The organism is Variovorax sp. 10N412 (assembly GCF_056394985.1).
This window is the reverse complement of the sequence record NZ_JBFTIO010000008.1, coordinates 223,469-278,230: the sequence shown is the minus strand read 5'-3', so window position 1 is coordinate 278,230 and position 54,762 is coordinate 223,469. Positions and strand designations below refer to the sequence as shown.

Genomic DNA, 54,762 nt, shown 5'->3' with positions numbered 1-54,762 from the left:
CGGCGCGCGCGGCGTCGAGGGCGGTGCGGCTGGCTTCCTTGTCGGCCAGGCCGGTGGCTTCGCGCGTGCGGCGCACGGGCGCCCTGGCGGCCACCAGTTCCTGCGCGTAGGCCAGGCCCTCGGCGCGGGCGTCGGCGTCGGTGGCCAGGCGGTCGACGAGGCCGAGCGACAGCGCTTCCTTCGCGCCCGCATGGCGGCCGCTCAACATCAGTTCCAGTGCGGGCTTCACGCCGATCAGGCGCGGCGCGCGCTGCGTGCCGCCCGAGCCGGGCAACAGGCCCAGCGCCACTTCGGGCAGGCCCAGCTTGGCGGTGGGCGAAGCCAGGCGGTAGTGCGCAGACAGCGCCACTTCGAGCCCGCCGCCGAGCGCGGCGCCGTGGATGGCGGCGACCACCGGCTTGGTGCAGTTCTCGATCTTCAGGCAGGCCTCGGGCAGCGAGGGCGCTTGCGGCGGCTTGCCGAACTCGCGGATGTCCGCGCCGGCGATGAAGTTGCGGCCCGCGCCGACGATCAGCACCGCCCTCGCGGCGCCGTCGGCCTCGGCCGCGTCGATGGCGGCCACGAGGCCGCGGCGCACATCCACACCCAGGGCGTTGACGGGCGGGTTGTCGATGGTCACCACGAACACGTCGCCATGACGCTCGAAGGTGACGGGACCGGAAGACGTGGAGGGGCTGGGGGTGCTGGAAGCGGTGGTGGCCATGTGCGTGTCTCTTGCGTGGCGGGCCCTGTGCATGCGGATGCAAGGCGAGGGGCCCGGAGGCTCTGGGGGTGAACCCCGCATTCTTTGCCCGCAGCACTGCTTTGACAATTGCATAGACGGTTGACAGACTGTCAAAGAATTTTTGACAATGGGCCGCATGGACCTGCAATCGCTCACCCTTTTGGTGGAAATACTCGACGCGGGCAACCTGAGCGCGGCGGCCCGCCGGCTCAAGATGAGCCGCGCCAACGTCAGCTACCACCTGAACCAGCTGGAGCGCTCGGTGGGCGCGCAGCTGGTGCGCCGCACCACCCGGCGTGCCGAACCGACCGAAATCGGCCTGCGCCTGTACCAGCACGGCGTGGCCATTCAGGGCGAGCTGCTGGCCGCGCGCGAATCGGTCACCGAGCTGGGCCAGGGCCTGCAGGGCCGCGTGCGGTTGAGCGTGCCCAGCGGCTACGGCCAGCTGGTGATGGCCGACTGGCTCATCGACTTCAAGCGCCAGTACCCCGGCATCGTGCTGGACGTGGTGTTCGAAAACCGCATCGAAGACCTGCTGCGCGACGAGGTCGACATCGCCATCCGCGTGATTCCCGAGCCGCCGCAGAACCTGGTGGCGCGCGAGATGGGCCCGGTGCGCTACGTGGCCTGCGCGTCGAGCGACTATGCGGCCCGGCACCCGCTGCCGGTGCAGCTGGACGAACTGCAGGGCGCGCCGGTGGTCACGGCCGCGGTCATCGGCCGCCAGCTGCGCGTGTCGGCCTACCAAGGGGAGACGCGGCGCGAGGTGATCCTGGAGCCGACGCTCATCTCCGAGAACTTCCTGTTCCTGCGCCAGGCCATCCTCGCGGGCCTGGGCATCGGCCTGGTGCCCGACTACGTGGTGCAGGACGACGTGCGCCGCGGCGACGTGGTGACCACGCTGGACGACTGGCGCCTGAGCATCTTCGGCACGCAGATGTTCATGCTGTACATGCCCAACCGCCAGCACACGCGGGCGATACGGACCTTCATCGACTTCGTGCTGGAGCGGGTGCGCGGGCCGGGGGATGGGCCAGGGGATGGGCTGGGCGAGGTGCCTTAGCCGCTCGGCTACGTGCGCCGGTCGAGGCCGGTGCTCTCGTAGTACCGCGCCTTGTCCACGTACATCGCCCGGTCCGCGCGCTGCAGCGCGGCTTCCAGAGACTCGCCGGCATTGCAGGTCGCCAGCCCGATGGCCAGGCTCAGCGGATGGCCGCTCTGACCCGCGTGGAACTGGTTGTTCAGCTCCAGCAGCATGAGGATGCGCTCGCGCATCGCGTCGGCGCCGCGCTCGTCGGTCATCGGCAGCAGCACGGCGAACTCGTCGCCGCCCACGCGCGCAGGCCAGGCCGGCGGCGCGACGGCCTTGTCGAGCACCTCGCCCATGCGGCGCAGCATCGAGTCGCCGGCGGCGTGGCCTTCCTGGTCGTTGAGCTGCTTCAGGCCGTTGAGGTCGATGACGACGATCGACACCGGCCACGGGCCCTTGCGCGACAGCCGGTTGAGCTCCTCGGTGTAGTAGGTGCGGTTGCACAGCTGCGTGAGCACGTCGTGCTTGCCGAGGTACTCGAGGTAGGCCTCGGCCTTCTTGCGCGCGGTGATGTCCACCAGCGACACCAGCACCAGGTCCCAGCTGTCGAGCCGGTCGTCCTGCACGGCGAACTGCATGTGGATGTTGAGCGCCTCGCCCGACAGCGAGTAGTTGAGCACCTCGCGGTGCTGCACCGTCTTGCCGTTCCACAGGTCGTGCAACTGCTCCGCGAAAGACTCGCGCATCTCGTCGCGAAAGACGCGCGACAGGCTGCCCAGCAGCGCGGTCAGGTCGGGCGCGCCGAACATGCGCAGGGTTTCCTGGTTCACGTCGATCACGCGGATCTCCTGCATGCAGCGCGTGACGAACTCGGGGTGCACCTTGATGAAGGTGGCGAAGTCGGTGATGCCGCGCGCGCGGATGTTTTCCATCAGCGTGCGCACCGCGCTGAAGTCTTCCACCCACAGCGACACCGGCGAGCGGTCGAACAGGCTGCGCGCGTACCTGGCGCTTTCGTCGCGCAGGCGCTGCGCGGCCACGCGCTCGGTGATGTCGTCGAGCGAGACCAGCACGCGGTCCCAGGTGGCCTCGTGGCCGGGCAGCACGCGGGCGCGCACGCGCACGTCGAGCCGGCGGCCGTCCAGGGCGTAGTTGACGGTCTCGCTCTCGAAGGTGAGTTCGCCGCGCCACAGCCGGTCGAGCTCGTGCACCACGGTGGCCGACATGTCGCCGCGGAACACGCGGTCGAGCGCGCCGAGCAGGGTTTCCTGGCTGTCGGCCGCAAAGAGCTTCAGCGTGTGCTGGTTGACCCGCAGCACCTTCAGCAGCGCCATGCAGTCGCTCACGCGCAGGGGGTCTTCGGCCAGGTAGGCGACCAGGTCGGTCACGCCTTCGGTGCGCCAGCCGTCCAGCTTGCGCTTGAGGTCGCTGTAGTCCTCGACCCAGAGCGAGACGGGCGCCAGGTCGAACATGGCGTCGAGGTCGCCAACGGACGGTGGAGCGGTGGAGCCCGCGGAAACCGTTGAAGAGGCGGACGCGGCTGCTGGCATGACCATCGATGAAGCTTTCGGAAAAGCGGCAGCAGCCATGGCTGACCGGCGCCGGCGAACGGGAGCCTTAATTATTACCCGCGTGCATACCTTTGCACTTGACACGCGGCGCCCCGTTGACGCGCCCCCAGCGGGTCTTGCGCAACGACGGCAACGACCGCACCGGCGGCATCAGCGGCTGTACAGGCCCACCACGCTCTGCCCGCCCAGCGCATGGCCCTTGAGCGCGGCCACCAGCGCGTCGCGCGACAGGCCCGCCGGCAGCGCGCCCGGTGCGAGGTCGGAAGCGACCACGGTCATCACGTAGTGGTGCGGCCGGTCGCCCACCGGCGGGCACATGCCGCGGTACGCGGGCGCGCCGGCCACGTTCGGGCCCATGGTGAAGTTGAAGTTCGAGCCTGCCTGGCCTTCGCCGGCCTTGAGTTCGCCGCGCTCGGCCGCGATGTTGTAGGCCACCCAGTGCGACACGCCCAGGCCGGCCGCGCCGTCCGGGTCGAAGATCAGCACGGCGACAGATCGGGTCTTGGCCGGCAGGTTGCTCCATGCCACGGGCGGCGAGACGTTCTTGCCGCCGCACTCGCCGGCCCCGGCGTGGTCGGCCGGGATCACGCCGTTGTCGGCGAAGGCGCTGGAGCTGACGCGCATGCCCGTGAAGGCCTTGCCGCCGGCGCCGGTGCCGCCCGACATGCCGGTACAGCCGGCCATGAGGCCCGCGAGGGCGAGGGCCGCCACTGGCGAGGCGAGGGAGTGAAGCTTGTTGCGCATGGAATCTCCTGGAAAGGTTGTGTTCATCCGGCGTGGCCCAGCCACACGCTGCCGTCCGTCTTCTCGTGCACCGCCAGCGGCGTGAGCCGCGCGCCGCGGCAGGGGCCGCCGACGCACTTGCCGGTGTCGGGCTCGAAGATGGCGCCGTGGCGCGCGCACATCAGGAAGCGCCCCGAGCTTTCGAGCACCTGGCCCTCGAAGTCGAGCGGGCCGCCCGCATGCGGGCACTGGTTGAGGTAGGCGTACACCCCGCCGTGCCAGCGCACCGCGAAGGCGGGCACGCCGTTGTGCGCGGTGAACTTGCTTGCGAGGCCATCGTCGGGGAGGTTGGCGCAAATTGGGCCGGGGGCGGGTGCCGAGGCGCCGTCATCGGGCGTAGGGGCGGGCGCTGTGGGGTCGTCGGTCATCTGCCAGCGAGGGTAGCCAAGGTTCGGGGGCTGCGCAATGCGCGATGGCCGGCTTACAAATCGCAGCCAGATGACAGGATTTCCGCGGACGGCCGCGGTTTAAAACTGTATATTCATACAGTATCTGCTTCATCAAGGCCCCCGTGGACATCCAGCGCAAACTCGCCATCCTGGCCGACGCCGCCAAGTACGACGCCTCCTGCGCGTCGAGCGGCTCGCAGCCGCGCGACTCGCTGGGCGGGCGCGGCATCGGCTCCACCGAAGGCGCGGGCATCTGCCACAGCTATGCGCCCGACGGCCGCTGCATCTCGCTGCTGAAGGTGCTGCTGACCAACCACTGCCAGTACGACTGCCTCTATTGCGTCAACCGCGCGTCGAGCAACGTGCCGCGCGCGCGCTTTCGCGTCGACGAAGTGGTGCAGCTCACGCTGGACTTCTACCGCCGCAACTGCATCGAGGGCCTGTTCCTGTCCAGCGGCATCATCAAGTCGCCCGACCACACCATGGAGCAGGTGGTCGAGGTGGCGCGCGTGCTGCGCGAGGAGCACGACTTTCGCGGCTACATCCACCTGAAGACCATTCCCGATGCCAGCGACGAACTGCTGGCGCGCGCCGGCCGCTATGCCGACCGGCTCAGCATCAACGTCGAGATGCCCACCGCCGAAGGGCTGCAGGCCCTGGCGCCCGAGAAGAACGAAAGCGCCATTCGCCGCTCCATGGCACGGCTGCGCCTGCGCATCGACGACACGCGCGAGGAGGCGCGCCGCGTGGTGCCCATTCGCGCGCTGCCGGGCGCCGCGCCGACCGCCGCCAAGCCGCCGCCTTTTGCGCCCGCAGGCCAGAGCACGCAGATGATCGTGGGCGCCGACGCCACCGACGACCGGCGCATCCTCGCGTCCAGCGCCACGCTCTATGGCGCCTACAAGCTCAAGCGCGTGTACTACTCGGCCTTCAGCCCCATTCCCGACGCGGCCCGCGCGCTGCCGCTGGTGGCGCCGCCGCTCATGCGCGAGCACCGGCTCTACCAGGCCGACTGGCTCATGCGCTTCTACGGCTTCGAGCACCAGGAGATCGTGGCCGCGCCCGACGGATTGCTGCGGCTGGACGTCGACCCCAAGCTGGCCTGGGCGCTGGCGCATGCCGAGCGCTTTCCGGTCGACCTGAACCACGCGCCGCGCGAGATGCTGCTGCGCGTGCCCGGGCTGGGCGTGAAGGCGGTCGAGCGGCTGCTGCAGGCGCGGCGCGTGCGCCGGGTGCGCGCCGACGACCTGCGGCGCCTGCACGTGCCGGCGCGCAAGGTGCTGCCGTTCGTGGTGGCCGACGGCCACCGGCCGGCTGAGGGTGCCATGGCGGCGGCCGTGCCGGCGGCCCGGCCGGCACAAGCTGCTGCGCAGGCCTCGCTGTTCTGAGCAAGGGCTGAAGAAAGGCCGAGGACCAGGACCATGCGCATACGGCTCGAAGACCCGGTCGACCTGGATGCCTTCCGCCGCCATGCGCGGCGGTTGCTGGCCGGCGGCGTGCCGCCCGACCAGGTCGAATGGAGCGACGGTGCGATGAGCGAAGGCGCGGCCGAAGACCTGTTCGGCGGGGCTGGCGACGAAGGCGATGTGTTCGACCTGGCACCGTCGCCACCGGCCGCCAGTGCCGCGCGGCATGCGGTGCCCGCGTCCTTCGTCGCGCTGTGTGCCGACGTGATCCTGCACCGCGACCCGCAACGCCTGGCGCTGCTGTACCGGCTGCTCTGGCGCCTGACCCGCGAGCCGGCCCTGCGGCACGACCCGCTGGACGCCGACATGATGCAGGCGCAGCAGATGGCCAAGGCCGTGCACCGCGACATCCACAAGATGCGCGCCTTCGTGCGCTTCACCCGCGTGGCGGACGCCGACGTGGGCGAGCGCCACGTCGCGTGGTTCGAGCCCGACCACCGCATCGTGGCGGCCAACGCGCCGTTCTTCGCGCGCCGCTTCGCGCAGATGCGCTGGGCCATCCTCACGCCGGATCGCTGCGTCGAATGGAACGGCGAGGCCCTGTCTTTCCGCGACGGCGCCGACCGCCGCGAGAAGCCGCCGCCCGATGCCGGCGAGCAGCTCTGGCTGACCTACTACGCGCACATCTTCAACCCCGCGCGCCTGAAGGTCGCCATGATGCGGCGCGAGATGCCCCGCCGCTACTGGCACAACCTGCCCGAGGCCGCACTGATCCAGCCGTTGACGGACGCGGCCGCGACGCGCAGCCAGTCGATGATCGATGCGCCGCCCACGGTGGCCCGGCGCATCCGCGCGCCCGTGCCGCTGCACCTGCGGCCGGCCGACGGCGTGGCGCCGGCCAGCCTCGACGAGTTGCGTGCCGCCGCGCATGCGTGCCGCGACTGCCCCATCGGCGCACTGGCAACGCAGGCCGTGTGCGGCGAAGGCCCGCAAGGCGCGCGGCACATGCTCGTCGGCGAGCAGCCCGGCGACCAGGAGGACCTGGCAGGCCGCCCCTTCGTCGGCCCGGCCGGCCAGCTGCTCGACCGCGCGATGGCGCAGCTGGGCTGGGCGCGCGACAGCGTGTACCTGGCCAACGCCGTGAAGCACTTCAAGTACGAGCTGCGCGGCAAGCGCCGCATCCACAAGACCGCGGCGCAGCGCGAGGCGCTGGCCTGCGCGCACTGGCTCGACGGCGAGATCGCGCTGGTGCGACCGCAGGCGCTGGTGGCGTTGGGCGCCACGGCGGCGCGCTCGCTGCTCGGGCGGGCGGTGGCGGTGCAGGCCGAGCGCGGCGCCTGGCTGCATGAGCGCGCGGACGGGCGGCCCGTGTTCGTCACGCTGCACCCGTCGGCGCTGCTGCGGCTGCCCGACGGGGAGCGCGCCGAGGCCTTCGAGCGCTGGCTGGCCGACCTCGCGTTGGCGCGCGGCACGCTTTCTGCTGCAATCGCGGCATGAACGATGCCCTTTCCATCGGCGCCGCGCCGCTCGCCGCGCAGCCGCTGACCGCCCAAGCCTTCGCGCCGTACGGCACCGTCATCGCGGCGCCCGCCACCGACCCCGGCCGGCCGATCAACGGCGGCAACGCCACGCGTTTCGACCTGCTGGCCGACCTGCAGCTCGGCGCCGACGGCGGGCGCCCGATGCTCGCGCTGTTCCGCGCGCAGGCCCGGCGCTTTCCGCATGCCGTCACGGAAATGGAGCGCCATGCCCTCGGCAGCCAGAGCTTCGTGCCGCTGGGCGAGCGCCGCTTCGTCATCGTGGTGGCGCGCGCCGGCGATGCACCCGTGTCGGCGGGCGAGCTCGCTGCTTTCGTCACCAATGGGCGTCAGGGTGTGGTGCTCGCGCCCGGCACCTGGCATCACGCGCTGCTGGCGGTGGATGCGGGCGACTTCGTGGTGGTGGAGCGCGCGGGCGGCGAGGTCGACTGCGACATCTGCCACCTGGAAGTGCCGGCCGTCATCGAGGGATGACGCTGCCGCAAGTGAGGGTTCGGGGCGGCCCTAGCGGCCCCGGTTCGGTTCAGGCTTGCGTGGCCAGGCGCTCGGCCAAGGCGACCAGCGACCGGTCCGACCCCGCCGGCCCCAGCAGCGACAGGCCCAGCGGCGCGCCGTCGCGCGTCGCCAGCGGCATCGACAGCTGCGGAAAACCGGCCAGCCCCGCAATGCACAGCATCCGGATCGCGCGGTTGCGGTAATCCTCCAGGGAGGCCTCGCTGTCGCTGCGCAGCGGTGCGATGTCGGGCATGGTCGGCATCAGCAGCACGCCGTCGTCGCCGAGCAGCGCGGCCAGGTGGTCGCGGAACGCGGCGCGGAAGCTGCGGGCCGCGGCCACCTGCGCGTCGGTCACTTCGCGCGACCACGCGAAGCGTTCGGCCACGCCGGGGCCCAGCGGCGGCGCGTAGCGCTCGATCAGCGGGCCGTCGGTGAGCCAGGCCTCGCGCGACTGCAGGTAGCGAAAGTTCCAGAACATCGTGTCGAAGGAATCGAGCGCCACGGTGGTCCCTTGCGCGGGACCGAACAACGCCTGCGCGCGGTCGGCCGCGCCCTGCAGCGCGTCAGCGGCCGCGGGCACGGCCAGCGCCCACACGTCCTCGGGGCGCAGCAGGCGAACCCGCGCGGGAAGGCGGGCCGTGTCGGCGCCCAGCAGCACGTCGGCCACGCGCGCGAAGGTGCCGACGTCGCGCGTGAACCAGCCGCAGGTGTCGAAGCTGGGCGCCAGGTCGAGCGCGCCTTCCAGGCTCACGCGGCCGTGCGTGGGGCGCAGGCCGTACAGGCCGCAGTGGTTGGCCGGTGCGCGCACCGAGCCGCCGGTGTCGGTGCCCAGCGCGAAGTCGCACAGGCCCGACGACACGGCCGAGGCCGAGCCCGACGAGCTGCCGCCGGTGATGCGGTCCTTGGCGGCGCCGTTGATGGGTGCGCCGAAATGCGCGTTGTTGCCGTTCATCGAGAACGCGAGTTCGTCGGTCACGGTCTTGCCCGAGAAGCGCGCGCCGGCGTCGAGCAGCTTTTGCACGGTGGGCGCGGTCTGCGTCTTGATGCCCGACATCGCCAGCACGATGGGGTTGCCGCCGCCCGTGGGGTAGCCGGCCACGTCGAACAGGTCCTTCGCGGCAAAGCTCAGGTCGGCCAGCGGGCCGGTCGCGGCGCGCGGCACCGGCGCGTCGGGGTAGGGAACGAAGGCGTGGGCGGGGTCGTGCAGGGGCATGGCGATGAAGGGCGATGGAACGGTGGCTGAAAGGGCCTGGCGCAGCTCAGGCCATTCAGGCAACGAGCACCGGCGCGATGGCCGCCGCCGCGTCCGTGTGGATGCAGCGTGCACGGTGATTCTGCGCGAGCTCCACCACCGGCGGTTGCGCGGCGCGGCAGGCGTCGCTGGCGAGCGCGCAGCGCTCGGCGAATGCGCAGCCCGGCGGCAGCGCGGACAGGTCGGGCGGCGCGCCGCCGATGGTCTCCAGCCGCGTGCCGCGCGCCAGTGCGCCGTGCGCGCGGCTCTTGAGCAGCGCAATGGTGTACGGATGCCGCGGCGAGCGGATCAGCTCGCGCGCCGTGCCTTCCTCCACGATGCGCCCCGCATACATCACGGCGATGCGGTCGGCCACCTCGACGGCCGCGCCGATGTCGTGCGTGACGAAGATCACCGACAGCCCGAGGTCGCGCTGCAGCTCGCGCAGCAGCAGCAGGATCTGGATCTGCACGGTGGCGTCGAGCGCCGTGGTGGGCTCGTCGGCCAGCAGCAGCTGGGGCTTGCAGGCCAGCGCCAGCGCGATCATGGCGCGCTGGCGCATGCCGCCCGACATCTCGTGCGGGTAGGCCTGCAGCCGCCGCTCGGGGCTGGGAATGCGCACGCGTTCGAACAGGGCCAGCGCGCGTTGCTGCGCCTCGGCCGCGCTGACGGATTCATGGCGGCGGATCGACTCGACGATCTGCGCGCCCACCGAGTACACCGGGTCGAGCGCCAGCAGCGGCTCCTGGAAGATCATCGACGCGACCTTGCCGCGAAAGTCGGCCAGCTCGCGCTGCGACATCGCGAGCACGTCGCGCCCGGCCACCTGCACCGTGCCGCCCATGCGCGTGCGGCGCTCGGGGTGCAGGCGCAGCAGGGTGCGCATGGTCACGCTCTTGCCCGAGCCCGATTCGCCGATCAGCGCGACCACTTCTCCGCGCTGCACCTCGAGGCTCACGCCACTGACGGCATGCACGGGCTTGCGAGCGCCGCTGAAGGTGACGCTGAGCTCGCTCAGGCGCACCATCGGCCCTGTGCCGGCAGCGGCGTCGTTCGTTGCTGTTGCTGTTGCGCTCATGCGGCCTTCCTCTGGAGCGTGGGGGCCATCGGATGGCCGCTGCCCGCCTCGTGGATCAGGCAGCTCACCGCATGCTGCGCACCGGTGGCGATGCGCTCGGGCACCACGCGGCTGCACACCGGCGCGGCGAGCGCGCAGCGCGGATGAAAGCGGCAGCCCGAGGGCGGGTTGATGGGGTTCGGCGGATCGCCCGCGAGCGCCGCCTCTTCGGTGCGGTGGTCGGGGTCCATCGACGGCATGGAGGACAGCAGCGCGCGCGTGTAGGGGTGCGCGGGCGCCTCGTACAGCGCGTCGGACGGGCCGATCTCCGCCACCTGGCCCAGGTACATCACCATGACGCGGTCGCTCACGTAGCGCACCACGTTGAGGTCGTGGCTGATGAACACGTAGGTCAGGCCGAACTCGGCCTTCAGGTCGAGCAGCAGGTTGATGACCTGGGCCTCCACGGACTTGTCGAGCGCGGACACGGCTTCGTCGAGGATGACCATGCGCGGCTGCAGCGCCAGCGCGCGCGCGATGTTCACGCGCTGTCGCTGGCCGCCGGACAGTTCGTGCGGATAGCGTTCGGCAAAGCGCTGGGGCGCCAGGCCCACGCGCGCCAGCAGGTCGCGCGCCCGAGCCACCGATTCGCGCCGCGACACGCCGTGCACCTGCGGGCCGAAGGCGATGGAGTCTTCGATGGTGAGGCGCGGGTTGAGCGAGGCGTAGCTGTCCTGGAACACCATCTGCACCTGGCGGCGAAACTCCTTGAGCGGCAGGTCGCGGCTGCCGACCTCGCGCCCGTCGAAGACCACCTCGCCGCGTGTGGGCTCGATGAGCTGCATCAACAGGCGCGCGGTGGTCGACTTGCCGCAGCCCGATTCGCCGACCACGCCGAGCGTTTCGCCCTTGAGCACTTCGAAGTCCACGCCGTCCACGGCGCGCACCACGCCGCCGCCGCGTCCTAGCGGATCTTTCTTCAGCGGGAAGTGCTTGACCAGGCCCGTGACCGTGAGCAGCGGCTGGGCCGGGCCGCCGATGTCTTTCAGTGCATCCATGGCTTCAGCCCTTGTTGTCCATCGCCGAGCGCAGGCCATCGGACAGGATGTTGAAGGAGATCGAGGTGATGAAGATCATCGCCCCCGGCAGCGCCGCCACCCACGGCTGCACATAGATCGCGGTGCGCAGCGTGTTGAGCATCAGGCCCCATTCGGGTTCGGGCGGCTTCACGCCCAGGCCCAGGAACGACAGGCCCGAGGCCAGGATCATCGACACCGCGATCAGGCTCGTGGCGTACACGAAGATCGGGCCCAGCACATTGCCCAGCACATGCACCCGCACGATGGTGAAGGGGTTGGCGCCCGAGGCACGCGCGGCCTCCACGTAGTCGCGCGTGCGCACCTGCGTGGTCACGCTCTCGGCCACGCGCGCGATCTGCGGAATGAACACGATGGTCAGCGAGATCAGCGAATTGACCACCCCCGCGCCCAGCGTGCCCGACAGCGCAATCGCCAGCAGCACCGACGGGAAGGCGTAGAACACGTCGATGGTGCGCATGATGAGCGTGTTGACGATGCCGCCCGCATAGCCCGCGACGATGCCGATCACCGTGCCCAGCACGAAGGCGCACAGCACCGGCGTGATGCCGATGAACAGCGACAGCCGCGCGCCCACGATCAACCGCGAGAGCATGTCGCGGCCCAGCTCGTCGCTGCCCAGGGGCAGGCCCTCGGTGCCGATGGGTTTGAGGCGCTTGAGCATCGACGCCTGGTAGGGGTCGGACGGCGCGAGCCACGGGCCGAACAGCGCCAGCGCGACCAGCAGCAGCACCACGACGGCCGCGCCCACGGCCACCGGGTCGCGCCGCAGGCGCAGCCACACCGAGGCCCAGTAGCCGCGCGAGCGCTGCATCGGCAGCGGCTCGGGCGTGGAAGAGGAGGAAGTAGAAGAAGCGAGCACGGTGGACATGGGGTGTGTCTTTGGGGTGTCTTTGTCTTCTTCAGGCGCGCGCGATGCGCGGGTCGAGCAGGGTCTGCAGCACGTCGACCAGCAGGTTGAGCAGCACGAAGAACAGCGCCAGCACCAGGATCGTGCCCTGCAGCAGCGGCAGGTCGCGCTGGAAGATGGCCGAGTTCAGCAGGAAGCCGGTGCCAGGCCAGGAGAACACGGTCTCGATGAGGATGGAGCCGCCGAGCAGGTAGCCCAGCTGCAGGCCCATCACCGCCAGCGCCGTGGGCGCCGCGTTCTTCACCATGTGGCGGAACACGCCCACGTGCGTGAGCCCCTTGGCGCGCAGCCCGACGATGAACTCCTGGTCGAGGATGTCGGCCACCAGCGCACGCACCGTGCGCGCGATGATGCCCATGGGAATCACCGACATGGTGAGCGCCGGCAACACCAGGAACTGCAGGTGCTCCCAGTTCCAGGCCCACTCGCCCGAGCCGCCGGGCCCCGCGCCCGTGGCCGGCAGCCACATGAGCTGCGACGAGAACACGATGACCATCACCATGCCCAGCCAGTAGTGCGGCACGCTCACGCCCAGCACCGAGAACATCGAGGCCAGGCGGTCGACCCACGAACCGCGGAAGTAGCCCGCCACGAAGCCGAACAGGCAGCCCAGCACGAAGCCGATGAAGGTGGCCACCACCGCCAGCCGCAGCGTGTTGCCCACGGCGGTGAACACCTCGCCGGCCACCGCGCGGTTGCTGGCGATGGAGGTGCCCAGGTCGCCGTGCAGCGCGCGCCACAACCACATGGCGAACTGCTCGGGCAGCGAGCGGTTGAAGCCGTAGAGCTCGCGCAGCTGCGCCTGCAGCTCGGCCGAGGCGTCGGGCGGCAGGATCGACACCAGCGGGTCGCCCGGCGCGATGTGCACGAGCAGGAAGCACACGAGGGCCACGCCGATCATGATCGGCACGGCGTAGAGCACGCGGCGCAGGAGGTAGGCGAACATCGTCTGGAATGGCTGGCGGGTGGGCTGGCTGGACGAGGCGCTCAGTCCATCGTCATGGTCGCGATGTCGATGAACCAGCTCTTGGGCTGCACCACGTTCTTGACCTTGGCCGACATGGCGCGCGGACCCACGTCGTGCGCGATCCACACGAAGGGCGCGTCGTCCACGATGTGCGTGTGCAGCTTGGCGAGCGCGGCGTCGCGCGCCTTGTCGTCGAAGCTGGTGCGTGCGTCGGCCACCAGCTTGTCGACTTCGGGGTTGCCGTAGTAGCCCCAGTTGTTCGACACCGGCGGAAAGGCCTTGGTGCTTACGAAGCGCACCATCGCGAAGAACGGGTCCATGGCCGCGAAGCTGATGTTGACCGCGTTGGCGCCGTTGGCCGACGGGTCCTTTGCGCCCTTGCGCCAGTTGGTGAACAGCGTGTTCCATTCGATCACGTCGAACTGCACGTCGAAGTAGCACTGCTTGAGCGACTGCTGGGCGAACTCGTTCATGGGCAGCGGCTGCATCTGGCCCGAGCCCGAGGCAGAAATCTGCACCTTCACCTTGATCGGCTTGGCCGCCGAGTAGCCGGCCTGCGTCATGAGGGCCTGCGCGGCCTTCACGTCGTACCTGATGTCGAAGGTCGGCTTGCCGAACCACGGGTGGCCCGGCGGCACGGTGCCCTTGGGCTCGGCCATCATGCCGCCCAGCAGCTGCTTCATGCCGCCGCGGTCGATGCACAGGTTGGCGGCCTGGCGCACGCGCTTGTCGAGCCAGGGCGAGCCTTCGGCGAACGACAGCTGCCACGGCCACACGTGCGGCTGCGCGTTCGAATAGACCTTGAAGCCGCGCTGCGTGATCTGTGCCATGGCGTCGGGCGAGGGCGCCTCGATCCAGTCGACCTGCCCGCCGAGCAGCGCGGCGGTGCGCGCGTTGGCCTCGGGCATGGGGATCATCACGACCTTGTCGATCTTGGGCACGCGCCTGGCGTCCCAGTACGTCTTGTTGGCGGCGAGCTCCAGACGCTCGCGCGCCACGAAGCGCGTGACCTTGAACGGGCCCGAGCCCGAGGGGTCGGCGGCGAAGGCGGTCCAGGCGGCCTTGGCCTTGTCGGCAGGCGTGGCGCCGGCGGCGGCGTCGAACTTCTTCTGCCAGTGCGCGGGCGAGGCCATGAACAGGTTCGACAGGTTGATCGGCAGGAAGGCGTCGGGCTCGCTGGTGGTGAGCTCCACGGTCAGGTCGTCGATCTTGCGGGCCGACTTGAGCGTGGGCATGCGCGAGGCCGTCACGCCGACCTGGCTGGGGTCGAACTGCGGGGCGTCCTTGTCGAGCACCTTCTGCACGTTCCACACCACGGCGTCGGCGGTGAGGGCCGAGCCGTCGTGGAACTTGACGCCGGGGCGCAGCTTGAAGACCCACTTGGTCTTGTCCTTGGCGTCGACCGCCCATGCGGTGGCCACGCCCGGAATGAGCACGCTGGGCGCGTCGGCCTTGGACAGGTCCCACTGCGTGAGCGAGTCGTAGATGGGGATGCCGGTGAAGCGGTTGCCCTCGAACCCCTGGTCGGGCTGGCCCAGCGTGCGCGGAATGTCGGCGGCCGTCATGGCGATGCGCAGCGTTTTCTCCTGCGCCATGGCGCCGGGCGCGGCCAGCATCAGCGCAGCGAGTGCCGCGCAGGCGGCCAGGGGGTTCAGGAACAGGGCAGGGGCGGCACGCTTCACATGGAACTCCGGTGGATGGGTGACTGAAAGGTTCAGGAGAAGCTCTCAAGCACGACATGTGCCAGCCGCTGAAACCGTTGGCGGTTCCGCTGCGTACATGACCTGACGGCTACGCCATCCGGCGAATAGACGCGCTGCGGCTGCGTTTTGACAATGCAAACACGCTTATTCCAGAGTCCGCGATTCAAGCGTCAGGAGAGGGAATCCCAATGATCACGCTGAAACAGGGTTGGCGCGGCGCCGACGTGCGCCGCTTGCAGGAGGCGCTGAACCGCAAGCTGTCGCCCAGCCCCGCGCTGGCCATCGACGGCGACTACGGCCCGCGCACCCGCGCCGCCGTGCTGCGGCTGCAGGCCGCGCACTGGCTGGTGGAAGACGGCGAGGCCGGCCCGTGCACTCAGAACGTGGCGTTCGACGGCGAGCGCGAGGCGCCCATCCTGCATCCCGTGGCGCTGATTCCGCCGCTGGAGCCCGCGCTGTGCTGGGCCGCCGGCATCGCGATGATGACCCGCTCCACCGTGGCGGCGGTGCTGGCGCGCACGCCCGGCGACCTGCTGGCCACCGACGGCGCGTTGCACCCCTTCGGCGGCACCCGCGAAGAGGGCGCCGAAGGCGGGACGGAAGGCGACTGGCGCTTCGCGCAGGCGCATGGCCTCACGGTGCGCGCGCCGTCGCCCTGGTCGCTCGCATCGCTGCGCGCCGCGCTGCAGGAGGGGCCGGTCATGCTCGACATGCTGTGGGGCCCCAAGGGTTATGCGCAAGGCGTGGGCCGGCCTGGCCACACGGTGGTGGTCGCGGGCATCCGCGGCGACTGCGACCCGAGCGGGCGCGGCACCACGCTGCGCGTTCTCGACCCCTGGCCGCCGAAGAAGGGCGCACGCAGTTCGGTCAATTTCTTCAAGTGGGTGCAGGCCGCGGGGGCGCGCACCTGCCGGGTGTTCCAGAGGTAGCGGCCGCTGCCGAAGGCCGGGTGCAACGCGGGCAGCAGCGCCGCGCGCGCCGCGGGGCCGATGCGACAATCGCCCCCGCCATGACAGACACCCTCACGATCACCCGCCCCGACGACTGGCACCTGCACGTGCGCGATGGCGCCGCCCTCGAAGCCGTCGTTCCCCACAGCGCGCGCCAGTTCGGCCGCGCGCTGATCATGCCCAACCTGCGCCCGCCCGTGACCACCGCCGCCCAGGCGCTGGCCTACCGCGACCGCATCCGCGCCGCCGTGCCCGAGGGCGTGGCCTTCGAGCCGGTGATGTCGCTCTACCTCACCGACAAGCTGCCGCCCGAAGAAATCGCCCTGGCCGCGCAAGCCGGTGTGCGTGCGCTCAAGCTCTACCCGGCCGGCGCCACCACCAACAGCGATGCCGGCGTGACCGACATCCGCAAGACCTACAAGACGCTCGAGGCCATGCAGAAGCACGGCCTGCTGCTGCTGGTGCACGGCGAGGTGACCGACCCCGCCATCGACCTGTTCGACCGCGAGGCCGTGTTCGTCGACCGCGTGATGATTCCGCTGCGCCGCGACTTCCCCGAACTGAAGGTGGTGTTCGAGCACCTGACCACGAAGGAAGGCGCCCACTACGTGCGCGACGCCGGCCGCTTCACCGCCGCCACCATCACGGCGCACCACCTTCTTTACAACCGCAACGCCATCTTCACCGGCGGCATCCGTCCGCACTACTACTGCCTGCCCGTGCTCAAGCGCGAGACGCACCGCGTGGCGCTGGTCGAGGCGGCCACCAGCGGCAGCGACCGCTTCTTCCTGGGCACCGACAGCGCGCCGCACCCGGCGCACCTGAAGGAACACGCGCTCGGCTGCGCGGGCTGCTACACCGCGCTGACTGCCATCGAGCTGTACGCCGAGGCCTTCGACAGCGTGAACGCGCTCGACAAGCTCGAAGGCTTCGCGAGCTTCCACGGCCCCGACTTCTACGAGCTGCCGCGCCACACCGACACCGTCACGCTCCAGCGCGAGAGCTGGACCGTGCCCGAGACCGTGCCCTACGGCGAGGCCACGCTCAAGCCCTTGCGCGGCGGCGAAACGATCAACTGGAAGCTCGCATGACCCCGACACCGCGCGTGATGCTGCTGATCGACGCCGACAACGTCTCGGCCGACGTGATCGAACAGGCCGTGCAGCGCACGATGGACGACTACGGCGCCATCCACGTGCGCCGCGCCTACTGCAACGCCGAGATGGCGGTGAACCGGCAGGCCATGTTCAAGCGGCTGCAGGTGCGCCCGATGGTGAACCTGTCGACAGGCAAGAACAGCACCGACATCGCGCTTGCGGTCGACGCCATCGACCTCGTGATCGACGAGCGGCCCGACGTGGTGGTGCTGGTGTCGTCCGACTCCGACTTTGCGCCGCTGGTGATCCGGCTGCGCGAAAAGGGCTGCCGCGTCTGCGGCATCGGCCAGCAGGGCAAGACGGGCGAGGAAACGGTCGGCATCTACGACGCGTTCATCGACCTGGAACACCACGGCGTGAAGCCCGCGGTGCGCACCGCGACCGCGAAGAAGGCGGCGGCCAAGTCGGCACCCGCGAAAAAGACACGAACGACGCGCGCGAGCAGCGCGGCCGCAGCGCCGGCGGCCCCGGCGTCAGCGCCTGCACCGGTTGCCCGCAAGGCCGCGGCCAAGACGCCAGCGCGCAAGACAGCCAAGGCCGCCAAGCCGCAGGTGCCGCAGAAGCCGCCCACCTCCGAGGCGGCGGAATTCATCCTGCAGGCCGTGCCCGCCCTGCGCAGCGGCGCCGACGTGCAGCTCAACGACGTGGCCCAGGCCCTGCGCGCCGCGGGCCTGCTCGGCAAGCACGGCAGCTCGCTCAAGCTGTTCGACAAGCTCACGGCGGAGTTCGTGGTGATGCAGCACCCCGACCGCATCCGCTGGACGGGCGCCTCCACCTCTTGAGCCTGCCGGCCGTCGACTGGGCGCAGCCCTGGCTGGCGCCCTATCGCGCCCACGGCGAAGCGGTGGCGCAGGCCGCGCGGCACACCTCGGTGGCCGCGGCGCTGCAAGGCGCCAGGCCGGCGTCGGCGCCCGACTTCGTGGCCCAGCACGCGCTGCCCGCGGGCCGGGCCTACGAAGCGCATATCTTCCAGACCCGCACCGTTCCCACCCGCGACAACCTGCACGACCTGTTCAACGGCCTCGTGTGGCTCGCCTTTCCGCAGGCCAAGCGCCGCCTCAATGAGCTGCAGGCGGGCGAGATCGCGCGCGCGGGCGTCGGCGACGTGCGCGGGTCGTTGCGCGACGCGCTCACGCTGTTCGACGAGAACGGTGCGCTGCTCGATGCGCCGCCCGCGCTGTGGCAGGCCCTGGTCGCACGCGACTGGCACACGCTGTTCGTCGCACGGCGCGGGCTGTGGAACGAAGCGCGGCTGCTGCTGTTCGGCCACGCGCTGCTCGAGAAACTCGTGACACCGCGCAAGCCGATCACCGCGCACGTGCTGCTGGCGCACGACCTGCGCGGGTTCATCGCCCCCGGCGGTGCGGCCGACGAGGCCGACGCCGCGATCGCGCGAAATCTCGATGCGAAAAGCCTGGAAACGAAGCCTTTCGTTCCCCTGCCGGTGCTCGGCGTGCCAGGCTGGTGCGCGGACAATGCGGCCGCGTCCTTCTACGCCGACGCGCGGGTCTTCCGGCCGTTGCCGAAGACGCCGACCCCCTAGCTTTTGCAGCGCTTCGTGCACGCGGCCCCAGGGCCCCGCAGCTGGGTCGCGCGCCGCGTCTCGGGGTGTCGCCCAGAATTTCAATCAGAGGAGAGTCAATAAAAACATGGACACCGTCATCATCGTTCTCAAGGTCGGGCTGATCCTTTACGCGATCTACAGCCTCATCGTCTATGCCTCGCGCCGCTCCGGCAACAAGAGCGCGCTGAAGGGCTTCCGTGACAGGCCGGTGCTTCGCCGCATCACCGACGAAGAAAAGTCCGCGCTGCAGCCGTTCCTGATGGGGCAGGGCCTCACCGTCGAGGACGACGTGCGCGAACTCAGCGGCGCCTTCCTGCGGCACGGCCTGCAGTCGCAAGGCTCGTCCACCGAGCACGACACCATCGGCGACGTCGACGTGCTGCTGCCCTACGACGCCATCGAGTACGTCGAGGCGTACAACGAGGCGCTGGTGGTGTTGAGCAAGAAGTGCGCGGTGGTGATCCGCGTGAACGGCTTCGACCTGCTCGAAGGCCGCCAGCGCGCGCAGCGCCAGCAGGCGCAGGACGCGCAATGGAAGCGCGGCGAGCCCGGCGCGCTGCCCAGCCTGGACGACGTGGAGCCCGACGCCGCCGCCTCTGTGGCGAGCGACCCGGACGCGCGCTACAAGCGCGGCGAGGTCGTCATCCTGAACCAGCGCGCCGAGACGCCCGAGGAAGTCGAGAGCCGCGTGGGACGCGGCAGCGGCTGGGGCTCGGCGCTGGTGTGGCTGCTGGCGTTCGCGCTGCTGTGGCTCGCTACCTGGGACGCCACGCGCGCCGCGCAGGCGTACCTGCTGGGCGCGGGGCTGATCGCGGGCCTGTGCGCCGCGTGGCTCTTCGTGCGCCGGCCTTCCGGCACCTCGGCCGAGCGCCATCCGCAACAGGTCAACCGCGTGCGCGGCATGCTCAACGAGATTGCCGTGGTCAACGCGGGCAACGTGGCGATCAAGCGCGTGGGCCTTTTTCTCGGCGACAAGCTCAGCGTCGCACTGCCTTCGCACTGGGCGCATGCGCCTTCCACGCCGTATGGCGAGGTGATCGAGGCCGAACTTCGCGCCAGCGACTGCAGCGCGGTGAGCTTCGGCGACAAGTGGTCGGTGGCCGACGAATGGCGGCGCTTCCGCCCCGCGTACTGGGGGCGCCATCTGCTGCACCTGCTGGTCGGGCTGCTTGCGCTGGCGGCGTTGGCGCTGTCGCTGCCCGATCCGCGCGCCGACCTGCGCGGCGACCTGGCGCTGGTCGCGCAATCGGTCCTGCATGAAGAAGCGCCGGCGTACACCGACGCCGCGCAGCTGGCCGCCCAGCCGCCCAAGTGGGGCAGCCTGGTGAGCCTGAAGGGCGAAGGCCGCTGCGAGATCGGCATGGGCGGCCACGGCGACGGCAACCGCACGGCGCCCGTGGTCGACTGCACCCAGGTGCGCTGGAACGGCCAGGCGCCCGTGGTGCCCGAGCTGAAGATCCCCGAAAGCATCGTGGCGCTCGGCAGCCCCGATTTCATCCGCGCGTCGGAAAACGGCATTGCCGCCAGCCTCATGGCGATGCTGCGCATGCAGATGGGCCAGGGGGCCGACCCGCTGGCCGCCTACCGCGCGCGCGAGAACGTGCCGATGATCGTGCGCCGGTTCGATCGCACCGTGGCCACGGTGGAGGCGGCCTGCAAGGACAGCGAAGGCCTCTCGCCGGGCGGCTGCCGCAACCTGCAGCAGGCCATCGTGAACACGGTGGAAGCCTCGGTGGAGACGGACGGCACCGACACCCCGATCCGCAGCTGGGCGGCGCTGGCCGCGAGCGCGGCGCCGGACAAGGAAAACGCCGACCTCGTGCTGACGCGCAGCCAGCTGGCCACCCTGCAGCGCGCGGTGCGGCAGTCGGTCGACGGCCTGGTCGCCGCGAAGATCGAGGCGGCGCGTCCCGCCATCGTGCCGGCCCGCGGCGGCGTGGTGCTGGTGTCCACGGCGCCGATCGGCGGCGTGCAACGCCAGGTGAACGAGGAAGGCACCATCGTGTCCGACGACGCAGATGCGGCCGTGGTCGAAGCCGCGGCGGCCGTCGACGGCGAGGACACCGGCGACGATTCGCTGCTCGGCCGCTGGGCGCGCCTGCAGCGCAATGCCGCGCCCGAAGGCGTGAAGCCCTTCGTTCTTGCGGGGCTTGTGACGGCCAGCGACACGGACGGCTCGGGCGCGGTGCGCCTGCACATCGACCCGCACCGCGACGCCACGCAGGCCGCGGCGGCCGGCGCGCACACGCTGTGGGCGCTGTTCGGGCTGGCGCTGGTGCTGGTCAACGGCGTGCTGTTCGCGTGGCGCTTCGCGCAGGGCATGCGCCGCCGCAGCCGGCTGCATGCCGACATCGCCACCCGCCCGGCACCGGGCGCGACGGGCCTTTTCTGAGGGGGCTACAGGCCTTTGCGGCAGCGGGGAATACCCGGGCGCCGCAACTTTTGCTCCTATCATGGTTCTCCCTGCCGCCGCCGCGCGGAGTGCCCTGCAACGCACCACGACACCCGGGCCCTCCATGCCGCGCATGGCTTGAAGAGGGCCCAGGGGCCCTTATCTAGGTGGCAAGTTTCCCCACGGAGAATTCAACTTGAAACGTATCCTGCTGTTCGTCCTGACCAATGTGATGGTCGTTGCCGTGCTGGGCGTGGTCGCCAGCCTGCTCGGCGTGAACCGCTTCCTCACGGCCAACGGGCTCAACCTGGGCGCGCTGCTCGGCTTTGCGCTGGTGATGGGTTTCGGCGGCGCGATCATCTCGCTGCTCATCAGCAAGCCCATGGCCAAGTGGACCAGCGGCCTGCGCATGATCGACAACCCCCAGACGCCCGACGAGGCATGGATCGTGGGCACCGTGCGCAAGTTCGCCGACAAGGCCGGCATCGGCATGCCCGAAGTCGGCATCTTCGAGGGCGAGCCCAACGCCTTCGCGACTGGCGCATTCAAGAACTCGTCGCTGGTGGCGGTGTCCACCGGCCTGCTGCAGGGCATGACGCGCGAAGAGGTCGAGGCCGTCATCGGCCACGAGGTGGCCCACATCGCCAATGGCGACATGGTGACCATGACGCTGATCCAGGGCGTGATGAACACCTTCGTGGTGTTCCTGTCGCGCGTGATCGGCTATGCGGTCGACAGCTTCCTGCGCCGCGGCGACGACCGCTCGTCGGGCCCGGGCATCGGCTACTACGTGAGCACCATCGTGCTGGACATCGTGCTCGGCTTCGCCGCCGCGATGGTGGTGGCCTGGTTCTCGCGCCACCGCGAATTCCGCGCCGACGCCGGCGCCGCCGCGCTCATGGGCCAGAAGCAGCCCATGATCAACGCGCTCGCGCGCCTGGGCGGCCTGCCGGCCGGCGAACTGCCGAAGGCGGTGGAGGCCATGGGCATCACCGGCAGCATGGGCAAGCTGTTCGCCACGCACCCGCCGATCGAAGAGCGCATTGCGGCGCTGCAGAACGCGCGCTGAGCCCGCGGGCAGCGGCGAGGCGGCGACGACGACGGCCGCACCATGAAAAAAACCGCCACATCGCTGTGGCGGTTTTTTTTCGTGCGCGGCTTGCTCAGTCTGCGGCGGGCGCTTCGGGCGTGGCGGGTGCGGCAGGTGCTTCGGGGGCTGCGGCAGGCGCTTGCGATACGGCGGGCGTTTCAGCAGCCTCGGCAGCCGCTTGCGCTTCGGGCGCTGCTGCTTGCGCGGTGGGTGCCTGCGTCGCCGCCGGTGCCGCTTCCGGCGCCTTGGCTGCCACAGGCGCTGCACGGTCGGCGCGGGCGCGCTGCAGGGTGCGCGTCACGTCGCCGTGCTTCATGCCGTACATGTCGGCGAACTCCTGCTCGCTGCGGCCGCTGGCCTCGAAGGCGCGCAGCAGCGCTTCGCGCTTGGCCGCCTGCTGGGCGAGTTCGGCCAGGGCTTCGTCGACCACGGCGTTGTTGTTCTCGTCGCGCGAGCGCACCAGCACCGCATAGGCTTCGCGGTCCAGGCCCGAGGCCTCGACCGCCTTGGCGATGCGCGCCACCAGCTGCGGGCGCAGGTCTTCGCCGTTGTTGCGCTGCGAGCGGCGGCGGTGCAGCTCCAGGATGGCGTGGTGCACATGCTCGGGCGCGACCGGGTCGAGCGCGTTGCCGTCGAGGTCGTGGCGCGCCAGGCCGGCGGCCACGCTCTCCAGGTAGCGGGTGGAGCGCGCGTGCTGGCCCATGGCGATCTTCAGGTCTTCGGCCTTGAAGTCTTCCGGGTGGCGCGCAAGCAGCTCTTCGTACACGCCGAGCTTCAGCGGCACGAAGCGCGCGCCGAAGAGCTGCGGGTACAGCTCGAACAGCCGTTCGAGCACCGGGCTGACCTTGCGCGGCGTGCGCTGGGGCTGGGCCTGGCCCTGGCCTTGCGCTGCCTGATTGCGGGGTTGCTGCTGCTGGCGCTGCGGGCGCTGGTTGCCGCCGCCCTGGTTGTTCTGCCGGGGCGGGCGGGACTGGCGGGGTTCACGTGGTTCACGGGGTTCGCGTGGCTGCTGCGGCTGCGCGGGCGATTCCGCGCTGGCGCCCGTGCCCGCATCGGGACCGGCCTGCAGCTGCTTCAGCTGATCGGCCATGTCCAGTTGCTGGCGCCGGGGCGGGCGCGCGTTCGTCTTCGGGGTGGCGGTGGAAGCGTCGGTCATGCGGGGGGCGCGGCGAGGGGCGCGGTGGAATGAAAGAGGAAAGAAATGAAGCCCGGTGCGCGTTCAGCGCGGCCGGAACATCTTGAAGAGATTGTCGGGGCTGACTTCGAAATAGTCCGCCGGTCCGCCGCCGCGCAAGATCGGCTGCGCCGCGGCGGTGTCGTAGATGCCGTTTTTCAGCAGGTGGCGGGCAATGTGCACGCCCACCACTTCACCCAGCACCAGCCAGGTCTGCACGGGCGTGCCGTCCACCCCTTCGAGCTGCAGGATCTGCGTGAGCCGGCACTCGAAGGACACCGGGCTTTCGGCCACGCGCGGCACGGCGATGGTTTGGGAGGCGGCCGTGGTGAGCCCGGCGAGCTCGAACTCGTTCACCTCGGGCGGCACGGCGGCGCACGAGCGGTTCATCTGCTCGGCCAGCGGGCGCGTGGCCAGGTTCCAGCCGAACTCGCGCGTCTGGCGGATGTTGTGCAGGCTGTCCTTGGCGCCGATGCTGGCAAAGCCCACGATCGGCGGCGTGTAGTTGAAGGCGTTGAAGAAGCTGTAGGGCGCGAGGTTGAGCACGCCGTTCGCATCTTGCGACGAGATCCAGCCGATGGGGCGCGGCCCGACCATCGCGTTGAACGGGTCGTGCGGCAGGCCGTGGCCCTTGGCGGGTTCGTAGAAATGAAAGCCGTCGTTCGACATCGTTGGACCTCAATGGCTCAGGGCCGAAGCCCGGGCGGCCTGCCGGCCGATCAGCAGCCGGAACGGCAGCAGCATGAGCACGCCCACGCCCAGCTTCACCCCGAGGTCGCCCAGCGCCCAGGTGAGCCACGGCCCGTCGGTGCCCGCGAAGGCGATGCCCCAGAACACGATGCTGTCGAGCACCGCAGCGATCACCGTGGCCACCAGCGGCGCGCGCCACCAGAGGCCGCGGCGCAGGCGGTCGAACACGCCGATGTCGAGCAGCTGCGAGGCGATGAAGGCCAGCCCCGAGGCCGCCGCGATGCGCGCGGGCGCGAGCAGCAGCGACACGCCCACGGCCACCGCAAAGCCGACCCACGCCACGCGACGCGCCATGCCGGGACCGAAGCGCCGGTTGACGAGATCGCTCACGAGGTAGGCCACCGGGTAGGTGAAGGCGCCCCAGGTCAGCCAGTCGTTGAGGGCGAACTGCACCAGGATGTTGGACGCGAGCACCACCGCGGCCATGGCCAGCGTGGCCGCGGTCAACTGGCCGAAGGTGGGGCGGGCGAAGTGCATGGCCGTCATCAGACGCTTGCGGTGCGTTCGCGCTCGGACGCGGCCAGCACGGCATGCGCCACGGCCTCGGCCACCTTGATGCCGTCCACGCCGGCCGACAGGATGCCGCCCGCGTAGCTCGCGCCTTCGCCGGCGGGGTACAGGCCGCGCACGTTGAGGCTCTGGAAGTCGTCGCCGCGCGTGATGCGGATGGGCGACGAGGTGCGCGTTTCCACACCCGTGAGCACCGCGTCGTGCGTGTCGAAGCCCTTGATCTTGCGCCCGAAGGCGGGGAATGCCTCGCGCATGGCCTCGATGGCGTAGGCGGGCAGGGCCTGGTGCAGGTCGGTGGGCGTCACGCCGGGCTTGTACGACGGCGTCACGCTGCCGAGCGCGGTGGAAGGCTTGCCCGCGACGAAGTCGCCCACCAGCTGGCCGGGCGCGTGGTAGTTGCTGCCGCCGAGCACGTAGGCATTGGATTCGAGTTCGCGCTGCAGCACGATGCCGGCGAGCGCATCGCCCGGTGCATCGGCTTTCCAGCCCGGGAAGTCCTTGGGGTCGATGCCCACCACGATGCCCGCGTTGGCGTTGCGTTCGTTGCGCGAGTACTGGCTCATGCCGTTGGTGACCACGCGGCCCGGCTCGCTGGTGGCCGCGACCACGGTGCCGCCGGGGCACATGCAGAAGCTGTAGACCGAGCGGCCGTTGCTGGCGTGGTGCACCAGCTTGTAGTCGGCCGAGCCCAGCAGCGGGTGGCCCGCATGGCGGCCCCAGCGCGCGCGGTCGATCAGGCCTTGCGGGTGCTCCACGCGAAAGCCGATGGAGAAGGGCTTGGCCTCGATGTGCACGCCGCGCGCATGCAGCATCTCGAAGGTGTCGCGCGAGCTGTGGCCCAGCGCCATCACGACGTGGTCGGCGCGCAGGTCGCTGCGGGTGCCGGTCGTCTGGTCGAGCACGGTGAGGCCACGCAAGCGCTTGCCGTGCGGGCCGTCCTCGATGTGCACGTCCGTCACGCGCTGCTCGAAACGAATTTCGCCGCCCAGCGCCACGATCTGCTCGCGGATGTTCTCCACCACCTTCACCAGCTTGAAGGTGCCGATATGCGGATGCGCGACGTAAAGAATCTCGGGGGGCGCGCCGGCCTTCACGAACTCTTCCATCACCTTGCGGCCGAGGAAGCGCGGGTCCTTGATCTGGCTGTACAGCTTGCCGTCGGAGAAGGTGCCGGCGCCGCCTTCGCCGAACTGCACGTTCGACTCGGGGTTGAGCGTGCTCTTGCGCCACAGGCCCCAGGTGTCGCGGGTGCGCTGGCGCACGGTCTTGCCTCGCTCCAGCACGATGGGCCTGAAACCCATCTTCGCGAGCATCAGCGCCGCGAAGATGCCGCAGGGGCCGAAGCCGATGACCACCGGGCGCGCCGTGCCTTCGGGCGCATCGGCCGGCGGCGTGTAGCGCATGTCGGGCGCGGCCTGGATGTGCGGGTGGCCCGCGTGCTGCGCGAGCAGGCTGGCCTCGAGCTTCGCGTCGGTCAGCTGCACGTCGCAGATGTAGACCGTGAGCAGTTCGACCTTGCGCGCGTCGAAGCTGCGCTTGTAGACGGTGTGCGAGGCGATCGCGTCGGGCGGAACGGCCAGCGTTCTTGCGATCAGGGTGACCAGCGCGTCGGGCGCGTGGTCGAGAGGGAGTTTGAGTTCGGAGATTCTCAGCATGGGGGCGGCGTAGGGCTTGTGGTTATCAAGCAGGCCGCGCATTTTAAGCGCCGCAGGCGCTATGAAAGGGATAGCTGACGGATGGCCCTGTTACCGCCTGTCAGGCCGGCAGGAAGCCTTCGACGGACAGGTAGCGCTCGCCGGTGTCGTAGTTGAAGCCCAGCACCACCGCGTCGGGTGCCAGCGAAGGCAGCTTCTGGGCGATGGCCGCGAGCGTGGCGCCCGACGAGATGCCGACCAGCATGCCTTCTTCCTGCGCGCAGCGGCGGGCCATTTCGCGCGCCGGTTCGGCGTCGACCTGCAGCACGCCGTCGAGCAGCGAGGTGTCGAGGTTCTTCGGAATGAAGCCCGCGCCGATGCCCTGGATCGGGTGCGGCGCCGGCGCGCCGCCGGAGATCACGGGCGAGGCCACGGGCTCCACCGCGAACACCTGCAGCTTCGGCCACTTCTTCTTCAGCACCCGCGCCACGCCGGTGATGTGGCCGCCCGTGCCCACGCCGGTGATGAGCACGTCGATGCCGTCGGGAAAGTCGGCCGCGATTTCCTCGGCCGTGGTGCGCACGTGCACCTCGACGTTGGCCGGGTTGTTGAACTGCTGCGGCATCCACGCGCCCGGCGTGCCGGCCACGATTTCCTCGGCGCGGGCAATGGAGGCCTTCATGCCGCCGGCGCGCGGCGTCAGGTCGAAGCTGGCGCCGTAGGCCAGCATCAGGCGGCGGCGTTCGACCGACATGCTGTCGGGCATCACCAGGATGAGCTTGTAGCCCTTGACGGCCGCCACCATCGCCAGGCCGATGCCGGTGTTGCCCGAGGTGGGCTCCACGATGGTGCCGCCGGGCTTGAGCGCGCCGCTCTTCTCGGCGTCTTCCACCATCGCGAGCGCGATGCGGTCCTTGATCGAGCCGCCGGGGTTGGCGCGCTCGGACTTGATCCACACCCGCTGCTTTGCATTGCCGAACAGGCGGTTGATGCGGATGTGCGGCGTGTTGCCGATGGTCTGGAGGATGTTCTGGGCCTTCATGGGTCGGGTCTCCTGGGATGCAATGCGTTGGTCGGACGGACAGCGCGCATTGTGGGACCAGCCCGCCGCGCTTTCAGCGCGAGGGTGTTGCGGATGGCAACAGGCTGCCCTGCACCAGCAGCGCAAGGGTCTTGGTTACCATCACGCCGATGATCAGGTTGGCCGCTGCGAACAGCAACGGCGCGAGCCATTCGACCGGACCTGTCGCACCGCCGGCGAGCAGGCGCATCGCGAGCGTGGGGAGTGCTGCCACGCCGAAGCTGAAGGCCCAGTAGGACGGCGTGAAGGCTTGCCGGGCGATCCACGGCAGCAGGCGCAGGAGCAGCAGCGCCTGGTACATGCCGTAGCCCAGCAGGATCTGCGCGAACAGGTCGGGCACGCCGCCGTTGATGCCCATGTACGTCACGCCGCCCACCACCGCCGGCGCCAGCTGGATGCCGAGCAGCGGGCGCAGCGCTTCGGGCAGGGGTTCCTGGATGGCGGCGCGGCTCAGGACCAGCGATTCGAGGGCGAACCACGAGAACAGGCCGGCGCCGAAGAACAGCATGCCCAGGTGCGGCCAACCGAAGCTGGCCGCCGCCGTGCCGGCGACGAAGTTCTGCGCCACCGCCGGCAGGTAGAGGGCGGGTGTCACCAGCTCGGGCTTGCGCCCGCCTTGCCACAGCCGGCCGTAGAGCCACAGGCCGAGCGCGAACTGCCCGGCGATGGACAGCGCGAACACCGCCAGCGCCAGCGGCCGCGTGTACGGCAGCAGCGCCATGGCCGCGAGCATGCTGGCCACCGGCACCAGCGCGGCGAACGAGGACTGCACCGGGTGTTGGATCTCGGCGCGCGCATCGCCCGCATGGTGCAGCCACTTGTGCGCGTACAGCGCGAGCAACGCAACCCATGCGGCAAGGCCGCTCCAGGTGATGGCGGTGGCGATGTCCTGCGGCAGATGCCACAGCGGCGCCGCCACGCGCCAGGCGTTGCCCAGCGCCAGCAGGCCGACGGCCATGCTGAAAAAGGACACCGGAACGGGCGTGCGATCTGAGTTCATTCTGTTCACCTCTTGGGAGTAGCTGAATGAACTGTAGGCCTGCATGCCGGGATTTTGAATGCTGCAGAATCTCTTGAAATTGCTCCAGCGTCTCACATCAAAGCCTATGGACCCCTTGAGCGAACTCGTCGGATGGCTGGACCCGCGCGGCCGCATGGACCTGCGCTGCCTGTTCGGCCACGACTGGGCTGCGCCGCACGAACCCGTCGGCCCGTGGCGCGCGCCGTTCCACATCTTGTTGCGGGGGCGCTGCGAACTGTGGCTGCCTGAAAGCGGCACGCTGGTGCCGCTGGAAGAGGGCAGCCTCGTGATCCTGCCCAGGGGCTCGGCGCATGTGCTGCGCACCGCGGGGCGCGAAGCACGCACAGATGCAGATGCCGAAACCGCAGGCTGGGGTACGGGCCGCGCAATCCGGCTGCGGCATGGCGAATTGCTCGACCTGAAGACCAACCTGCGCCAACCGGCCAAGGCCGACACCGACATCCTCTGCGGCGAGTTCGAGTTCCCGGGCCGGCGGCGGAGCGCGCTGCTCGAGGCATTGCCCGAGTGCATGGTGGTCTGCTTTGCGCGGCGCCCGGAGTTGGTGTGGCTCGAAGCGCTGGTGCGGCTGATGGCGCACGAGATCGAGCAGCAGCGCCCAGGCGCGGCGGCCATCGTGGCGGAACTGTCGGGCACGCTGTTCACGCTGGGGGTGCGGGCGTACCTCGAGACGCGGGCCGAGCTGTCGGGCGTGCTCGGCCTCATGGCCAGCACCCGGCTGGCCGCCGGCTTGGAGGCCATGCTGGCGCATCCCGAACATCCATGGACCGTGGCTTTGCTGGCCGAGCGCTGCCATCTGTCGCGCGCGACCTTCGCGCGCGAGTTCGCCCGGCGCACGGGCACCGGCCCGCTGGAGCTGCTGACCATGCTGCGCATGGAACTCGCGTCGCGGCTGCTGGCCCGCGGCGGGCAGGACACCGCCTCCGTGGGCGAAGCGGTCGGCTACCGCTCGGAGGCCGCGTTCAACCGCGCGTTCACACGCCATGCGGGCGTGACGCCGGGCCGCTTTCGGCGCGCGGCTGCGCGCCCCGCGCAGGAGGGTCAGGCCGTTCCGGGTGTGAACTTCATCGCCACGCCGTTCATGCAGTAGCGCAGCCCGGTGGGCTTGGGCCCGTCGTCGAACACATGGCCCAGGTGGCCGCCGCAGCGGCTGCAATGCACCTCCGTGCGGGCCATGCCGAACGAGCGGTCGGTGTGCTCGCCCACGGCCTTGTCCAGCGGCTGCCAGAAGCTGGGCCAGCCGGTCTTGCTGTCGAACTTGGTCTTTGAGGAGAACAGGTCGAGCGCGCAGCCCGCGCAGGCGAAGCGCCCGGCCCGGTGCTCGTCGTTCAGCGGGCTGGTGTAGGGGCGCTCGGTGCCTTCCTGGCGCAGCACCGCGAACTGGTTGGCGTCGAGCAGCTTGCGCCATTCGGCCTCGGTGTGGGTGACCGCGAATTTCTCGTTTTCCGCGGCCTGCGCCGCGCGCGTGCCGACGCCGAACAGGCCGAGGGATTGGGCCACGGCCAGCCCCAGCGTGGAGGCGCCGGCGGCGAGGGCGAAGCGGCGTCCAGTTTTTTGCGTCATGACAGGCCTTCAGTCGGTGGTGGTCGAAGTTTTTTCCAATGCAACTTCTAGTTCGCACCGACGGGGCGCGGGGTTACAGCAGCCCGGCGCTGTCGCCGTTCACCTCGCTCACCCCGCCACCGCCCGGCTGCGCCGCAGCGGCGCCTTCCACAGCTCGGCCAGCAGCACGCCCGCCACCGTCAGCACGCCGCCGACCGCGTGGTACGCCGCCAGAGATTCGCCGATGACCGCAGCGGCGATGAGCGCGGTGAACAGCGGGATCAGGTTGAAGAACATGCTCGCGCGGCTCGGGCCGATCCGCGCCACCGTGTGCATCCACACCAGCGGCGCGATCATCGACGCACCCAGGCCGGCGAACCCGACCAGCGGCAGGTTGGCCGCCGACAGGCCCATCTTCGGCGTGAGCAGGTACAGCGGCAGCAGCGCCATCACCGCGCACACGATCTGCAGGTACAGCAGCTGCAGCGCGGGCACGTTCTTCATGCCCCAGCGCTTGAGCAGGATCACGTAGACGGCGTAGGCCAGCATGGCCAGCAGCATCAGGGCGTCGCCCAGGTTCGCGCCGGTCTTCAGCAGCGTGCCGAGGTCGCCCGACGACACCACCACCGCAACGCCCGCGATCGACACCAGCGAGCCCGCCACCGCGCCCGCCGTGAGCCGCTGGCCCAGCAGCAGGATCGACAGCGCCAGCACCATCATCGGCGTGAGCGAGCCGATGATGCCCATGTGCGTGGCCGTGGTCAGGTAGGCCGCGTAGTAGGCCAGGCTCTGGTAGACCACCATGCCCAGCAGCCCGAGCATCGCGATGCGGCCCAGCTGCGGCCGGATGGCGCCCCAGTTGCGCAGCACCGGGCGCAGCGCCAGCGGCGTGAAGAGCACGGCGGCCAGCAGCCAGCGGTAGAAGCTGATCTCGGCCGGCGCGATGGCGCCCGCGGCCATCTTGCTGACGACGGTGTTGCCCGACCAGATGACGACGGCGAGCAGGGGGAAGGCGTAGGGCCACATGCAGGGAGCTTTCTTTGGGGTACGGCGCTATCATCGGCGCGTCTGTCTCGCGGCATATAGCTGAATCAGGACATATCGTCCGGCGATCCGGACGCTTTCACCGGAGACCGCGCCATTGGCCGATACGCCGCGCTACCTGCAGATTCAGAACGTCGAGGACCAGGAAGGCCCGTTCTATTTCCGCTACGACGAGTTCGACGCCCACACGCTCGCCGTGTCGCACAGCCACACCTGGGGCCACCTGAACTACGCCGCGCACGGCACCCTGCAGATGGAAACCGAGGGCCTGCGCTTTCTGTCGCCGCCGCAGTACGCGGTGTGGATTCCGCCGCACGTGATGCACGGCTGCACCTTGCGCCACGCCATCGTCTACCGTTCGATCTACATCGCGCCCGACCTGTGCGCTCAGCTGCCGGCCGAGGCCTGCATCGTGCGCATCAGCCCGATCATCCGCAGCGTGCTGGCCGACTTCGCCGCGCGCGACGTGCACGTGCCGGCCACGCCCGCCGACCTGCGCCTGGCGCACGTCGTGGTCGACCAGCTGGCCGTGGCCGAGGTGCAGCGCAGCTACCTGCCGGCGGCGGCGTCGCCCGCGCTGGTCACCGTGCTGCAGGCGCTGCAGGCCGAGCCCGGCGACCACCGCTCGCTGGCCGAGTGGGCGCAGCGCGTGCACATGACCGAGCGCACGCTGGCGCGCCAGTGCCAGCGCGAACTGGGCATGTCCTTCGGCGACTGGCGCCAGCGGCTGCGCTTCCTGCGCGCCATCGACGCGCTGGAGGCCGGCCGCACGGTGCAGGAGATTGCCTTCGACCTGGGCTACAGCACCGCGTCGGCCTTCATCGCCATGTTCCAGCGCGAGGCCGGCACCACGCCCGAGCAATACCGGCGCGAGTTCTGCGGCATCGCGTGACTCTCGAAAGGAGGCACTTTCTTCATGAGGCGATAATCCGCCCCGTGAAGCACGCCAGACCGCCGCTGGTGCAAGCCCGCAAGGGGCGACGCCGCAAGGCGCCGTGTCGAAAGACCGCACTGGAGGAACGTCCGGACTGCACAGGACAGCGCAGGAGTTAACGACTCTCCACCGTGAGGTGAGGATCAGAGCAACAGAGACGAGCCGATTCAGTTCGGGTGAAACGGGCAATCTCTGCGCGCAGCAACACCAAGTAGGCCAGTATCGAGGTGGTTCCGCTGAGCTGGCGGGTAGGTGGCATCGAGCCGTTTGGCGACAAACGGCCCAGAGTAATGGCGGTCACGTCGAGGGTTTCGCAAGAGGCCCTCGATGCACAGAATCCGGCTTATCGGCGAGCTTCACACTTTTCTTTTTGGCGACGGCTGCATGCCGTCGTCATGCCTCGCGCGCATCGAGCGCGCCTTGGGGCAGACGATGCGACGCGTAGCAATTGCGCAGCGCGTCGACCCACGCCGATGACACCCCGGCCAGCGCCGTTTCCAGGATCAGGCCGGCGTCGTCCGGCAGGCAGGCCGCGAGGTCGTGGCTGCCGCAGGCACCGAACACCTGCCTGAACACCGGTTCGCGCAACGCAGCCGAGGCCGCTTCGATCTGCTCGCGGGTCTTTGCTGGCTGGCGCTTCAGCGCACGTTGAAGGCCCGCGTGCGCATCGGACCAGTCGGTGTCGAAGGGCGCTTCGTCCCGGGCATCGAGATAGTCGTCGACCGAGAAGCTCGGCGAGGCCATGGCGCCTGCCAGCGTTTGCGCAATGTTGTGCGCGAGTTTTTCCGTTTCCATCGGGCCATTGTCCGGGCCGCATCGACCGGGCTGTGAAGGCTCGCCTGCACGAATCAGTAGTAACCCGTATAATCGGTAGCAGACTAACTAATAGGCAGCTACCGTGATCGAACCCGACACCCTTCCACAGCCGCGTGAACAGGCGCTGATGCGGCTCGGCACGTCGCTCGCGGTGCTGCAGCGAGGCTACCGCGCGGCGGCCGACAAGGCGGTGGCGCACGTCGGCGTCTCGCAGACGCTGGCCTACCCCATCGTGATGCTCGGGCGCATGAACGGCGAGGTGCGCCAGGGCGTGCTGGCCGAGGCGCTGGGCATCGAAGGCCCGTCGCTGGTGCGCTCGGTCGACCAGCTGGTCGAGGCCGGTCTGGTCGAACGTCGCGAAGACCCGGCCGACCGCCGTGCCAAGACCCTGCACCTCACCGAGGCCGGCAAGGCCACCTGCGCGCCCCTCGAGGCCGCCTTGACGTTGATGCGCGCGTCGCTGTTCGACGGCGTGCCCGACGCCGACATTGCCGCCTGCCTGCGCGTGTTCGGCGTGCTCGAGGAGCGCATGGGCGTTCGCACCGTGCAGAACCTGCCCGCGCAGCCTGCGCTTGCCGAGGAAGGCCGCAAGTAGATGGCCACGCTCAGCCTTCCGCGCTTCACCCGCGCGGAGCTTCTCTTTTCCGCCAAGAGCTTCGCCGCCGCCATGCTCGCGATGTACCTTGCCAGCCGTGCCGGCCTGCCGCGCCCGTTCTGGGCGCTCATGACCACCTACGTCGTGGCCCATCCGCTGGCCGGCGCGGTGCGCTCCAAGGCGCTGTACCGCTTCTGCGGCACCCTCATCGGCAGCACCGCGACCGTGCTGCTGGTGCCCGCGCTGTCCAACGCCCCCGAGCTGCTGACGCTGGTGCTCGCGCTGTGGGTCGGCCTGTGCCTGTGCATCTCGCTGTTCGACCGCACGCCGCGTTCGTACGTGTTCATGCTCGCGGGCTACACCGCCGCGCTGATCGGCTTTCCGTCGGTGCAGACGCCGCTCGTGCTGTTCGACACCGCCATGGCGCGGGTGGAAGAAATCGGCCTGGGCATCTTCTGCGCCACGCTGGTCCACAGCCTGGTGTTTCCCGCGGGGCTCGCGCCGACCGTGCTCGGCCTGCTCGACCGCACGCTGGTGGACGCGCGCAAGTGGCTCGGCGACCTGCTGCAGCCCGCGGGCCAGGGCGAGCGCAGCGCAAGCGCCGACCCCCGTCGCCTTGACGACGACCGCCGCCGCCTGGCCGGCGACATCACGCAGTTGCGCCTGCTGTCCACCCACGTGCCCTTCGACACCACGCACCTGCGCTGGACCGCCGGCGCCATTCGCGCGATGCAGGACCGCGTGGCCGCGCTCACGCCCGCGCTCTCCGCCGTCGAAGACCGGCTGCAGGCGCTGGTTCAGGCCGAAGGCGCACTGGCGAGCGACGTGACGGCCGTGCTCGCGCAGGCCTCGCAATGGCTGCGCGAAGAAGCCGAACCTGCCGCCGATGCAGCGGCCCGTGCGGCCCGCGCCGAACGCCTGCAGGCCCTGCGCCGTGCCATCGACGCGCTGAGCGCGAGCGCCACGCCTGACGGCGCGGCGGCAGCGCCCACCCCCTGGGGCCGCGCCCTGCGCATCGGCCTGGCCGGTCGCCTCGAAGAGCTCGTCGACGGCTGGACCGCCTGCGCGCAGTTGCGCCAGGACATCGACGAAGGCCTGAAGGGCGCCGCGCCGCTGCGCCGCACCGCCGCGCTCGGCGCCCGCGTGCTGCACCGCGACTACGGCATGGCGCTGCTGTCGGCGCTGGCCGCCGTCATCGCCATCTGCCTGTGCGGCGCGTTCTGGATCGTCACCGGCTGGCCCATGGGCTCGGCCGCCACCATGATGGCCGCCGTCTTCTGCTGCTTCTTCGCCACCATGGACGACCCGGTGCCGGCCATCCACGGCTTCCTGAAGTGGACGCTGTGGTCGGTGCCCATCTCCGCGGTCTATGTGCTGGTGCTGATGCCCACGGTGCAGGACTTCGGCATGCTGGTGGCCATCTGCGCGCCGCTGTTCCTGCTGCTGGGCCTGTACCTGCCGCGCCCCACGCATTTCATGCCGGCGATGGCGCTGATCTTCGGCGTGTGCGGCACGCTGGCGCTGCACGACACGGCCAGCTCCGACCTGGTGAGCTTCATCAATAGCATGATCGGCCAGATCGTCGGCGTGGTGGTCGCGGCGCGCGTCACCCGCCTGGTGCGTTCGGTGGGTGCCGACTGGAGCGCGCGCCGCATCCAGCGCGCCACCTGGCGCGAGCTGGGCGACATGGCCGCCTCGTCGCAGCCGCAGTACGCGCAAAGCGATGCCTATGCCGTGCGCATGCTCGACCGCATCGGCCTGCTCGCGCCGCGCATCGCGCAGGCGGGCGGCACCGTCGAAGGCGTGGCCGCGAACGACGCGCTGCGCGACCTGCGCATGGGCGCCGACATCGCCGTGCTGCAGCGCGTGCGCGCGCAGTTGCCGATGGCCACTGCCGCTGCGTTGCTGGGCAGCATCTCGCGCTTCTTCCGCCAGCGCGGCGAAGGCGGCACGAACCCGCGCCCGCCCAGCCTGCTGCCGCAGATCGACGACGCACTGAATGCGGTGCTGCAGGCGCGTGACACCGCCGCGCCGGCCGCCTCGCGCGCCGCCGTCACCGCCCTGGTCGGCCTGCGCCGCAACCTCTTTCCCGACGCGCAGCCCCTGCGGGCGAGCGCACCCGTTCAAGGAGCTTCCGCATGATCGGCGAAGCCAGTTTCTACGGCCTGTACCTGCCCTGGATCATGGTGCTGGCCCTCGGCGCGTTCGTGGCCCTGTGGGCCGTGCGCCGCCTGCTCGCGGCCACCGGCGTGTACCGCTGGGTGTGGCACCCCGCGCTGTTCGACATGGCGCTGTACCTGCTGCTGCTCTACGCGCTGAGCCGCGTCACCTCCTACCTTCAATGAATGACGAGATTCCGATGAAAGCCAGTTTCCTCTCCGACAACCCCTGGGCACCGCGCCTGGGCCGCGTGCTCCTGACCGTGGCCATGGTGGCCGCCGCCGTGTGGGCGGGCTTTCGCCTGTGGGACCACTACGAGCTCGCGCCCTGGACGCGCGACGGCCGCGTGCGCGCCAACGTCGTGCAGATCGCGCCCGATGTGTCGGGCCTGGTCACCGCCGTGCCGATCCGCGACAACCAGTCGGTGGCCGCCGGCACGCTGCTGTTCGAGGTGGACCGCGCGCGCTACGACCTGGCCGTGCGCCAGGCGCAGGCCGCGCTGTCCGCGCAGCGCGCCATGGCCGCCCAGGTGCAGCGCGAGAACGCGCGCAACGTGGGCCTGAGCGACCTCATCTCCAAGGAGTCGCGCGAGCAGACCCGCTCGCGCGTCGAGCAGATGCAGGCCGCCGTCGCGCAGGCCGAAGTGGCGCTCGACTCGGCCCGCCTGAACCTGCAGCGCGCCGAAGTGCGCGCGCCCACCGACGGCCTGGTCACCAACCTCGACCTTCGCCAGGGCAGCTACGCCGCGGCGGGCCGCCCGGTGCTGGCGCTGGTCGATGCGCAGTCTTTCTACGTCGAGGGCTATTTCGAGGAAACCAAGCTGCCGCGCATCCACCTCGGCGACCGCGTGCGCGTAACGCCCATGGGCGGCGGCGCGGTGCTCGAAGGCGCGGTCGACAGTGTGGCCGCCGGCATTGCCGACCACGACCGCTCCACCAGCGCCAACCTGCTGCCCAGCGTGAACCCGACCTTCAACTGGGTGCGCCTGGCGCAGCGCATTCCGGTGCGCATCAAGCTCGACCCGCTGCCGCAAGGCGCGCGCCTGGTCTCGGGCCAGACGGTCACCGTGCAGGTGCTGGACAACAAGACCGCGCAGAGCAGGACGGCCGCCGAGCCTGCTGCTGAACCCGCCTCGGCGGCACCGCAGAAGGGATGAACACCATGACGACCCGCTTCGTCTTTCGCATCGCGACGCTGGCCGCCGCAGCCGCGCTCGCGGCCTGCGCTGCGGTCGGCCCCGACTACAAGCAGCCGGCCGAGGCCGTGGCCAGCCAGGGCGCCGCCGGCAAACCCTTCGCGGGCGCCGCCGCAGGCTCGCCCGCCAGCGCCGCGCCGCTGCCCGCGCACTGGTGGCGCCTGTACCACGACCCGCTGCTCGACCGCCTCGTCGAGCAGGCGCTGGCCCACAACACCGACCTGCGCCAGGCCGTGGCCAACCTGGAGCGCGAGCGCGCCATCGACGACGAAGTGGCCGGCGGCAAGTACCCCACCCTCGGCGTGAGCGGCGGGCCGTCGTTCGGCCACCAGTCGGGCATCCAGCTGCTGCAGCGCGGCTACGAGCCGCCGACCACCTTCAACTACAGCCTGGGCGCCTCGCTGTCGTACCAGGTCGACCTGTTCGGCCAGCTGCGCCGCGCCATCGAGGCCTCCGCCGCCAACACCGAGGCCGCCGAAGCCGCGCTCGACCTGGTGCGCGTGAACGTCGCCGCGGGCACCGCGCGTGCCTACGCCGAAGCCTGCTCCACCGGCCTGCGCCTGGAGATCGCGCAGAAGTCCGTCAGCCTGCAGAAAGACGCGGTGAACGTCACCGAGCGCCTGCAGAACGCCGGGCGCGAGGGCGCCATCGACGCGGGCCGCGCACGCGCGCAGCTGCAGTCGCTCAACGCCGCGCTGCCGCCGCTGCAGGCCAGCCGCCAGGCCGCGCTGTACCGCCTGGCCACGCTCACCGGCGCACTGCCGCAGGACTTTCCGCGCGAAGTGGCGAGCTGCACCACGCCGCCGCGCGTGGCCGGCGTGCTGCCCGTGGGCGACGGCGCGCAGTTGCTGCGCCGCCGGCCCGACATCCGCCAGGCCGAGCGCACGCTGGCCGCGTCCACCGCGCGCATCGGCGTGGCCACGGCCGACCTGTACCCGCACGTGTCGATCGGCCTGTCGGCGATGTCGGCCAGCACCGCCGCCGACTTCGGCCGCAAGGACAGCATGAGCTACAGCCTCGGCCCGCTGATCTCGTGGACGATTCCGAACACCGGCGTGGTCCAGTCGCGCATCGCGCAGGCCGAGGCCGGCACCCGCGGCGCGCTTGCCAGGTTCGACGGCACCGTGCTCACGGCGCTGCGAGAGACCGAGACCGCGCTGGGCGCCTACGCCCGCGAGCTCGACCGACGCGCCGCGCTCGAAGCCTCGCGCGACCAGAGCGCCATCGTGGCGCGCCAGGCCCGCCAGCTCTACCAGAACGGCCGCACCGGCTACCTCGACACGCTCGACGCCGAGCGCGCGCTGGCCGCGAGCGAATCCGCGCTGGCCGCCAGCGAGGCGCAGCTGTCCGACGACCAGGTGATGCTTTTCATGGCACTGGGCGGCGGCTGGGAGCCCGACGATACGAACCTTGCGCAAGGCGCCGACCCGGCCCGCGCGCGCACCACCAAGCAATGACCGCCACCGTCACCTCCGCGCCGCAGCGCCGCCCCCACGCGCCGCTGTGGCTGCTGGCGCTGGTCACCTTCAGCGGCACGCTGGCCATGCACATCTTCGTGCCCGCGCTGCCCATTGCCGCGAAGAACCTGGGCGCCGGCATGGGCGCCATGCAGATGACGGTGAGCCTCTACATCTTCGGGCTCGCGGTGGGGCAGCTGGTGTACGGCCCGCTGGCCGACCGCTACGGACGGCGGCCGGTGCTGCTGTTCGGGCTGGGCCTGTATTGCGTGTCGGGGCTGGCCGCGGCCATGGCGCCCGAGGTGCATTCGCTCATCGCCGCGCGGCTGTTCCAGGCCATCGGCGGCTGCGCGGGCCTGGTGCTGGGCCGCAGCATCGTGCGCGACACCGCCGAGCCGCAGGAGGCCACGCGCCGCCTCGCGCTGATGAACCTCATGGTCACCGTCGGCCCCAGCCTCGCGCCGCTCATCGGCGGCGCGCTGGCCACCACGCTGGGCTGGCGCTCGATCTTCTATGCGCTGTTCGGCCTGGGCGTGGTCGGCTTCCTGTTCACCTGGCGCCTGATGCCCGAGACCGGCGCGCCCGGCGCGGCCGTCAATGCGCGTGACCTGGCGCGCAACTACAAAAAGCTGCTCGCCTCGCCGGCGTTCCTGGGCTTTTCCATCGGCGGGGGCTGCGCCACCACGTCGATGTATGCCTTCATCGCATCGGCGCCCTTCATCTTCGTGGACCAGCTGCACCGGCCGGCGCACGAGGCGGGCATCTACCTGGCCATCCTGGTGTCGGGCGTGTGGCTGGGCAGCTTTCTCACCAGCCACCTGATCTCGCGCGTGCGCGTCGACCGGCTCATGGTGCGCTCGAACGCATTGAGCGTGGCCGCGGCCTTCGTGCTGCTGGGCGCGGCGCTCACCGGGCATCTGTCGGTGCCGCTCATCGTCGCCAGCATGTTCCTGTTCACGGTCGGCTGCGGCATGGCTTCGCCGGCCGCGCTGACGCAGGCGATCAGCGTGAACCCGCACGTCATCGGCTCGGCCTCGGGCCTGTACGGCTTCACGCAGATGGCCGTGGGCGCGCTGTGCACCGCGCTGGCCGGCATGGGCCACCGCAACCCGGCGCTGGCCTCGGCCATCGTGCTGGCGGGGGCGGGCATCGTGGCGCAGCTGTCGTTCGCGGTGGCGCTGCTCACGCAAAGGCGCATGGACGCCCTCGGCGCCTGAGGTGCTGACGCACTCTCAGCGCGTGAAGAGCCAGCCGCCCTTCGGCTGGCGCGTCAGTTCGTGCCGCTTCACGGCGCGTTCCTCGCCGTCGTCGCCCACGTAGACCACCTCGAAGCGCAGCAGCTTCGGCGTCACCATCTTCCAGTTCTGGATGCGCTGCACCGTCACGCAGGCGGTCTTGTCGTGGTACTGCATCTCCGACATCGGCCCGCCCTGGAAGCCCGTGCCGTCGAACAGCCGCCCGGGCGCCGCGAAGGGGCTGAGCACCGCGCCGTTGCGTGCGGTGATGCAGCCCTCGGTGCGCACGAACGACTCGATGGTCGGCGATGCGCTGCGCAGCACCTTGTCGACCGCGGGGCTCGGCGGCTTGCCGCCGAGGGCCTCGCGGATGCGCTCCACCTGCGCCTCGGTGATGGGCGCCAGGCCGTCCCGGGTGACCACGGGCGGGGGCGGCGTGGACGGTGCGGGCGGCGGGGTGGGCTCGAAGAGCGGAAAGAACGAGCAGCCCGTTACCAGGGCCAGGGGCATGGAGCAGGCGAGGGCAGCGCGTAGATGCATCGTTGTTGTCGTCCCTTGTCAGAAGAATTCGAAAAAGCCCACGAGCACGAGGGGCCCGAAAGCGCCCCGAACGAGCCCGAAGAGTTTCAGAAGCGCTCGTCGGGCGCCAGGTAGCGCCACTGGCCGGGCTGCAGCCCCGCGAGCGGCACGCGTCCGATGCGGATGCGCCGCATCGCCAGGATGCGCAGCTCCACGTTGTCGCAGATGTGCGCAATCTGCCCCGGCTGCGCGCCCTTCAGCGCAAAGCGCAGGCCGGTCTGTTCGTCGCTCTGGCGGCCGATGCTCACGCGGGCGGGCGAGCGCTCCAGCCGCGCCAGTGTCTCGGGGCTCACCTGGCCTGCCACGTCCACCATCACCTCGTGTTCGAGGATGCCCGCGTCTTCCTGCAGCTTGCGTTCGATGCGGAACTCCTGCGTGTACGCCACCAGGCCGCTGGCGCCGGTTTCCAGCGGCGTCATGCAGCGCTGCCCCTTGGTGTGCACCGCCAGGAATCGCTGGCCGGCGCGTTCGGGTTCGTGGTGGTTCGCGGCCACCAGCAGGCGGTGTGCGTTGTCGGTCGGCATGCCTGCAGGCTTGTACAGCAGCAATGTGACAGGCACGATGGGCTCGGGCTTCGCACCCGCGGCAATCTCGACCTGCTGGTGCGCCAGCACGCGCGACTGGGGCAGCATCTGCTGCATGCCGTCCACGCGCACCGCGCCGTTCTCGATCAGCAGTTCGGCTTCGCGGCGCGACACGCCGGCCAACGCGGCCACGCGCTTGGCCAGGCGGATGCCTTCGTCGGCGCCGTCGTTCCGGGGGGAGTTGTTGTGGTCGTTCTTGTTCATCAAGTTGCAGTCAGTTGCCGGATGCGCGCCACATGCGCAGCCAGCGAGCGGGCGGCCACCGGCCACATGCGCTCGGGCACATCGTCGTAGGCGATGGGCAGCCATTGTTCGGGCGTGCCGTCGGGCAGCTTGCGCATGGCCGCGGCAATCTTGGCTTCGCGCTTCAGGCGGTGCGCCTTCAGCATGCCGATGGCGGTGCGCGCGGCGCCGATCACGTAGCCGTGCGCGGGCAAGATGAATTCGACGTGCCCCGCCTCGCAGGCCGCATCGAGCGTGTCCAGCGAATCGAGGTAGGCCGTCATGTCGCCGTCGGGCGGGTCGACCACCGTGGTGCTGCCGTTGAGGATGTGGTCGCCGGAGAACAGCAGGCCGTCTTCCTCGAGCACCAGGCACAGGTGGTTGGCCGCGTGGCCGGGGGTGTGGATTACGCGCAGGGTGTGGGTCGGCGGGTTGCCTTCCGTCGCGGTGCCCGACAGCACCAGCCGCTCGCCGTCCCGCAGTTCGCGCTCGGCGACGAAGCGCGCGGACGAGCGCGCGGTCGGCGCGGACGACAGGCCCAGGATCGGCGGCTTCGTGTCCTTGCACAGCGCCTGCAGCGGCGCCGCGCCCGGCGAGTGGTCGGCATGCGAATGCGTGCACACGATCATGCGCACGTCGCCGTGCGTGGCGCGCCACAGCCGGCCGATGTGGTCGAAGTCGTTCGGGCCCGGGTCGATCACGATGTAGCCCGTGGCCGCATCGCCCACGATGTAGGTGTTGGTGCCCGGCCCGGTCATGGCGCTGGGGTTGGGCGCGGTGAGGCGCATCACGTTCTTCAGCAGCGGCACCGGCTGCTCGCTCTGCCAGTCGAGCGTGTGCAGCATCTGGCCGTCGGGGCACACCAGCGCGAGCTCGCCGAAGGGCTGCTCGTGCTCCATGTAGCGCACGTCCTGGCCTTTCAGCAGGCCGCCGCGCGGGCAGCTGGTCCACAGCGGCCTCTCGCCTGCGCCGCCGGCGCCGCCGGGCGCGCAGGCCGCGAGCACCGAATCGACCGTGGTGTACGCCGCCATGCGCTGCAGCGTGCGCACGGTCGGGAAGATCATGAAGAAGGTGCCTGCCGCATGGCGCGCGAGCGCGTCGGCCGGGCGCACCCAGCAGGGCTCGAACTGTTCGCTTTCGTCGGCCGAGGGCACCTGGCCTTCGGGCATGCGCGCGACCAGGAAGGGCACGTCGAAGCGCTTGGGCAGGTCGCGGTCGGTGATCCAGTGCGCGAAGATGAACACCTGGTCCGAATCGAGCACCAGGCCGCGTGCCGCGCACTGGTCGGCGAAGGCGGTGCCCGCGGTGTCGTTGCGGTCCATCGCGGCGATGTCGTCGGCGCTCACGGGGCGGCCGTCGGCATGGTGCGCGAGCAGCACGCCCAGCTCTTCGAAGGCCTCGCGAATGGCCGCGATGGCCTGCGTGCGCTGCACGCGGCTTTGCGTGGAGCGGCGCGTGGCGATGCGCTTGGCGGCTTCGTCGGCCGCGTCGATGTGGCCACCGGGAAATACATAGGCGCCGGGTGCGAAGCTGGCAGTGGCCGAGCGGCGCGTCATGAGCACTTCGAAGCCGGCGTCGGTGTCGCGCAGCAGCAGCACGGTGGCGGCTGCGCGCACCGTCGCGGGCTCGCGATGGGGGTGTAGTTGTTGGGTGGGGCGGACCATGGGCAGATTATGGGGAGCGGGCGCGGCAGGTGCTTGAAACGGCAGGCCGCGTGCATAAGCTCATGGGGAAACGGGCATGAGCCGCGCTCCACAATTCGCTCTTTCGCGATTTGCACCGCCTGCTCCGAAGAAAGACTGACATGGCCTATTCTCGTTCCTCTGCTTTTGCCCACTGGACCCATTGGGCCCGTTGCGCAGGTCTTGCCCGCCGCGCCGTGCTGCTTGCCGCGGCATCGCTCGCTGTTCCGGCGGCTTTCGCCCAGCAAGACTGGCCCCAGCAACCCGTCACGCTGATCATGGGCTTCCCGGCCGGCTCGGGCGTCGACGTGGTGGCCCGCGCCATTCAGGAGCCGCTGTCGAAGCAGCTGGGCCGCCCGGTCATCATCGACTACAAGTCGGGCGCTGCCGGCAACATCGCCAGCGACTACGTGGCCCATGCCAAGCCCGACGGCTACACGCTCGCGTTCGGCACCGCCGCCACGCATGGCAGCAACGCCGCGCTGTACAAGAAGCTGCCCTTCGACGTGGAGGCCGACTTCATCGCGGTGGCGCCGGTGCTCGACGTGTCGAACGTGCTCACCATCAATCCGGACGTGGTCAACGTCAAGACCTTGAAGGAATTCGTCGAGCTGGTCAAGGCCAACCCGGGCAAGTACAACTATGCGTCTACAGGCAATGGCGCGGGCACGCACATGGCGTTTGCCGAGTTCAATTCGCGCCTGGGGCTGAGCATGGTGCACGTGCCCTACAAGGGCGGCCCGGAGGCCATCACCTCGGTGGTGCGCGGCGAGACCTGCTGCATCATGAACCAGGTGCAGACGGTGCTGCCGCACTACAAGGCCGGCAAGGTGCGCCTGCTGGGCGTGACCACCGCCGCGGCGGTGCCGGCCGTGAAAGAGGTGCCCACCATCGCTTCCAGCGGCCTGCCGGGCACCAAGGGCTTCGACAGCTCGATCTGGTTCGGCATCTTCGCGCCCAAGGGCACCGACCCGCAGATCGTCGACAAGCTCAACGCGGCGGTGAAGGCGGTGCTGGAAACCCCCGAGATCCGCGAGCGCTTCGAGAGCCAGGGCAACACGGTGCGCATCGAGACGCCGGCACAGTTCAAGAAGACCGTGCACGACAACCGGGTGAAGTGGGCTGAAGTCGCCAAGGCGGCGAACATCAGCATCGATTGATTTCTGGCGCCGTTGTTCGGCGCCGGTGCACGGGCCGTCGCCAGGGCTACAGCGTCTTCGTCAGCGTCAGGATGAAGCGCGCCTTGTTGGGCGAGTAGGTCTGGCGGCCGAAAGCGCCGAACCCCAGGTCCACACCGGGGTTGCTCACCGCAAGATAAGCGCTCTGCTTGTTTGCACCTTGCACCGACCCGGCCAGAGACAGGCCATTGCCGAAGTCGTACGACGCGCCCACGTTGTAGTCCACATAGCTCTTGTAGCCCAGGCTGCGGATGTCGCTCGACATGTTCGTGTAGCCGACCGCCGCCTTCAGCGTGACCTTGGGAAGAATCTCCTTGCTGTACGCCAGGTTCAGGTAACCGGTGTTGGTGCCCTTCAGGCCCGAGCCCGCCTTGTTGCCGGCGTAGCCGAAGTAGTCCTTCGACACCGTGTGCGAGTACTTCAGCGTGAACGAGCCGATGGCCTCGTCGGTGTAGCCCGCGCTGCCGTACAGCTCCGTGGTGTTGCCCGACGAGTTGCCCGGGTAGATGTAGGTGAGCGCGCCCACGTCCATGTCGAACGGGCCGGCCTTGAACTTGTAGCCGCCGTAGATGTCGCTCTCCAGGCTGTTGCCCTTGAGCCAGTTGACGCTCGAATTCCAGTTGCCCACGTAGAAGCCGCTGTCGCCGAAGGCGTAGTCGAAGCCACCCTGTATGGCGGGCTTGAAGGCGCCGGTCTTCGCGTAGTCGTTCTTGCCCAGCATGTCCTGGTCCTGGCCGCGGAACTTGTAGTTGGTGGTGAGCGCCACGTTGCCCGTGAGCTGCGCGTTCGCGAGCATCGGCAGGGCGGCGAGGGTGGGGAGAACGAGCACCGGCAAGGCGATGCGAAGGAGGTGTTTCATCGAAAGAATTCGCTAACGGATGGAGGAGCCGGCAGCGTAGGAGCGAGCGTCTAAAAGCCGCGTAAAAATCGAAGGCTTCGGCGCAAAAGTTTTGCCTCGGGCATCGTCATCGCGATGACGCCGGCCACCACGCACGCCAGCCCGGCCCACGCCGTGGCCGCCAGCGTCTCGCCCAGGAACACCACGCCGATCATCACGCCGATGGGCACGCGCAGATAAGCCTGCGCAGCGGTGGACATCGGCCCCAGCGTCTTGATGAGCCGGAAGTAGATCGTGAAGGCCAGCGCCGTCGACAGCACCGCGAGCGCCAGCACCGCCAGCATCGATTCGGCCGAAGGAGACAGCGTCCAGGGCCTGTCGACCAGCAGGCTCGCGGGCAGCAGCATCGCCGCCCCGCTCAGCAGCGAGCCGGCCGCCGGCACCATCGGGTCCAGCCCCTTGAACACGCGGCCGAACATCGCGGCGCAGCCGTAGCAGACGGCGGCCACCACCAGCCCAAGTTGCGCGAGCAGCGAATGCCCGAGGCCGTTCAGCGCCTCGAAGCCCACGATCAGGCAGATGCCCGCCAGCCCCGCGCCCACGCCGAACAACCGGCGCAGCGTGGGCTTCTCCGAGCCGCCCACGCCCAGCCCCAGCAGGAAGATGAAGATCGGCGAGGTCGAGTTGAGGATGGTCGCCAGCCCCGCGTCCACGCTGCGTTCGGCCCACGCGATCAGCGTGAACGGCAGCACGCTGTTCAGGCAGGCCTGCAGCACGAAGCGCCGCCATGTGGCAGCGTCCTTGGGCAGGCGCACGCCGCGCATGCGCAGCACCGCGAGCAGCAGCAGGCCTGCGACAAGGGTGCGTGCCGCGATCAGCGTGACCGGTGGAATCGTCGCCACGCCGATCTTGATGAAGGTGTACGAAGCGCCCCAGCAGGTCGCGAGCACCGCGAGCAGCGCCCATTCGAAGGCGGGGGCGTGGGGTTTGCCTGAAGCGGCGGGAGCGGTGGTGTGCATGGTGCGCCGATCTTCGCGAGACCGGCCTGCCGACACTTCGCCGCAGAGCGAAACGTGCAGGCTCTGCCTGCCTTCGCAGATGCAGGCTTTGCCGGCCTTCGAAGATGCAGGCTTCGCCTGCGTGCGAAACCTGAACGCCTCAGTGGCTGTGATCGTGCCCGTGGCTGCGTGCCGGCGCACTGCCGTTCAACAGCGCGGCCAGGTCCACCTCGTGCTCGGCCGCCGCGCCGGCAATCACGCGCTGCTCCAGTTCGTCGAGGTGTTCCAGCGCCATCGCGAGGGCCTTGTCCAGCGACTTGCCGGTGAGCGCCTCGATGATCTGTTCATGCTCGCGCGGCGCGCAGCTCGCGGCCTCGGCCGAGTCGTACAGCGCCTTGTACAGCTCGGTGTTCGAAATCAGCCGCTGGATGTACGACAGCAGCTCGTCGCTGCCCGCCATCTGCGCCAGCAGCAGGTGGAAGTCGCCCGCCAGGCGAATCGAGTCTTCGCGCCGCCCTTCCTTGAACGCCTTCTGCTCCGCCTGCACGTGCTTGCGCAGCGCGGCCACCTGCTCGCGCGCGAGCTGCCCGAACAGCGTGGTGATGAGCCCGGCCTCCACGATGCGCCGCGCGCGGTAGATGCCGCGCATGTCCGCTATCGACGGGTTGGGCACGAAGGCGCCGCGGTTGTGCTCCAGCACCAGCCGCTTTTCAGACCCCAGCCGCGCCAGCGCCTTGCGCACCGCGCCGCGCGTGCAGCCCAGCGCCTCGGCCAGGGCGCGCTCGCGCAGCGGCGTGCCGGGGCGCAGCTTGCCGCTGAGCAGGGCCTTGGAGACGGCGGCGTAGACGCGCTCGTCCACGTTCGCGTCGTCGGTGTCCGAGGGCTGCGGCGGTTCGGTGGGGGCGGGTGATTTGCGTGCGGTGGAAGGCATAGGCGTGGCGATTATTGCCCGCGCCCTGTCGCCTCCGGGAAATCCCCCGGATTGACGCGGGCGGCCCCGCTCCGTACCATTCGCCCGGTTTGGTTAACCAAACTAAATAAGTATGGTCAACCAAAAACGAATTCAACTCTCAACCAAACCTGGAATCGAGGCTCCCCGATGAAATCCGTCAAATGGCTGGCCGCGCTGCCCGTCGTCGCTTTTTTCAGCGGCGGGTGGCTCTCATCCGTCGCGCCCACCTTCGTGCTCGGCATGCCCTTCCTGATGGTGTGGAACGTCAGCTGGCTGGTGCTGACCTCGCTGATCATGGTGGTCATCGACCGCGCCGAAGGCGACATCGACGCACCCGCAGCGGGAGGCACGCAATGAACGCCGCGCTGGCAGTGATTGCGCTGTTCGTCGTCGGCGCGCTGGGCCTCGCGGTGCTCGCGCGGCGCGGGCGCACCATGAGCCTGGAGCAATGGGCGCTCGGCGGGCGCGGGCTGGGCGCCATCATGGTGTTCCTGCTGATGGCGGGCGAGTCGTTCTCCACCTTCACCTTCCTGGGCGCGAGCGGCTGGTCGTACAGCAAGGGCACGCCGGCCTTCTACATCCTGGCCTACGGCGGGCTGGCCTACCTCATGGCCTTCTGGATGCTGCCGGCCGTGTGGCGCTACGCCACCACGCACAAGCTGGTGTCGTTCTCGGACTTCTTCGCGCACAAGTACAACAGCCGCCCGCTCGGCGTGCTGGTGTCGGTGGTGGCGCTCATGGGCATGGTGGCGCTGCTGACCATCCAGCTGCGCGGCCTGGGCATCATCGTGTCGGAAGCCTCGTACGGCACCATCGCGCCGCAGGTGGCCATCTGGATCGGCACCGTGGTCATGGTGAGCTACATCCTGTTCTCGGGCATCCACGGCTCGGCCAGCATCGCCATCGTGAAGGACGTGCTCATCCTGGCGCTCGCGGTGTTCCTGGCCATCTACCTGCCTTGGCACTACTACGGCGGCGTCACGCCCATGTTCACGGCCATCCATGCCGCCAACCCGAGCTTCTTCGAGTTCCCCAAGGAGGGCCTGAACCTCACCTGGTACAACTCGACCGTGCTGCTCACGGCGCTGGGCTACTACCTGTACCCGTTCAACCTCACCTCGGTGTACGCGGCCAAGAGCGCGAGCGCGGTGCGCCGCAACACCATCCTGATGCCGCTGTACCAGGTGGTCATCGCCTTCCTGTTCCTGGTGGGCTTCGCGGCCATCCTGCAGGTGCCGGGCCTGAAGGGCTCCGAGGTCGACCTGGCCCTGTTCGGCCTGGTGAAGCACACCTTCGACCCCTGGTTCGTCGGCGTCATCGGCGGCACGGGCGTGCTCACGGCGCTGGTGCCGGGCTCGATGATCTTGCTGACCGCATCGACCGTGATCGGCAAGAACGTCTACAAGGAAGGCTTCGCCCACCACGCGACCGACAAGCAGGTGTCGCGCGTGGCACGCGGCGTGCTGCCGGTGTTCGCGCTGGTGGCGGTGTACTTCGTGCTGCGCGGCGGCACCACCATCGTGGCCGTGGCCATCTTCGCGTCCAGCCTGCTCACGCAGCTGTTGCCCTCGCTGCTGTTCAGCCTCATGAAGAGGCCCTTCGGCAACAAGCACGCGGCCTTCGCGGGCATCCTGGCGGGCGGCGCGGTGCTGGGTTTCATGATGACGACGGGCTCGAACCTGGGTACGCTGTTCCCCGCGGCGCCGGTGGTGTTCAAGTCGCTCAACACCGGGCTGGTGGCACTGGCGACCAATGCGCTGGTGTTCGTGATCGTCGCGCTGTTCACGGCGCGCATCGTGCCGCGCACCGTTTCCGCACAACCGGCCTGATCCGCCGCTCGATGTCCTTGAAAGAACACAACCCATGTCCTCGCTCCTGATCCGCAACGTGCGCCCCATGGGCGGTGCCGCCACCGACGTGCGCGTGCAAGACGGCCACATCGCCGAGCTGGGCGCGGGGCTGGCCGCACCTGCCGGCGCCACCGTCGAAGACGGGCAGGGCGCCTTGCTGCTGCCCGGCCTGGTCGAAGGCCACACCCACCTCGACAAGACCCTGTGGGGCATGGACTGGTACCGCAACGAGGTCGGCACCCACCTCACCGACAAGATCGACAACGAGCGCGCCTTCCGCCACGCCAGCGGCCACGACGCCGCCGTGCAGTCGCTGGTGCTGGCCAAGGCCTTTCTCGCGCTGGGCACCACGCGGCTGCGCACGCACGTCGACGTCGACACGCAGGCCGGCCTGCGCCACCTCGAAGGCACGCTGCGCACGCGCGAGGCGCTGCGCGAGGTGCAGCAGATCCAGGTCGTCGCGTTCCCGCAGTCGGGCCTGCTGGGCCGGCCCGGCACGGCCGAGCTGCTCGATGCGTCGCTCGCCATGGGCGCCGACGTGCTCGGCGGCCTCGACCCCTGCGCCATCGACGGCGACCCGGTGAAGTCGCTCGACGTGCTGTTCGGCATCGCCCACAAGCACCAGCGCCCGCTGGACATCCACCTGCACGAGCCCGGTGCCATGGGCGCGTTTTCGCTCGACCTGATCCTGCAGCGCACCGAGGCGCTGGGCATGCAGGGCCGGGTGGCGATCAGCCACGGCTTCTGCCTGGGCGACGTGAGCGAGCGCGAGCGCGAAGCGTTGCTCGCGCGCATGGCGAAGCTGGGCGTGGTGCTCGTCACCAGCGCGCCGCCTTCGCGCAGCGTGCCGCCGCTCATGGCCTGCCGCCAAGCCGGCGTGACCGTGCTCGGCGGCAACGACGGCATCCGCGACACCTGGTCGCCGTACGGCAACCCCGACATGCTCGAGCGCGCCATGATCATCGGCCTGCGCTACAACCTGCGCCGCGACGACGAGCTCGAAGTGGCGCTGGACACCGTCACGCATGCCGGCGCGCGCGGCTGCGGCTTCGAGGCCTACGGGCTGGTGCCCGGCAACCGCGCCGACCTGGTGCTGCTCGACGCGCAGACCGTCGCGCAGGCCGTGGTGTCGCGCCCCGTGCGCCGGCTGGTGGTGTCGGGCGGGCGCATCGTGGCGCGCAACGGTGTGCTGCAGGCGGACGTGGCCGCCTTGTGAGCGCCAGAAGCAGCCGTGATGGCGGCATGGCCTTCGCCGTCGTCATCGTGCTGGTGGCGCTGAACCTGCGCGCCTTTCTCACGTCGAGCAGCCCGCTGCTGGCGGCCATCCGGCAGGCCACGGGCATCGGCTTTCATGCGGTGGCCCTGCTCACGGTGCTGCCGATGTTCGCGATGGGCGCCATGTCGTTGGTCGGCGCGGCCGTGGGCCAGCGCATCGGTGCGCGGGCCGGCGTTGCGGCCGGCCTGGCCGCCATCGCTGCCGCCTGCGCGAGCCGCTATGCGGCGGGCGGCGCAGCGGCCTTGCTGTGGAGCGCGGCGCTCGCGGGCGCGGGCGTCGGCCTCGTCCAGGCGCTGATGCCCGGCGTGGTCAAGCAGGCCTACCCGGCGCGCATCGGCGTGATGACGGGCCTGTACTCCGCCGCCATCATGGGCGGCGGCGGGCTCGGCGCCTTGGCCAGCCCGTGGGTGGCGCACGCGTTCGGCGGCACTCAGCCCGACTGGCACGCGGGCCTGGCCATCTGGGCCCTGCTCGCGACCTTCGCGCTGCTGTACTGGCTGAACATGCGGCGCATGCAGTTCACCGCCGACGCACCGCGACAGAACCTCTCGTGGCTGCGCTGCTTCGGCAATCGCCGCGCATGGCTGCTGGCCGTGTGCTTCGGCCTCATCAACGGCGGCTACACCAGCCTGGTCGCGTGGCTGCCGCACTTCTATGCCCAGCAGGGCTGGAGCGCGCAGCAGGGCGGCTCGGTGCTCGCGCTGATGACGCTCGCGCAGGTGGTGGCCGCGCTGGCCATGCCGGCCATCGCGCGCAGCCGGGGGCGCGACATGCGGCCCTGGCTGGTGCTTACGCTGCTCGCGCAGCTCGCGGGCTTTGCCGCGCTCACGTTCGAGGTGCCCGTGCCTGCGCCGGCCATCGCCGTCGTGCTGGGCTTCGGCCTGGGCGGTGCCTTTGCGCTGTGCATGGTGCTGGCGCTCGACCACCTGGGCGACCCTGCGCAGGCCGGCGCGCTCGCGGGCTTCATGCAGGGCGTGGGCTTCATGATTGCGGCGCTCGCGCCCTTCGTCACCGGCTGGGTGCGCGAGCACACGGGCGGCTTCACGCTCGCATGGGCGTACCTGGCGGTGGTGGTCGTGGTGCTGCTGCCGCTCATGCTGTGCTTCGACCCGCGCCGCTATGCCGCGGCCATGGCCGGGCTCTTCGCACCGCAGGCGCCCCATGCATTGCAACCGATCAACGCGCTCGACAGCGCAGGAAAGGCCTGACCCCCATGTACCACCAGCCATTCATGCAGCGCGCGCTCGCCCTCTCGGCCATGGCGTTGACGCAGCCCGGCACCGAGCCCTTCGGCGCTGTCGTCGTCAAGGACGGCGCCATCGTCGGCGAGGGCTTCAACCACTCCGTCGCGCACGCCGACCCCACCTCGCACGGCGAGATCGAAGCCATTCGCGACGCCTGCCGCAAGCTGGGCACGGTCAGCCTCGCGGGCTGCGAGCTGTACACCTCGTGCGAGCCCTGCGCCATGTGCGTGGCGGCCATGCACATCGCGGGCATCGGCAAGCTGTACTACGCGGCGTCGCTCGCGCAGTCGGGCGAGGCGTTCGAGGGCGTGAGCGTGGCGGCGCGCCATCCGATCGATGTCGAGGTGCTGCGCATCGAGGCGGGTGCCGCGCTCGAAAGCCGCAGCTTGCCTGCCGAGCAGAAGCTGGCCGCCGAAGCCGTGCAGATTCTTTCGGACTGGGCGGCCACGCGCCGCGCTCGCCCGGCAGGCTGACCCGGCGGCTGCGGCCTCGCGTGTGATTCAATCGCCCGGAAAACTTCGGGAGATCCTGGTGAAGCGATTGTTTCTGGCTGCGTTCCTGCTCGGCGTCTGCATGGCCGCATCGGCCCAGACGGCCTGGCCCAGCTACATCGGCGATCTTCCGCGCGCCGTGTCCGAAAGTGCCGTGGCGGCCGAGTTGCCGCCGCAGGTGGCCGCTCTGGCCGAGGACACCACCGCGCCGGCCGAGGTCGCGCAGTGGAGCGGCATCTGGCGCGGCTGGGCCTGTCGCGGCGCGGGTTGCGACGTCAAGATCGCCATTCGCGACCTCTCCGCCACGGGCGCGACGGTCACCTATGTGGCTGCGAGCCCGCTGCAGACGGTGGTCGACGAAGCCCCCGGCCGCTTCGAGAAAGACGAACTCCACGTCCGGCTGAAGACGGGCGCCAAGCTCGTGCTGCGCCTGCGCAAGGACGGCGACATGGAAATGGGCGTGTGGCGGCCGGAGTCGCAGCTGCTGTCCGTGGGCGTGCTGTCGCGGCGCCCGCCTGCCTATGTGCGCCGCGTCGAATGGCTGGACACCCCGTTCACCGAGAACGGCAAGCCCGTGCGCCTCGAAATGATCGTGCACCGGCCCGAAGGCGACGGACCCTTTCCCACCCTGGTCATGAACCACGGATCGACCGGCATGGGCAATCGCCCCGAATGGTTCGGGTTGACGTGGGTCAGCCCCGAGGTGAGCGCGTTCTTCGTCGCGCGGGGCTGGCAGGTCGTCTATCCGCAGCGCCGCGGCCGGGGCCACTCGGAAGGGCTGTACGACGAGGGCTTCGAAGCAGACCGCTCGCGCTATTCATGCCAGGCCGCGCTGTCGCTGCCCGGTTTCGACCGCGCGCTGGCAGACATGCAGGTGGCCATGGCGCACGTCCGGCAGCGCAGCGATGTGGACGCCCGGCGCGTCGTCATCGGCGGCGTGTCGCGCGGCGGGATTCTCGCGACGGCCTATGCAGGGCTGCATCCGCAAGAGGTGGTGGGGGCGATCAACTTCGTCGGCGGCTGGATCGGCGCCGGGTGCCCGGACGCAGTCAAGGTGAACGGCGAACTGTTCAAGCGCGGCGCCGCTTTCCCCGGGACTACGCTCTGGCTCTATGGAGAGGCAGACCCGTACTACCCCATCGCGCACAGCCGGGGCAACTTCAATGCATTCCAGTCGGCCGGCGGGCAAGGGACGTTCGAGGTGTTGGTGCCGCCGAAGGGGCTGGACGGCCACGGCACCTACACCGTGCAGCGGCTTTGGGGCGGGTTTGTCGATGCGTACCTGGGGTCGATCCGCTGAGGGACTCGGAGCCCTTTGTCGGGCTTGTCCGCCACGCCATGCGCGGCCACGGCTGACACGGCGGCGCTGAAGCCGGTGCAACCATCGAGGCTGATTTCAACAACCGGAGGACCCGCTCAATGAACAAAGCCCTGATCGCCATCGCCACGTCGCTCACCCTGCTTGCAGCCGGCACCGCCAGCGCACAGATCGGCAAGGCCGCCTCCGAAGCAACCGACGCCGCCCAGCACAAGATCGACGAGAAGCAGGCCGACAGCAAGGCCAAGAAGAGCGGCCCTGTCGGCAAGGCCGTGAACAACGTCAAGTCGGGTTATCACAAGAACCGCTCGAAGGCCTCGGCCGACAAGGCCAAGCAGTCGCTGAAGAACGCCGGCTGAGCTTCGGCCTCTTCCTGACCGGACCTGAAAGGCATGCTGCCTCGCGCAGCATGCCTTTTGCCGTTGCGCCTCAGGGTTTCGATGTGAATGGGTATGGCGATGGCCTGCACGCAGGCTCGGGATAATCCCGCTTCCTACATATCGAGGACACCATGAGCGCCCCTGCGACCCTCGCCACCTTGCTGCTGGCCGCCTCCTCGTTCTTGGCGTCGCAGGCATTTGCGCAAGCACCTGCAGCGCGCAACAGCTATGCCGGCCCGCTGTTCGACACCCACCTGCACTACAACCAGGAAGCCTGGGACGGCAACACCGGCCCGTACCCACCCGCTGAAGCCTTGTCGCGCATGCAGCGCAACCACGTGAAGGCCATCGTCGCCAACTCGCGCCCCAACGCGGGCACGCAGACCCTGGCCGCGTCGAAGGAGGCACGCGCCGCCGGCGTGGCCGTGGTGCCCTTCGTGCGCCTGTACCGCAACCGCGACGACTACAGCAACTGGTTCCGCGACGACACCATCTACGACATGGTGCAGGCCGAGCTCGCGCGCGGCACCCCGAGCGGGCCGTACCGCGGCCTGGGCGAGTTCCACCTGTACGACAGCGCCAATGCCAACGGCCCCGTAGCCAAGAAACTCGTCGCGCTGGCCGAGCGCCAGAAGCTCGCGGTGCTCGCGCACGTCGACGACGAGGCGATCGACCTGCTGATGGCCAACGCGCCGTCGAAGGGCCGCAACCTGCGCCTCATCTGGGCCCACACCGGCATCGGCGGCGCGCCCATCGAGCGTGTGCAGGCGCTGCTGGAGCGCTACCCGCTGCTGATGGGCGAGCTGTCTTACCGCCCCGGGCTCACCTGCGACGGCGGCACGCTGTGCCCCGAATGGCGCGCGCTCATCCTCAAGTACCCCGAGCGCTTTCTGGTCGGCTCCGACACCTGGGTCAACCAGCGCTGGAGCGCCTACGACGAGATCATGCGCGGCTACCGCGTGTGGCTGGGCGACCTGCCGCCCGACGTGGCGCAGCGCATTGCCTGGGGCAATGCGGCTGCGCTGTTCGACTTGCGCTGAACCGGGGGCTGCTACCGCTCGGCGTTGCGGTTCGCGCTTTCCCGCGCGCGAACCACGGTCGTCGTTTCCCCGGCATAGCCCCAGTTGTCGGTGTCGATCTCGTCGATCACCACGTGCGTGAGTTCGGGCTTCTTGCCCAGCACGCGCTGCAGCGTGTCGGTGATCTCCGCGATCACGGTGGCCTTCTGCTCGCGCGTGACACCGTCGCGCGTGATGCGTACGTTGACGTAGGGCATGGTGGTCTCCTTGCGCTCGGGGTTCAGAAGTTGCCGGCGGCCGCGGCGCCGTCGACCGCCAGCACCGCGCCGCTGGTGAAGCCCGCGTTCACCAGGTAGAGCACCGCATCGGCAATTTCGTCGACCGTGCCCAGGCGGCCGGTGGGCTGCAGCGTCTTCAGGAACGCATGCGATTCGGCCGGGTGCATCGGGCTGTCGATGATGCCGGGCGCCACCGCGTTCACGCGCACCCCGTGCGGCGCCAGTTCGAGCGCCAGCGCACGCGTGGCGGCGTTCAGCCCGCCCTTGAGCAGCACCGCCATGAAGGCCGGCACATTGCTGCGCGGCTGCAGCGCGATCGACGCCGTGATGTTCACGATGGCGCCCGAGCCGCGCGCCACCATCTGCCGCGCCGCCGCTTGCGACGCGAAGATGGTGCCCTTCACGTTGATGGCGATCTGTTCTTCGATCTCTTCGGGCGTGAAGTCGATGAAGGGCTTGGGCAGGAACACGCCCGCGTTGTTGACCAGCGCATCGACGGCGCCGAAGCGCGCCACGGCATGGTCGACCAGCGCCTGCGCGGTGCGCGGGTCGGCAATGTCGCCGGCCACGCCGGCAAAGCGGTCGCCGGCGTTCAGCTGGCGCGCGGCCTCCTGCAGCCGCGCGTCGCTGCGCGCATTGCCGACCACGTTCCA

General features: G+C 70.0%; 54 protein-coding genes and 1 other RNA gene (2 of these 55 only partly in view). 28 read left to right on the top strand and 27 right to left on the bottom strand.

From position 1 onward, the window contains the following. Window positions 1-703, bottom strand: partial view of a 3-hydroxyacyl-CoA dehydrogenase NAD-binding domain-containing protein gene (locus AC1DJH_RS20710; protein ID WP_478186984.1) — the start only. 1,442 nt of this gene lie to the left of the window's left edge; only the first 703 of its 2,145 coding nucleotides appear in the window; its start codon is at window positions 701-703; its stop codon lies off the left edge, out of view. Window positions 704-860: 157 nt separating this feature from the next. On the opposite strand from AC1DJH_RS20710, the gene AC1DJH_RS20705 reads away from it, so the two are divergent. Further along, window positions 861-1,787, top strand: a complete 927-nt coding sequence (locus AC1DJH_RS20705) for a LysR family transcriptional regulator (protein ID WP_478186983.1) — start codon at window positions 861-863, stop codon at window positions 1,785-1,787. Window positions 1,788-1,795: 8 nt separating this feature from the next. On the opposite strand, the gene AC1DJH_RS20700 is transcribed toward AC1DJH_RS20705, so the two are convergent. The 3 genes from AC1DJH_RS20700 to AC1DJH_RS20690 form a co-directional block, all read right to left on the bottom strand. After that, a complete protein-coding gene (locus AC1DJH_RS20700) occupies window positions 1,796-3,310 on the bottom strand; it encodes a sensor domain-containing diguanylate cyclase (RefSeq protein WP_478186982.1) in 1,515 nt (504 codons plus the stop codon). 165 nt (window positions 3,311-3,475) lie between these two features. Next, window positions 3,476-4,069, bottom strand: coding sequence for a YbhB/YbcL family Raf kinase inhibitor-like protein (locus AC1DJH_RS20695; protein ID WP_478186981.1), 594 nt, complete (start codon window positions 4,067-4,069; stop codon window positions 3,476-3,478). A gap of 23 nt (window positions 4,070-4,092) precedes the next feature. Further along, window positions 4,093-4,476: a Rieske (2Fe-2S) protein gene (locus AC1DJH_RS20690; protein WP_478186980.1), complete on the bottom strand. Its 384-nt coding sequence runs from the start codon at window positions 4,474-4,476 to the stop codon at window positions 4,093-4,095. A gap of 143 nt (window positions 4,477-4,619) precedes the next feature. On the opposite strand from AC1DJH_RS20690, the gene AC1DJH_RS20685 reads away from it, so the two are divergent. Genes AC1DJH_RS20685 through AC1DJH_RS20675 form a run of 3 tightly spaced genes read left to right on the top strand, consistent with a single transcriptional unit; the run spans window position 4,620 to window position 7,915 of the window. Beyond that, window positions 4,620-5,885 (top strand): putative DNA modification/repair radical SAM protein, encoded by a 1,266-nt coding sequence (locus tag AC1DJH_RS20685; RefSeq protein WP_478186979.1) that lies wholly within the window; start codon window positions 4,620-4,622, stop codon window positions 5,883-5,885. Window positions 5,886-5,918: 33 nt separating this feature from the next. Then, window positions 5,919-7,400: a UdgX family uracil-DNA binding protein gene (locus AC1DJH_RS20680; protein ID WP_478186978.1), complete on the top strand. Its 1,482-nt coding sequence runs from the start codon at window positions 5,919-5,921 to the stop codon at window positions 7,398-7,400. Beyond that, window positions 7,397-7,915 carry an ureidoglycolate lyase gene (locus AC1DJH_RS20675; protein ID WP_435486295.1) on the top strand — a complete coding sequence of 173 codons (519 nt, stop codon included), beginning with the start codon at window positions 7,397-7,399 and terminating at the stop codon, window positions 7,913-7,915. The genes AC1DJH_RS20680 and AC1DJH_RS20675 overlap by 4 nt, the downstream gene beginning before the upstream one ends. A 49-nt stretch (window positions 7,916-7,964) precedes the next feature. Here the strand turns inward: AC1DJH_RS20675 and AC1DJH_RS20670 are convergent, their stop codons facing one another. From AC1DJH_RS20670 to AC1DJH_RS20645, 6 genes are read right to left on the bottom strand one after another with little or no spacing between them, the layout of a single operon-like run. After that, window positions 7,965-9,149, bottom strand: coding sequence for an amidase (locus AC1DJH_RS20670; protein WP_478186977.1), 1,185 nt, complete (start codon window positions 9,147-9,149; stop codon window positions 7,965-7,967). A 55-nt stretch (window positions 9,150-9,204) separates the two neighbouring features. Continuing rightward, window positions 9,205-10,194 (bottom strand): ABC transporter ATP-binding protein, encoded by a 990-nt coding sequence (locus tag AC1DJH_RS20665; protein WP_478186997.1) that lies wholly within the window; start codon window positions 10,192-10,194, stop codon window positions 9,205-9,207. A 47-nt stretch (window positions 10,195-10,241) separates the two neighbouring features. Continuing rightward, on the bottom strand, window positions 10,242-11,282 hold the full coding sequence (locus AC1DJH_RS20660; protein WP_478186976.1) for an ABC transporter ATP-binding protein: 1,041 nt from the start codon (window positions 11,280-11,282) through the stop codon (window positions 10,242-10,244). A gap of 4 nt (window positions 11,283-11,286) precedes the next feature. Next, the gene (locus AC1DJH_RS20655; RefSeq protein ID WP_478186975.1) at window positions 11,287-12,192 is read right to left on the bottom strand and encodes an ABC transporter permease; all 906 of its coding nucleotides are present in this window, start codon (window positions 12,190-12,192) and stop codon (window positions 11,287-11,289) included. A 31-nt stretch (window positions 12,193-12,223) separates the two neighbouring features. Beyond that, window positions 12,224-13,177 carry an ABC transporter permease gene (locus AC1DJH_RS20650; RefSeq protein ID WP_435437995.1) on the bottom strand — a complete coding sequence of 318 codons (954 nt, stop codon included), beginning with the start codon at window positions 13,175-13,177 and terminating at the stop codon, window positions 12,224-12,226. Between the two features lie 41 nt (window positions 13,178-13,218). After that, complete coding sequence (locus tag AC1DJH_RS20645; RefSeq protein ID WP_478186974.1) at window positions 13,219-14,880, bottom strand: ABC transporter substrate-binding protein; 1,662 nt, start codon at window positions 14,878-14,880, stop codon at window positions 13,219-13,221. Window positions 14,881-15,089: 209 nt separating this feature from the next. Between AC1DJH_RS20645 and AC1DJH_RS20640 the strand changes: the two genes are divergently transcribed. From AC1DJH_RS20640 to htpX, 6 genes are all read left to right on the top strand, one after another. Then, window positions 15,090-15,830: a peptidoglycan-binding protein gene (locus tag AC1DJH_RS20640; protein ID WP_478186973.1), complete on the top strand. Its 741-nt coding sequence runs from the start codon at window positions 15,090-15,092 to the stop codon at window positions 15,828-15,830. A gap of 80 nt (window positions 15,831-15,910) precedes the next feature. Then, entirely contained in the window at window positions 15,911-16,942 is a 1,032-nt protein-coding gene (gene pyrC / locus AC1DJH_RS20635; RefSeq protein WP_478186972.1) for a dihydroorotase, read from the top strand. Then, window positions 16,939-17,790: an NYN domain-containing protein gene (locus AC1DJH_RS20630; protein WP_472125470.1), complete on the top strand. Its 852-nt coding sequence runs from the start codon at window positions 16,939-16,941 to the stop codon at window positions 17,788-17,790. The genes pyrC and AC1DJH_RS20630 overlap by 4 nt, the downstream gene beginning before the upstream one ends. Beyond that, window positions 17,787-18,551: a DUF3025 domain-containing protein gene (locus AC1DJH_RS20625; RefSeq protein WP_478186971.1), complete on the top strand. Its 765-nt coding sequence runs from the start codon at window positions 17,787-17,789 to the stop codon at window positions 18,549-18,551. The genes AC1DJH_RS20630 and AC1DJH_RS20625 overlap by 4 nt, the downstream gene beginning before the upstream one ends. A gap of 106 nt (window positions 18,552-18,657) precedes the next feature. Continuing rightward, window positions 18,658-20,964: an IgaA/UmoB family intracellular growth attenuator gene (locus AC1DJH_RS20620; protein WP_478186970.1), complete on the top strand. Its 2,307-nt coding sequence runs from the start codon at window positions 18,658-18,660 to the stop codon at window positions 20,962-20,964. Between the two features lie 196 nt (window positions 20,965-21,160). Then, window positions 21,161-22,033: a protease HtpX gene (gene htpX / locus AC1DJH_RS20615; protein ID WP_435486285.1), complete on the top strand. Its 873-nt coding sequence runs from the start codon at window positions 21,161-21,163 to the stop codon at window positions 22,031-22,033. Window positions 22,034-22,127: 94 nt separating this feature from the next. On the opposite strand, the gene AC1DJH_RS20610 is transcribed toward htpX, so the two are convergent. The 6 genes from AC1DJH_RS20610 to tehA form a co-directional block, all read right to left on the bottom strand. Continuing rightward, complete coding sequence (locus AC1DJH_RS20610; protein WP_478186969.1) at window positions 22,128-23,210, bottom strand: ProQ/FinO family protein; 1,083 nt, start codon at window positions 23,208-23,210, stop codon at window positions 22,128-22,130. A gap of 63 nt (window positions 23,211-23,273) precedes the next feature. Then, a complete protein-coding gene (locus AC1DJH_RS20605) occupies window positions 23,274-23,897 on the bottom strand; it encodes a flavin reductase family protein (protein ID WP_478186968.1) in 624 nt (207 codons plus the stop codon). A 9-nt stretch (window positions 23,898-23,906) separates the two neighbouring features. Further along, window positions 23,907-24,464, bottom strand: coding sequence for a VUT family protein (locus AC1DJH_RS20600; protein WP_435438004.1), 558 nt, complete (start codon window positions 24,462-24,464; stop codon window positions 23,907-23,909). Next, window positions 24,464-26,143 carry an NAD(P)/FAD-dependent oxidoreductase gene (locus AC1DJH_RS20595; RefSeq protein ID WP_478186967.1) on the bottom strand — a complete coding sequence of 560 codons (1,680 nt, stop codon included), beginning with the start codon at window positions 26,141-26,143 and terminating at the stop codon, window positions 24,464-24,466. Before AC1DJH_RS20595 ends, AC1DJH_RS20600 begins: the two co-directional genes overlap by 1 nt. 100 nt (window positions 26,144-26,243) lie before the next feature. Further along, window positions 26,244-27,164, bottom strand: coding sequence for a cysteine synthase A (gene cysK / locus AC1DJH_RS20590; RefSeq protein WP_478186966.1), 921 nt, complete (start codon window positions 27,162-27,164; stop codon window positions 26,244-26,246). A 73-nt stretch (window positions 27,165-27,237) separates the two neighbouring features. Next, window positions 27,238-28,203 carry a dicarboxylate transporter/tellurite-resistance protein TehA gene (tehA, locus tag AC1DJH_RS20585; RefSeq protein ID WP_478186965.1) on the bottom strand — a complete coding sequence of 322 codons (966 nt, stop codon included), beginning with the start codon at window positions 28,201-28,203 and terminating at the stop codon, window positions 27,238-27,240. Window positions 28,204-28,318: 115 nt separating this feature from the next. On the opposite strand from tehA, the gene AC1DJH_RS20580 reads away from it, so the two are divergent. Then, window positions 28,319-29,332 (top strand): AraC family transcriptional regulator, encoded by a 1,014-nt coding sequence (locus AC1DJH_RS20580; RefSeq protein WP_478186964.1) that lies wholly within the window; start codon window positions 28,319-28,321, stop codon window positions 29,330-29,332. Here the strand turns inward: AC1DJH_RS20580 and msrB are convergent. Further along, window positions 29,284-29,805, bottom strand: coding sequence for a peptide-methionine (R)-S-oxide reductase MsrB (gene msrB / locus AC1DJH_RS20575; RefSeq protein ID WP_478186963.1), 522 nt, complete (start codon window positions 29,803-29,805; stop codon window positions 29,284-29,286). The genes AC1DJH_RS20580 and msrB overlap by 49 nt on opposite strands. A 108-nt stretch (window positions 29,806-29,913) precedes the next feature. Beyond that, window positions 29,914-30,810: a DMT family transporter gene (locus AC1DJH_RS20570; protein ID WP_478186962.1), complete on the bottom strand. Its 897-nt coding sequence runs from the start codon at window positions 30,808-30,810 to the stop codon at window positions 29,914-29,916. A gap of 115 nt (window positions 30,811-30,925) precedes the next feature. Here AC1DJH_RS20570 and AC1DJH_RS20565 point away from each other — a divergent pair, with 115 nt between their 5' ends. Further along, window positions 30,926-31,720 carry an AraC family transcriptional regulator gene (locus AC1DJH_RS20565; RefSeq protein ID WP_478186961.1) on the top strand — a complete coding sequence of 265 codons (795 nt, stop codon included), beginning with the start codon at window positions 30,926-30,928 and terminating at the stop codon, window positions 31,718-31,720. A gap of 46 nt (window positions 31,721-31,766) precedes the next feature. After that, window positions 31,767-32,124, top strand: an RNA gene (gene rnpB, locus AC1DJH_RS20560) — RNase P RNA component class A. A 31-nt stretch (window positions 32,125-32,155) separates the two neighbouring features. Here rnpB and AC1DJH_RS20555 read toward each other — a convergent pair. Beyond that, window positions 32,156-32,557 carry a hypothetical protein gene (locus AC1DJH_RS20555; RefSeq protein WP_478186960.1) on the bottom strand — a complete coding sequence of 134 codons (402 nt, stop codon included), beginning with the start codon at window positions 32,555-32,557 and terminating at the stop codon, window positions 32,156-32,158. Between the two features lie 148 nt (window positions 32,558-32,705). Here AC1DJH_RS20555 and AC1DJH_RS20550 point away from each other — a divergent pair, with 148 nt between their 5' ends. Genes AC1DJH_RS20550 through AC1DJH_RS20525 form a run of 6 tightly spaced genes read left to right on the top strand, consistent with a single transcriptional unit; the run spans window position 32,706 to window position 39,202 of the window. Continuing rightward, on the top strand, window positions 32,706-33,173 hold the full coding sequence (locus tag AC1DJH_RS20550) for a MarR family winged helix-turn-helix transcriptional regulator (RefSeq protein ID WP_472125565.1): 468 nt from the start codon (window positions 32,706-32,708) through the stop codon (window positions 33,171-33,173). Continuing rightward, window positions 33,174-35,315: an FUSC family protein gene (locus AC1DJH_RS20545; RefSeq protein WP_478186959.1), complete on the top strand. Its 2,142-nt coding sequence runs from the start codon at window positions 33,174-33,176 to the stop codon at window positions 35,313-35,315. It begins immediately after the preceding gene. Beyond that, entirely contained in the window at window positions 35,312-35,518 is a 207-nt protein-coding gene (locus AC1DJH_RS20540; protein ID WP_116910611.1) for a DUF1656 domain-containing protein, read from the top strand. Before AC1DJH_RS20545 ends, AC1DJH_RS20540 begins: the two co-directional genes overlap by 4 nt. Window positions 35,519-35,532: 14 nt before the next feature. After that, entirely contained in the window at window positions 35,533-36,489 is a 957-nt protein-coding gene (locus AC1DJH_RS20535; RefSeq protein WP_478186958.1) for an efflux RND transporter periplasmic adaptor subunit, read from the top strand. Further along, window positions 36,486-37,985, top strand: a complete 1,500-nt coding sequence (locus AC1DJH_RS20530; RefSeq protein WP_478186957.1) for an efflux transporter outer membrane subunit — start codon at window positions 36,486-36,488, stop codon at window positions 37,983-37,985. Before AC1DJH_RS20535 ends, AC1DJH_RS20530 begins: the two co-directional genes overlap by 4 nt. Beyond that, window positions 37,982-39,202: a multidrug effflux MFS transporter gene (locus AC1DJH_RS20525; RefSeq protein ID WP_478186956.1), complete on the top strand. Its 1,221-nt coding sequence runs from the start codon at window positions 37,982-37,984 to the stop codon at window positions 39,200-39,202. The genes AC1DJH_RS20530 and AC1DJH_RS20525 overlap by 4 nt, the downstream gene beginning before the upstream one ends. Window positions 39,203-39,217: 15 nt before the next feature. Here the strand turns inward: AC1DJH_RS20525 and AC1DJH_RS20520 are convergent, their stop codons facing one another. The 3 genes from AC1DJH_RS20520 to AC1DJH_RS20510 all read right to left on the bottom strand — a co-directional run bounded on the left by AC1DJH_RS20520 (window position 39,218) and on the right by AC1DJH_RS20510 (window position 42,269). Continuing rightward, window positions 39,218-39,730 carry a hypothetical protein gene (locus AC1DJH_RS20520; RefSeq protein WP_435486274.1) on the bottom strand — a complete coding sequence of 171 codons (513 nt, stop codon included), beginning with the start codon at window positions 39,728-39,730 and terminating at the stop codon, window positions 39,218-39,220. A gap of 116 nt (window positions 39,731-39,846) precedes the next feature. Then, window positions 39,847-40,587, bottom strand: a complete 741-nt coding sequence (locus tag AC1DJH_RS20515; protein ID WP_478186955.1) for an RNA pseudouridine synthase — start codon at window positions 40,585-40,587, stop codon at window positions 39,847-39,849. Continuing rightward, window positions 40,587-42,269 carry an MBL fold metallo-hydrolase gene (locus AC1DJH_RS20510; RefSeq protein ID WP_478186954.1) on the bottom strand — a complete coding sequence of 561 codons (1,683 nt, stop codon included), beginning with the start codon at window positions 42,267-42,269 and terminating at the stop codon, window positions 40,587-40,589. Before AC1DJH_RS20510 ends, AC1DJH_RS20515 begins: the two co-directional genes overlap by 1 nt. A 140-nt stretch (window positions 42,270-42,409) precedes the next feature. On the opposite strand from AC1DJH_RS20510, the gene AC1DJH_RS20505 reads away from it, so the two are divergent. After that, entirely contained in the window at window positions 42,410-43,447 is a 1,038-nt protein-coding gene (locus AC1DJH_RS20505) for a Bug family tripartite tricarboxylate transporter substrate binding protein (protein ID WP_478186953.1), read from the top strand. Between the two features lie 46 nt (window positions 43,448-43,493). Here the strand turns inward: AC1DJH_RS20505 and AC1DJH_RS20500 are convergent, their stop codons facing one another. The 3 genes from AC1DJH_RS20500 to AC1DJH_RS20490 form a co-directional block, all read right to left on the bottom strand. After that, a complete protein-coding gene (locus AC1DJH_RS20500; protein ID WP_478186952.1) occupies window positions 43,494-44,324 on the bottom strand; it encodes a TorF family putative porin in 831 nt (276 codons plus the stop codon). Window positions 44,325-44,374: 50 nt separating this feature from the next. Continuing rightward, window positions 44,375-45,322 (bottom strand): DMT family transporter, encoded by a 948-nt coding sequence (locus tag AC1DJH_RS20495; protein ID WP_478186951.1) that lies wholly within the window; start codon window positions 45,320-45,322, stop codon window positions 44,375-44,377. 139 nt (window positions 45,323-45,461) lie between these two features. Then, window positions 45,462-46,232, bottom strand: coding sequence for a GntR family transcriptional regulator (locus AC1DJH_RS20490; protein ID WP_478186950.1), 771 nt, complete (start codon window positions 46,230-46,232; stop codon window positions 45,462-45,464). Between the two features lie 168 nt (window positions 46,233-46,400). Here AC1DJH_RS20490 and AC1DJH_RS20485 point away from each other — a divergent pair, with 168 nt between their 5' ends. From AC1DJH_RS20485 to AC1DJH_RS20450, 8 genes are all read left to right on the top strand, one after another. Continuing rightward, the gene (locus tag AC1DJH_RS20485; protein WP_435438020.1) at window positions 46,401-46,610 is read left to right on the top strand and encodes a DUF3311 domain-containing protein; all 210 of its coding nucleotides are present in this window, start codon (window positions 46,401-46,403) and stop codon (window positions 46,608-46,610) included. Further along, complete coding sequence (locus AC1DJH_RS20480) at window positions 46,607-48,082, top strand: sodium:solute symporter family protein (protein ID WP_478186949.1); 1,476 nt, start codon at window positions 46,607-46,609, stop codon at window positions 48,080-48,082. The genes AC1DJH_RS20485 and AC1DJH_RS20480 overlap by 4 nt, the downstream gene beginning before the upstream one ends. A gap of 34 nt (window positions 48,083-48,116) precedes the next feature. Then, window positions 48,117-49,319, top strand: a complete 1,203-nt coding sequence (locus tag AC1DJH_RS20475; protein ID WP_478186948.1) for an amidohydrolase family protein — start codon at window positions 48,117-48,119, stop codon at window positions 49,317-49,319. Window positions 49,320-49,345: 26 nt separating this feature from the next. Continuing rightward, on the top strand, window positions 49,346-50,587 hold the full coding sequence (locus AC1DJH_RS20470) for a cyanate transporter (protein WP_478186947.1): 1,242 nt from the start codon (window positions 49,346-49,348) through the stop codon (window positions 50,585-50,587). A gap of 5 nt (window positions 50,588-50,592) precedes the next feature. Further along, complete coding sequence (locus AC1DJH_RS20465; protein ID WP_478186946.1) at window positions 50,593-51,096, top strand: nucleoside deaminase; 504 nt, start codon at window positions 50,593-50,595, stop codon at window positions 51,094-51,096. A 58-nt stretch (window positions 51,097-51,154) separates the two neighbouring features. Beyond that, on the top strand, window positions 51,155-52,414 hold the full coding sequence (locus tag AC1DJH_RS20460; protein WP_478186945.1) for an alpha/beta hydrolase family protein: 1,260 nt from the start codon (window positions 51,155-51,157) through the stop codon (window positions 52,412-52,414). Between the two features lie 119 nt (window positions 52,415-52,533). Beyond that, a complete protein-coding gene (locus tag AC1DJH_RS20455; protein WP_116910600.1) occupies window positions 52,534-52,791 on the top strand; it encodes a hypothetical protein in 258 nt (85 codons plus the stop codon). A 152-nt stretch (window positions 52,792-52,943) separates the two neighbouring features. Then, window positions 52,944-53,852 carry an amidohydrolase family protein gene (locus AC1DJH_RS20450; RefSeq protein WP_478186944.1) on the top strand — a complete coding sequence of 303 codons (909 nt, stop codon included), beginning with the start codon at window positions 52,944-52,946 and terminating at the stop codon, window positions 53,850-53,852. An 11-nt stretch (window positions 53,853-53,863) separates the two neighbouring features. On the opposite strand, the gene AC1DJH_RS20445 is transcribed toward AC1DJH_RS20450, so the two are convergent. Then, on the bottom strand, window positions 53,864-54,088 hold the full coding sequence (locus AC1DJH_RS20445) for a tautomerase family protein (RefSeq protein ID WP_478186943.1): 225 nt from the start codon (window positions 54,086-54,088) through the stop codon (window positions 53,864-53,866). Window positions 54,089-54,111: 23 nt separating this feature from the next. After that, window positions 54,112-54,762, bottom strand: partial view of an SDR family NAD(P)-dependent oxidoreductase gene (locus AC1DJH_RS20440; protein ID WP_435486261.1) — the 3' portion only. The gene runs 99 nt beyond the window's last position; the window shows 651 of its 750 coding nt (coding positions 100-750); the start codon falls outside the window, past its right edge; the stop codon is at window positions 54,112-54,114.

Bases quoted from the DNA above. Each gene is read 5' to 3' on its own strand.
- AC1DJH_RS20705 (WP_478186983.1), top strand. From the start codon at position 861: ATGGACCTGCAATCGCTCACCCTTTTGGTGGAAATACTCGACGCGGGC.
- AC1DJH_RS20700 (WP_478186982.1), bottom strand. From the start codon at position 3,310: ATGGTCATGCCAGCAGCCGCGTCCGCCTCTTCAACGGTTTCCGCGGGC.
- AC1DJH_RS20695 (WP_478186981.1), bottom strand. From the start codon at position 4,069: ATGCGCAACAAGCTTCACTCCCTCGCCTCGCCAGTGGCGGCCCTCGCC.
- AC1DJH_RS20690 (WP_478186980.1), bottom strand. From the start codon at position 4,476: ATGACCGACGACCCCACAGCGCCCGCCCCTACGCCCGATGACGGCGCC.
- AC1DJH_RS20680 (WP_478186978.1), top strand. From the start codon at position 5,919: ATGCGCATACGGCTCGAAGACCCGGTCGACCTGGATGCCTTCCGCCGC.
- AC1DJH_RS20675 (WP_435486295.1), top strand. From the start codon at position 7,397: ATGAACGATGCCCTTTCCATCGGCGCCGCGCCGCTCGCCGCGCAGCCG.
- AC1DJH_RS20670 (WP_478186977.1), bottom strand. From the start codon at position 9,149: ATGCCCCTGCACGACCCCGCCCACGCCTTCGTTCCCTACCCCGACGCG.
- AC1DJH_RS20665 (WP_478186997.1), bottom strand. From the start codon at position 10,194: ATGGTGCGCCTGAGCGAGCTCAGCGTCACCTTCAGCGGCGCTCGCAAG.
- AC1DJH_RS20660 (WP_478186976.1), bottom strand. From the start codon at position 11,282: ATGGATGCACTGAAAGACATCGGCGGCCCGGCCCAGCCGCTGCTCACG.
- AC1DJH_RS20655 (WP_478186975.1), bottom strand. From the start codon at position 12,192: ATGTCCACCGTGCTCGCTTCTTCTACTTCCTCCTCTTCCACGCCCGAG.
- AC1DJH_RS20650 (WP_435437995.1), bottom strand. From the start codon at position 13,177: ATGTTCGCCTACCTCCTGCGCCGCGTGCTCTACGCCGTGCCGATCATG.
- AC1DJH_RS20640 (WP_478186973.1), top strand. From the start codon at position 15,090: ATGATCACGCTGAAACAGGGTTGGCGCGGCGCCGACGTGCGCCGCTTG.
- pyrC (WP_478186972.1), top strand. From the start codon at position 15,911: ATGACAGACACCCTCACGATCACCCGCCCCGACGACTGGCACCTGCAC.
- AC1DJH_RS20630 (WP_472125470.1), top strand. From the start codon at position 16,939: ATGACCCCGACACCGCGCGTGATGCTGCTGATCGACGCCGACAACGTC.
- AC1DJH_RS20620 (WP_478186970.1), top strand. From the start codon at position 18,658: ATGGACACCGTCATCATCGTTCTCAAGGTCGGGCTGATCCTTTACGCG.
- AC1DJH_RS20610 (WP_478186969.1), bottom strand. From the start codon at position 23,210: ATGACCGACGCTTCCACCGCCACCCCGAAGACGAACGCGCGCCCGCCC.
- AC1DJH_RS20605 (WP_478186968.1), bottom strand. From the start codon at position 23,897: ATGTCGAACGACGGCTTTCATTTCTACGAACCCGCCAAGGGCCACGGC.
- AC1DJH_RS20600 (WP_435438004.1), bottom strand. From the start codon at position 24,464: ATGACGGCCATGCACTTCGCCCGCCCCACCTTCGGCCAGTTGACCGCG.
- AC1DJH_RS20595 (WP_478186967.1), bottom strand. From the start codon at position 26,143: ATGCTGAGAATCTCCGAACTCAAACTCCCTCTCGACCACGCGCCCGAC.
- cysK (WP_478186966.1), bottom strand. From the start codon at position 27,164: ATGAAGGCCCAGAACATCCTCCAGACCATCGGCAACACGCCGCACATC.
- tehA (WP_478186965.1), bottom strand. From the start codon at position 28,203: ATGAACTCAGATCGCACGCCCGTTCCGGTGTCCTTTTTCAGCATGGCC.
- msrB (WP_478186963.1), bottom strand. From the start codon at position 29,805: ATGACGCAAAAAACTGGACGCCGCTTCGCCCTCGCCGCCGGCGCCTCC.
- AC1DJH_RS20570 (WP_478186962.1), bottom strand. From the start codon at position 30,810: ATGTGGCCCTACGCCTTCCCCCTGCTCGCCGTCGTCATCTGGTCGGGC.
- AC1DJH_RS20555 (WP_478186960.1), bottom strand. From the start codon at position 32,557: ATGGAAACGGAAAAACTCGCGCACAACATTGCGCAAACGCTGGCAGGC.
- AC1DJH_RS20550 (WP_472125565.1), top strand. From the start codon at position 32,706: ATGCGGCTCGGCACGTCGCTCGCGGTGCTGCAGCGAGGCTACCGCGCG.
- AC1DJH_RS20545 (WP_478186959.1), top strand. From the start codon at position 33,174: ATGGCCACGCTCAGCCTTCCGCGCTTCACCCGCGCGGAGCTTCTCTTT.
- AC1DJH_RS20540 (WP_116910611.1), top strand. From the start codon at position 35,312: ATGATCGGCGAAGCCAGTTTCTACGGCCTGTACCTGCCCTGGATCATG.
- AC1DJH_RS20535 (WP_478186958.1), top strand. From the start codon at position 35,533: ATGAAAGCCAGTTTCCTCTCCGACAACCCCTGGGCACCGCGCCTGGGC.
- AC1DJH_RS20530 (WP_478186957.1), top strand. From the start codon at position 36,486: ATGAACACCATGACGACCCGCTTCGTCTTTCGCATCGCGACGCTGGCC.
- AC1DJH_RS20525 (WP_478186956.1), top strand. From the start codon at position 37,982: ATGACCGCCACCGTCACCTCCGCGCCGCAGCGCCGCCCCCACGCGCCG.
- AC1DJH_RS20520 (WP_435486274.1), bottom strand. From the start codon at position 39,730: ATGCCCCTGGCCCTGGTAACGGGCTGCTCGTTCTTTCCGCTCTTCGAG.
- AC1DJH_RS20515 (WP_478186955.1), bottom strand. From the start codon at position 40,587: ATGAACAAGAACGACCACAACAACTCCCCCCGGAACGACGGCGCCGAC.
- AC1DJH_RS20510 (WP_478186954.1), bottom strand. From the start codon at position 42,269: ATGGTCCGCCCCACCCAACAACTACACCCCCATCGCGAGCCCGCGACG.
- AC1DJH_RS20505 (WP_478186953.1), top strand. From the start codon at position 42,410: ATGGCCTATTCTCGTTCCTCTGCTTTTGCCCACTGGACCCATTGGGCC.
- AC1DJH_RS20500 (WP_478186952.1), bottom strand. From the start codon at position 44,324: ATGAAACACCTCCTTCGCATCGCCTTGCCGGTGCTCGTTCTCCCCACC.
- AC1DJH_RS20495 (WP_478186951.1), bottom strand. From the start codon at position 45,322: ATGCACACCACCGCTCCCGCCGCTTCAGGCAAACCCCACGCCCCCGCC.
- AC1DJH_RS20490 (WP_478186950.1), bottom strand. From the start codon at position 46,232: ATGCCTTCCACCGCACGCAAATCACCCGCCCCCACCGAACCGCCGCAG.
- AC1DJH_RS20485 (WP_435438020.1), top strand. From the start codon at position 46,401: ATGAAATCCGTCAAATGGCTGGCCGCGCTGCCCGTCGTCGCTTTTTTC.
- AC1DJH_RS20480 (WP_478186949.1), top strand. From the start codon at position 46,607: ATGAACGCCGCGCTGGCAGTGATTGCGCTGTTCGTCGTCGGCGCGCTG.
- AC1DJH_RS20475 (WP_478186948.1), top strand. From the start codon at position 48,117: ATGTCCTCGCTCCTGATCCGCAACGTGCGCCCCATGGGCGGTGCCGCC.
- AC1DJH_RS20470 (WP_478186947.1), top strand. From the start codon at position 49,346: ATGGCCTTCGCCGTCGTCATCGTGCTGGTGGCGCTGAACCTGCGCGCC.
- AC1DJH_RS20465 (WP_478186946.1), top strand. From the start codon at position 50,593: ATGTACCACCAGCCATTCATGCAGCGCGCGCTCGCCCTCTCGGCCATG.
- AC1DJH_RS20455 (WP_116910600.1), top strand. From the start codon at position 52,534: ATGAACAAAGCCCTGATCGCCATCGCCACGTCGCTCACCCTGCTTGCA.
- AC1DJH_RS20450 (WP_478186944.1), top strand. From the start codon at position 52,944: ATGAGCGCCCCTGCGACCCTCGCCACCTTGCTGCTGGCCGCCTCCTCG.
- AC1DJH_RS20445 (WP_478186943.1), bottom strand. From the start codon at position 54,088: ATGCCCTACGTCAACGTACGCATCACGCGCGACGGTGTCACGCGCGAG.